The following is a 57,671-nucleotide window of genomic DNA, read 5'->3' as shown; positions in this document are numbered from 1 at the left end:
GAGCCCTTGCATATCCGACCGCAGAGAAAGAGTCACCGGCTTATCCGTCATGTTGCACAGAAACACCACCGCCGGCGAGTGATACGACACCACCTGTGGCCGCCGCACCCAGGCCACCACACTCTGGTCGTCATGGTTCAGCACCGCACTCACACCCGTCCGAACCGTCCCATTGCTATGCTGCATCGCGCTCATCTGCTTGTACCAGCGGCTCAACGCCTGCGCCTCAGCCCCTTCGCCCGAACCCTCTTCCCCCGCGCGGATCATCGCTCCACCTCGCGTGCTCAGCAGCAGCGTAGCTACCACCTTGCCGGACTCCGGCCCGCCACCCGCGCCCTCCGCCGTAGCCAGCATCGGAACCCCAGTCCCCGCCCGGCTCAACGAATCGTTCTTCTCCAACGCCATCCGGATCGCCGCTACATTCAACGGCGCAACCGCAATCGAAGCATCCAGCAGAAGCTGTGGCCCATCCCCAGCCCGCACCGCACTCCGCGGAGCATCTGCCCTGCGCCCCTTGGAGGCATCGGCGGACTCGCCGTCAGCAGGATCCACCGGCACCGCAATGCTGCTCAAAGCCGCATCGCCAATCATCACTCTCTCGCCCACATAGCTCTTCGCCGCCGCCCGCAACTGCCGCATCTGCGCCGCGCTATCCCCGGCAGCCACCAACCGGAAACCCGCAACCCCACGGCTCAACCAGAACCTTGCTACTCCAGTAACATCCTCACTCGACGTCTTCGGGCTCAATTCCACCAACACCCGCAGGTTGTGGCGGCTCGCCTGCAACAACACCTCGTCGAAGTCCTCCATAGCCCCCGCCGCCGGGTCGATCCCCGCCTCCATCCCACTCTGCACCCCGCGCAGCAACATAGCATCCACACCCAGCGCCTGCATCGCATCCATCCGCGCAGTTACACCCTTCAAGCCACCGTCCGCGTGCGCATCCACTGCATACACAAAAGCATGCCGCCACCAGGTGTTCACCGTAAGCCCCGACCCCACCCAGCCCGGACGAGCCAGCGTCTGCGCCAGCCCCATCGGCCCAACGCACAGAGCCGCCAACACCACCACACCTCGCAACAGCTCGCGTCGACCAACCGGAAACACTCGCTGCAAACAGAAAATCCGCATAGATAAAACCATCCCGCGCCGATAACTTCAGCAGGTACTTACGATGCTACGCGAGAACATCCGCCCCATACATGCAGCCCCATCGGCCGTACCTCCGAAGCCATCTCAATCCCTACCCTGCCACCACATACCCGCTCTCCTGCGTTAGACTCCCTTTGGGCGTCCCCCCGGTCTATCCGCGCCGTAGCCGATACCGGTCCCGACGACTAACATCAAGGAGCCTCCGTGACCTCTCCGTCTCTCTCCGCCCTCGCGCGTAACCTCCTCGCGGCCCTCGTGCTGCCCTTTTCCCTCCTCGCCATCTCCGCGCAGGCCCAGTCAAATAAAGAAGTCGACGCTCTGGTCAAAACCCTCCCCGCCGACTCCCAGCAAGTCATAGAACGCCTCTCCGCCTTCGACACCCTTCCCGCAGCACAGTGGCGCTACCACGCCGGCGACCTCGCCCACGGCGAAGCTGTAGACCTCGACGACTCCTCCTGGCCCACCGTCGAAGCCCACAGCAAAGCCTCCACCGAAGCCGCCTGGTACCGCCGCACCATCGAAGTCCCCAAGAACCTCAACGGCTACGACCTCACCGGCGCGCGCATCTGGTTCCAGTTCCGTGCCGGAGCCAACGGCCCCATCCCCACCATCATCTACTTCAACGGCCGCCGCGTAGCCCTCGGCGACGACCTCGAGCCCATCGCCCTCTTCGATCCCGCCAAGCCCGGCGACAAGATCGTCGTCGCCGTCAAGCTCCTCCACACCGTCGACGCCAAGACCTTCAACTCCGCCGTCCTCAAGATCGACTTCGCCGCCAACCGTCCCAACCCCGCCGACCTCCGTCTCGAGTTTCTCTCCTCCGCCGCCCTCATCCCCTCGCTCTCCAAGGACACCCCCAAAGACCTGGCCACCCTCCAGCAGGCCATCCACGCCGTAGACCTCAAGGCCCTCGACCAGAACAACCAGAAGAAGTTCGACGCCTCCCTCAACCAGGCCTCCCAGACCCTCGACTCCATCCGCCCCATCCTCCAGCAGGCCACCCTGCACCTCACCGGCAACTCCCACATCGACGCCGCCTGGCTCTGGCCGGTCACCGAGACGGTCGACGTAGTCAAGCGCACCTTCTCCACCGCGCTTCAGCTCATGAACGAGTACCCCGACTACACCTACACCCAGTCCGCCGCCCAGTACAACGAGTGGATCGCCGATAAGTACCCCCAGATGAACGAGGAGATCAAGCAGCGCATCAAGGAAGGCCGCTGGGAGATCGTCGGTGGCATGTGGATCGAGCCCGACCTCAACATGCCCGACGGCGAATCCCAGGTCCGCTCCCTCCTCCTCGGCAAGCGCTTCTTCCAGAAGCAGTACGGCGTCGACGTCCGCATCGGCTGGAACCCCGACTCCTTCGGCTACAACTGGCAGCTCCCCCAGATCTACAAGCGCTCAGGCATGGACTACTTTGTCACCCAGAAGATGCGCTGGAACGACACCAACCAGCTCCCCTTCAAACTCTTCTACTGGCAGTCCCCTGACGGCAGCAAGGTCCTCACCTACTTCCCCCACGACTACGCCAACAACAACCTCAACCCCCTCCGCCTCTCCCTCGACCTCGCCGAAGCCCGCAAACAAGCCCCTGGCATGACCGAGATGATGGACCTCTACGGCATCGGCGACCACGGCGGCGGCCCTACCCGCGCCATCCTCGACGAGGGACAGCACTGGGCCCAGCCCGGCCGCGTCATGCCCAAGATGCAGTTCGGCACCGCGCAATCCTACTTCACCCGCGCCGAGCAGCAACTAGCCTCCACCTCGCCCACCTGGGACTACAACTCCATCGCCAAGGGCTACACCGCACCACCCACCGAACCCGGCAAGATCGCCATCCCCACCTGGAACTCCGAGATGTACTTCGAGTACCACCGCGGCGTCATGACCACCCAGGCCCAGCATAAGCGCAACATGCGCGAGTCCGAAGAGCAAACCCTCAACGCCGAGAAGTACGCCTCCCTCGCCTGGCTCAAAGGCTCCTCTTACCCCAACAGCGAGCTCACCGACGCCTGGAAAAAAATCACCTTCAACGGCTTCCACGACCTCGCCGCCGGCTCCGGCATCGGCATCATCTATAAAGAAGCCCAGGAAGAGTTCGACAAGGTCCGCCTCGAGACCAGCGAGATCTCCAAAGACTCCCTCCACACCGTAGCCGCCGACATCAATACCAAAGCCGCCGGCGAAGTCCCCGTCCTCATCTTCAACCCCCTCGCCTGGCCCCACACCGGCGTCACCACCGTCGACGTCCAGATGCCCACCTCTGCCACCGGCGTCTCCCTCCTCGACTCTAAAAACCGCGTCGTCCCCACCTCCATCGTCTCCAGCGATCCCAAGACCAACACCTACAAACTCCTCGTGCAAGCCAAGGACGTTCCCTCCCTCGGCTACGAAGTCCTCCACGCCGTCCCCGGCGCGAAACCCTTTACCTCCGACCTCAAGGCCAGCGGCACCACCATGGAGAACGCCTTCCTCCGCGTCGTCGTCGACCCCGCCACCGGCTGCATCACCAGCCTCTTCGACAAGAAAGCCAACTTCGAATCCCTCGCAACAGGCGCCTGCGGCAACCAACTCCAGACCTTCAAGGACACCCCGAAGGACTACGACGCCTGGAACATCGACCCCGGCACCCTCGACAAGATGACACCCATCACCAGCGTCGACTCCGTCACCCTCGTCGAAAACACCCCGTTGCGCGCCGTCATCCGCGTCAGCCGCACCTGGCAGAGCTCCAAGTTCGTGCAAGACCTCCAGCTCTACGCCAACTCCAACACCGTCGACGTCATTAACGACATCGACTGGCACGAGACCCACGTCCTCCTCAAGGCGGCCTTCCCCCTCGCCGCCTCCAGCGCCTACGCCACCTACGAGATCCCCTACGGCTCCATCGACCGTCCCACCACCCGCAACAACACCTGGGAGCAGGCCCAGTTCGAAGTCCCCGCCATGCGCTGGGCCGACCTCGGCGACGGACAGCACGGCTTCAGCCTCCTCAACGAGGCCAAGTACGGCTACGACGCCGTAGGCAACATGCTTCGCCTCTCCCTCCTGCGCTCCCCCACCTGGCCCGACCCCGAAGCCGACCGCGGCCACCAGCACTTCAGCTACGCCCTCTACCCTCACGCCGGAACCTGGAAGCAAGCCCTCACGGAGCGCCTAGGCTACCAGTACAACTACGAGCTCCGCGGCACTCAGCTCCTGCCCCACACCGGCACCCTGCCCCTAGAACACTCCCTCGCCTCCGTCACCCCGGAGAACGTAGTCCTCACCGCCATCAAGAAAGCCGAAGACGACAACGCCCTCCTCTTCCGCGTCTTCGAGTGGGCCGGCAAAGACTCCTCCGTAACCTTCACCGTCCCCCCAGGAGCCACCGCCGCCACCGAGACCAACCTCATGGAGAAACCCCTCGGCTCCCCCCTCACCCTGACCGGAAACAAAGTAACCGTCCCCATCCACCCCTACGAGATCCTAACCATCCGCGTAGACTACCCCCACACCCCCAGCCCCATCGCATCAGTAAGACCATAACCGATGTCCTTGTCGCTGGAACCAGCCCTACCTTCGTCCTAGTCCTTGGGGATTAAGCGTAGGGCTTTAGCCCTACGAAAATAGCACATCAAGAAGGGGCTTCAGCCCCGGGCCTTCTCTCAAAGCCGCACCAATCCCAACACGATAAAAGCTCCTCCACAATGGAGGAGCTTTTATCATTAACCTGGAACCTCAACTACCGAACCGCAACCAACCCCCGCCCCGTCAGCTCCCGAATCAAATCCACCTCATGCTGCCGGTAAGGCGTCCCGTCCTGCCGAAACACCTCATGAAACCAAACCGTAGGCTGCGACAAAACATAAGGCTTCTGCCAGGAATCCCAGGGCAGATAAGTCTGCGTCTTCCCCGCCACCAGCCCCCAGTTCATCGCCCCAACGTTGTATTTTTTAGCCACCGGCAAAGTCCCATCGAACGTACTCCCCGCTCCACGAGCCATATACTCCGTACAAATAATCGGCCGATGATACCTCTGTAACTCCACCACCTTCTTCTCGAAGCCCTCCGGCCATCCATAATCATGGAACGAGATCACATCCGACTCGTCCACCTGTATCCGCACCACCGCATTCCCCGCCGCCGGATCAGGCCAGTTCCACGTCCACACCCCACTCGTCAGCGGCTGCGTCGGATGCGCCTCCCGCGCCCACGCAAACACCTTCGGCAACAGCTCCGCCACCCGCGCCGCCTTGCCCGGCATCTCGTTCTTCACCGACGACTCATTCCCATTGTCCGGCTCGTTCCAGACATCCCAGCCCAACACGCGGTCATCCTTCGCAAACGCCCCAACCACGCCCTTCACATAAGCCTCCAGCTTCGGCTCATACCCGCGGTCCGCCAGCTCCTTCGCCCCCGGACTCTGCACCCACCCCGAGTTATGCACCCCCGGAATCGGCGGATGCTGCGGTCCCAGCTTCGGCAGCGGCTCCCAGCACGAATCGAACAACACCAGCAGAGGCCGTATATGGTGCTTCGCCGCAATCGCCAGAAACGCATCCAGCCGCTTCGTAAAGCCCTTCGGGTCCTGCGTCCAAAGCTGGTCCTGCAGAAACACCCGCATCGTGTTCATGCCGATCCCCTCAGCCAGCGCCAGCTCCTTATCGTTGATCGCCGGATTGAACGTCTCCGCCTGAAACATCTCCAACTGGTTGATCGCGTCCGAAGGCACATAGTTCGCCCCCACCAGCCACGGCTGCTTCGCATACCAGGCATTCGCCTGCGCCTCCGTCCACCGAGCCGCATCGGCGGCCTTCGCGGGTTTGGCCAGCATCAGACTCACCGCCAGCATCATCGACCACACACAAAAACGAGAGCGCATCAGAAATCCTCCGAAGTTCAAAAATCCCAAAAAGCCTGGAAACCGTTCGCGGCCAAGATATAACACCAGCACTACGAAGAGATACAAAGTCCTGCCTCGTCTCGCGTAGACTGGTCCCGTTACATTGATCCCTTCGACAGCCACGCCCTATGAACATCAAAGCCGTTGCCAAACGTGCCAACGTCTCCACCGCCACCGTCTCCCGCACCATGAATGGTTCCGCCCGGGTCAGCCCCCGCACCGCTGAGCGCGTCCGCCGCGCCATCGACGCCCTCGGCTTCTACCCCAACACCAACGCCCGCGCCCTCGGCTCCGGCCGCTCCAGCCTCTACGGACTCATCGTCTCCGACATCACCAACCCCTTCTTCCCCGAGATCGTGAAGGCCTTCGAAGACATCGCCATCAAGCACGGCAAAGAAGTCCTCATCGCCAACACCAACTACGACGCCGAACGCATGGAGCTATGCGTCACCCGCATGCTCCAGCGCAAGGTCGACGGCCTCGCCATCATGACCTCTGAGATGGAGGAGCGCCTCGTCCAGGTCTTCAGCCGCCGCGACATTCCTCTCGTCTTCCTCGACTCCGGCACCCCCGGCCCCGGCATCAGCTACCTCGAGATCGACTACCAGGCCGGCATCGGCGCTGCCATGGACCACCTCGCCAGCCTCGGCCATCGCCATATCGCCTTCATCAGCGGCCCGCTCTACCTCGCCTCCTCGCGCTCCCGCCTCGAAGCCTTCCGCGAGAACATCGCAAAACGCAAACTCCCCGAAAGCCCCTCCCTGATCCAGGAGGGCAACTACCGCGTCGACGGCGGCCACGCCGCCATGCAGCGCATCCTCTCTTCAACCAAATCCAGCGCCAGACCCACTGCCCATCCCACCGCCATCCTCACCTCCAACGACCTCACCGCTATCGGCGCTATGGGAGCCATCACCGAGGCCGGCCTCCGCATCCCCCAGGACATCTCCATCATCGGCTGCGACGACATCCAACTCAGCGCCTACACCATGCCGCCCCTCACCACCATCAACCTCCCCCGCGCCGAAATAGCCAACGCCGCCTTCCGGGCCTTAATCAACTCCCGCAACCCCACCTCCTCCAAACCCGTAGCCGGAGCCGTCCACACCGTCTACCCCACCCTGGTCATCCGCAAATCCACCGGCCCCGCCCCCAAAACAAAAGGAACCAGCACAAAAGCGGGTGCCCCACCCTTTTTGCAGCTTCATCGCAAATAGGGTGGGGTATCGGGCAAAAGCCCGACCGTTCTCCTTCCCCAGCCCACAAAGCCCGGGTGCCCCATCCTTCGCGCCGTTGTCTCTAGCGAAGGGTGGGATGGAAACACTCCAATCCAGGGCACTCGTAAACCCAACCACCCAAAAGAGATAAACCACCCCAAAAAATAAATCTCAAAAATCCAGCCAAATCCCAATGTCAAGCCCCAAAACCACCTAACCTACCACAGAACAACAAGTTACAACTGGCACTTTAGTTATGCCCAACCCCATAAAATAGAACCAGAAAGAAAAAATCAGCTAAAAGTCACCGCCAGCATCTAAGTCCTTGGCTGAGACATATTTGGAAGCAACCCCAATGGTTGCAATAATTTAGCAAGGCAAGACCCACTCAAGTGATTGCTATACCTGCGCTTATACCCAGGCAAGGGGGGGAGGGGGTCCCATATCCGGACCAGAGAGGACGGGCTACCAGCTATATGGCTTCAGGCTGGAACTTAGGTTGGCAGTAACACCAAAGTTAGATCCCAAAGTCAAAATACTTTCTTGCCAACTCCACTCATTGCGCGTAACGTTTAACTTGCTGAGCGATCCGGCTGTGGGAAGCCAGGTACTCTGCATACGCTGACATTCAGGAACTAGGTGACAGCAGGCACAGTAAATTCAGTGGGACCCAACCTGTTTCGCCTCGGCCATCTCGGCCGGGTTCGAGGATTACAACAGGTTCACCGCAACCAGGCGATGAAGAATTCCGCGGGCTCTAGAGGAGTCGGCTCGGTTCTCAGCCAACTGGCCACACAGAATCGCAACACCATATTGAAGTCAGTTCGAGTACAACTTGATATCGTTTCCTCCGACGCTGCAACTCCGGTCTCGTGCCTCCTCCGCAATCCTTGCGGATCAGACACAGCCTTCGGCGTGGGTGCAAAACGCTAATTGCGATCCAACGCAATAGGAAGTGGAAGCATGAGTTCAGAGCAGAACCTACCCGAGGTACACGAGTACCAGGGTCCATCGGCGCCACCTGCACAACAGGATAACGACGCTCAGTTTGGCGGGCCGAACGTGCCCCACGGCCAAGGCCAGTCCAAGAGCAGCCGACGGCGACGACGCAAACGCAAAGGCAAAGGCAGCGACTCCGACGCGCCAGTCAGCCAGGCCGGAAGCCCGGTTGGCGACCAGTCAGGCTCTGTCCCCTCCATTCAGGCAGCCAGCCCCGCACCTCAAGGCGCCAGCCAGCCCCAGAGCTCCGGTCCCCACACCCACCAGGGTGGCCAGAACGGCCCCACCGGCGCAAAACGCTGGAAGAAGAAGTTCCGCGACCGCGACCGGCAGCGCTCCCCGGAGAATCCGGGCAACATAGCGGCCAGCGCTGGCGCCAGCAGCCACAGCAACAACGGTGGCGGATTCCGCGACCGCGATAGCCATCAGCCAGGCAACAACGCCGGCGGATTCAAGCGCAAAGGCGGCGGTGGCGGAGGCGGCAAACAGCAGCGCGGACCGCGCAGCTTCGTCGGCCCCATGGACCACAGCTACCGCGCCGTCAACGGCAACTTCGCTGACACTCCACCCTCCACCATCGAGACCCACTCGAACGGCAACTACCAAGGTCGTAGCAACGGCCACAGCCGCGGCGGATACGTCAGCGACTCACAGCCCATCGACTACTCTCAGGGACGCACCATTCCCATCCCCGAGAACGCGCCGACCCGCATCCTCTTCTTCATCGAAGACCTCTTCTTCATCGCCAAGATCCAGGAGACCGCCCGCAAGCTGGGCGTAAAGATCGCCTTCATCAAAAACGACAAAGAAGCCATCGCGACCCTCACCAGCGCAGTGGAAGAGGATCGTCCCGGCCTCATCGTCTTCGACCTGAACAACGCCAACGCCAAGCCCTTGACCCTCATTCCGAAGCTCAAGGCCAAGCTGAAGCGCAGCACCTCGATCGTGGGCTTCCTCTCGCACCTTCAAGGAGACCTCAAGGCCAAGGCCGTAGAAGCAGGTTGTGACACCGTCATGCCCCGCGCAGCCTTCTCCCAGAACCTCCCAAACCTCCTCCGCCGCTACGGCTTAGAGGAAGTAGAAGAGCCCAACTTCAACCAGTAACCACCAGACACCACACAACGGCCCGGCGAACCATCGCCGGGCCGTTGCATTTGCCTCTAACCCTAATCCCTAGGCACCTAACCCCTGCTACCCCGGAGGCCAGCCCATGTGCCGGCCACCAAGCACATGCAGGTGCAGATGATGCACCGTCTGCCCACCCTCCGCGCCGGTATTGACCACCACGCGATATCCACGGTCGAGCTTCTTTATCCGCGCGACCTCCGCCGCAGCGGCCATCAGCTTCCCCAGCAGCTCCGTATGCTCCGGACCCGCCTCCGCAAGCGAACTTAAATGTTCTTTGGGAACGACCAGGATATGCGTCAGCGACTGCGGATTGATATCCGGAAACGCGATGCAGACCTCATCCTCATACACTCGTTGCGCAGGAATCATCCCCGTAATGATCTTGCAGAATAGGCAACCGCTGCTCATATCCTCATCCTAAATCAACTACTTCTTGAAGTACTTCGGTTGCGCTCCTGGAGCCCAGGGATCGTAAGCCGCTGCAAACGCCGCTCTGCTCCCAATCGAAGGATGACTAAACGTCCAGAACTCCACAAACGGACTTGGATTCGGATCCGTCAGCGACTCCTCTCCCAACACCTGAAACGCCTGCTGCGCCACAACCTGCGGATCCTTCACGATCCCATGAATAGCCTCCTGCCCAAAGACATCCGCCGCATGCTCCTGTCCACGGCTGAAGCCATTCGTGATCGGCTCCGAGAGGAACGAGAAGACGCTAATCACCAGCATCAGCACCACAAACGCCGACCAACTCCTCTGCTCCGGAACTCCCCAAGCCTCTCCATATCGCGCAATCAGCCACTGCATCCCTTGGTATCCCAACCAGAACAGCACCAGCAGCACGACTGCCGTAAACGCAATCCCCTTATAGATATGGTTCAGCACATAATGTCCCATCTCATGCCCAAAGATGAACGAAATCTCGTCCGGCGTAGCCTTCGCGATCGACGTATCCCACACCACAACACGCTTCGACGCTCCGAAGCCTGTCACATACGCATTCAGACCAGTCACCTTCTCGCTCGCCTTCATCAGGAACATCCGCTCCGGCCGAATCGCGATTCCACCTCGCGCCACAACCTGCTCCAGCCGTTCCACCAGCGCCGGATTCGACCTCTCCAGCGGCTCGAACTTATTGAACAGCGGATCGATAAAGATCGGCGAGATAAAGACCCCAAACAACACTGCCACCATCGCCGGAATCCAGAACCAGAACCACCATCTCGTCGGTGACTTGCCGATCACCCAGAACAGCAGCATCACCAGCAAACCGCCAAAGATATAGCTCAGCCCAAAGCTCTTTGCCTGGTCCCCAAACCAGCTCCCCCAATGCTGCACCGACTGCCCATACTCCACCGACAGATGATGCCCATACATATCCAGCGGCAGCTCCAGCACCGCCGTAATCGCCATAAACAGCAGGAAGAACGCGAATCCCTGAACCCACTTATTTCCGCTCAAACCCTCCGCCGTTCGGCGCATCCAGGCCGCGATCCCCAGCGTCAGCAGCAACAGCAGCACCGCGATTCCCCATCCCGTCTCCACGAACCCCAACACCGTCCGCTTCCGCGTGTATTCGATCGCCTTGGCCAGCTTCTCCCCCGACAACGTATACGCCTGCTTGTTCTCGCTCGCCCGGTGCTGCGCCTCCGCCTCGGTGGCCGTCTGTGCCCCTGCAGCCGGCACATGGAAAGACCCGAACAGCATCATCAACCCCAAGAAAACTCTAGCGACCCGCATCGGCAAACCTCGGCAAACAAGATGACTCAGTGTGCACGATCTTCCGCCGCGCCGCAAAGCTTCATCTTTCGCCGATCCTCCAGCGTCTAACATCACAGTAGGCAGTACATCCGATACACTCCACAACAGTTGAATCTTTTCCAAATGAAGCAGGTCTCTCTCACATGAAGCATCACAAAGCGGCAGCCGGCGTCACAGCAGGAGCCTGCCTCATGGCCCTGGCAATTCATACCTTCAGCCACCCCACTCCCGCCGCAGCGGCCTCCAAACCGTCCGCCGACAACGTGCTGCTCGAGTCCATGGACGCCGAACTCCACCGCGCCATGTCCTCCCTCGGCACCGGGGATGCCGCGCAGCCCAAGCCTTACTTCGTCAGTTACGCGGTCTCCGACGCAGACAATATCAGCATCGCCGCCCAGTACGGTGCGATCACGGTCTCGAACGAGTCCCGGCGCCGCATGGCCGACGTTCAGGTCCGCCTCGGCTCTCCCGCGCAGGACAACACCCACGGCGACCACCGCAACTCCGCCCTCACCACCGTCCCCCTTCCTCTCACCGACGACCGCCCCGCTCTCGCCCGCAGCCTGTGGTTCGCCACCAACCGCGGCTACGGCCGCGCCCTCGACGGCTTCCTCAAGGTCAAGACCGAGCAACAGGTCCGGGCCAAGGAAGAGGACGCCTCCGGCGACTTCAGCATCGAGTCCACCCAACCCTCAGGCCCCTCCGCCGTGCTTCCCGCCTCGCCGCCTCTCAGCGTCGACCGCGCCGCCTGGGAAGCTCGTCTCCGCGACATCTCCGGCCTCTTCAAGCAGTTCCCTGAGGTCTTCTTCAACTCCGTGAGCCTCCAGGCCTCCACCGAGACCGACTACTTCGTCTCCTCGCAGGGCACACGCGTCGCCACGCCCAGCCACGTCGCTCGCCTCGTCGTCGTCGCTCGCACCCGCGCCGCCGACGGTATGGACCTCTTCCGCGCCGAGACCTTCGAGGCCGACGAAGCCGGCCACCTTCCGGATCAGAAGACCATCACCGACAAGACCCTCGCCATGGCGAAGAACCTCGTCGCCCTCCGCACCGCCGCTGTCACTGAGCCCTATAACGGCCCCGCCATTCTCTCCGGACGCGCCTCCGCCGTCTTCTTCCACGAGGTCCTCGGCCATCGTCTCGAAGGCCAGCGCCAGCGCGGCGATGAAGAGGGCCAGACCTTCACCAAGCTGCTCAATAAGCCCATCGTCCCCAGCTTCATCTCGGTCTCCGACGACCCCACCCTCAGCACCTTCCAGGGAACCTCGCTCTCCGGCCACTACTCCTACGACGACGAAGGCCAACCCGCCCATCGCGTCGACCTCATCAAGGACGGAGTCCTCGAGACCTTCCTCATGTCCCGCCTGCCTATCGCCAGCTTCTCTACCTCCAATGGCCACGGACGCGCCGAGATCGGCCACATGCCCACCGGACGCCAGGGCAACCTCATCGTCACCTCCTCCAAGACGGTCAACGACGCCCAGCTCCGCCAGCTCCTCATCGACGAAGCCAAGAAGCAAGGCAAGCCCTACGGCCTCTACTTCGAGGACATCTCCTCCGGATTCGCCGTCACTAGCCGCCGCTCTCCGCAGGCCTTCTCCGTCATCCCCCTGGTCGTCTATCGCGTCTTCGTCGACGGACGTCCCGACGAGCTGGTCCGCGGCGTCTCCATCGTCGGAACCCCCCAGGCCGCACTAAACCGCATCGTCGCCACCAACGACAAGCAGGACATCTTCAACGGCATCTGCGGCGCTGAATCCGGCTCCATCCCCGTCAGTGCAGTCGCCCCCGCCATGCTCATCAGCGAGATCGAGACTCAGCGCCAGGCCCAGGGCAACAATCGCCCCCCCATCCTGCCCCCACCCTCCGCAGCCGACGAAAAGGGGGCAAAATGAGCCTCGCCCAAACATCGAACGCCGCCTCTTCGAATTCGCAACCGAAAAAGTCACACTCTATGCGCAAAACTTCCACTACACTCGCTCTCGCGGCTCTATTAGTAACTATTTCTGCTACACATAAAGTCTTAGCCGCCGAGAAGCCCAGCGACGACCCGATGCTCCGCGCCCTGCAGACCGAGCTCGACCGCGAGAAGGCTCAGCTCCTGCTTCCGGACATGCAGCGCCCCTACTTTATCGAATACCACCTCGACGACATCGACTCCTACGAGGCCGTCGCGAACTACGGCGCCCTCACCTTGGAGCAGGCCAACCACCAGCGCATCGTCCGCGTCTCCGTCCGCGTCGGCGACTACACCAGTGACAGCAGCACCGCCCGCGGCGAAGGCGTCGTCCAGCTCGCCCCGAAGGACGACAACCCCCTCGCCCTTCGCTACGCCCTCTGGACCGCCACCGACGAAGCCTACAAGAACGCCTTGCGCTCCTACGCCGCCAAACAGGCCGCCCTCAAGCGCTTCCAGGCCCCGCCCACGGAAAAAGACTTCTCCCCCGCCAAGCCCATCACGCACATCGATCCCCTCGTCAAGATGGACCTTGACCGCAACCTCTGGAAGAAGCGCATCGTCGAGGCCAGCGGTCTCTACGCCTCCGATCCCGAGGTCCGCTCCTTCGCCGCCGACGTCCAGCACAGCATCGCCACCCTGCGCGCCGCTGCCATCAATCGCTACCTCGTCAACACCGAGGGCACGGTCGTCCGCCAGGGCTACTCCAGCTACAACGCCGCGGTCAGCGTCGGCGGTCAGGCTGCCGACGGCATGCGCCTCGGCCGCGACAACGGCACCATCGCCACCAGCGCCAAAGACCTTGAAAGCGCCGCCGCCTTCCACCAGCGCGTCATCGACGACCTCAAGAGCTACGAAGCGCTCCGCAAAGCGCCCGTCGTCTCCTCCGAGGACTACCACGGCCCCGTCCTCTTCTCCGGCGACGCCGCCTCCGACGTCATGAACCGACTCTTCGTTCCCAACGTCGAGGCCGACCGGCCCGAGATGGGCACCACCGCCCGTACGCAGGGCGCCTATACCTCCTCGCTCCACGCTCCGGTCCTCCCGGAGGCCTTCAGCGTCACCGACAATCCCTCCCTCACCACCTTCAACGGCCAGAGCATCGTCGGCTCCTACGCCATCGACGAGGAGGGAGTGCCCGCCCAGCCCGTCGATATCGTCGTCAACGGCAAGCTCCAGAACTACCTCCTCGGACGCAGCCCCATCAAGGACTTCCCCGAATCCAACGGCCACGGACGCGCCGCGCCCGCCCAGCCCGCGCACTCGCACTCCGGCGTCGTCCTCTTCAAATCCAGCCAGCCCCTCACCGGTCCGGCGCTGGACGCAAAGCTCCTCTCCCTCGCCAAGGAACAGGGCCACGACGTCTACGCCGTCGACACTCTCGGCGGAGAACTGAACCCGCGCCTGCTCTTCCGCGTCAAGGCCGACGGCACACGGGAGCTCGTCCGGGGCGCAGTCTTCGACGAGCTCGACGTCCGAACCCTCCGCTCTGACATCATCGCCGCCGGAGACGCCTCCACCGCCTACGTCTCCAACTCGATCGGCCCCATCCCCCAAACCACTATCGCGCCTTCGCTTCTCTTCTCCGACATCGGCGTAAAACGCGCCAGCGAAGAGCAACAGAAGCTCCCCTACTACGCCGCACCGCCTATCGATTCGAAATAGTCCGCATCCGGCTTATCGAGCCGAGATAGTTCGAGGGGCCCATCCTGACCGAACTCCCTCGCAGTCTCTTCGCGAGGGATACGCCTTCCCTGGAGCTTGCTCTCTTCGGACTGACTCATCGCTATCCAGCGGTTCGATATTCTCTTCCATCTCAGCACCGTCGGAGTACAACAAAGCCGCTATCATCGGCATGGAACTCATACAAGGAAAGCAACCATGTTACCCGTCTCCCCCCAGACCATCCGCGGCGCGAGCCTCGTCGCCGTCATCATCCTCCTCTACGCCGGACGCCTCACCAAGGGCTCTGCAAAGGAGACCCCCGACGGCCTCGTCTTCGGCATGAAGCCCCTCGTCCTCTGGACCCGCATCATCGCCATTCCCCTCTATTTCGCCATCATCGTCTACCCCCTGGTCATGCAGCATCGACAGGTCCCGGTCTGGCTTCCGATCGTTCTCCTCCTCGCCGCCGCCCTCACTGCCTACCAGCTTCCCGGCACCATCCTCCTCACCCCCACCGCCGTCGTCCAGCGCTTCTGGCTCCGCGCCGACAAGACCATCCAATACCACGAGGTCATGGCCATCCAGTCCATCCAGGCGGGCCGCATCACCCGCGTCCTCGGAGACAACCGAACCACCGTCCTCCACAACACCGCGCACTCCGACGCCGAACGCTTCCGCGCCGAACTCGAACGCCGCACCAACAAACGCGTCACCATCTAAGACCAGATCAATCGCCTAATGGCTGGGAAATCCCACGCCCCAACCCGCCCCAAACGGAGCAGCACAATTCGGGTGCCCCATCCTTTTTGCAGCTTCATCGCAAATAGGGTGGGGTATCGGGCGAAGCCCGACCGCACTCCTTCCCCAGCCATCCCAATTCCATATCCACCAGCGCACTTCGTGGGGCAAGAAGAGTTGAGCACGGCAAACTAACCCCTAACCCCTAAAAAACTAATCCATCCGAATCAAATAAGGCTCCGCATCCGGCACATGGATACTCTCCGCCACCTGCTCCGCGGTCCCTTTATCCGGAAACTTCGGATTGATCCTCACCCAATGCCCCGTCGGCCCCGCGAACTCGATCACCTTGGCCGTCTTATATCGCCGGATAAGATCGTTCTTCAACGAGATCGCGTCCTCCTGGTTCATAAACGCGCCGATCTGCACGCACCACCGCCCCCCGGGAATCACAGCCTTAGCCGGTCCAGCAGTCGACGCCGAAGCAACAGCCGCCGGGCTCGAAAACGCCTCCACCCGCACCTTCGCCACGCCCGCCCGATAGACTCCGGTAGCCTTCGCCGCCGCCAGCGAAAGATCGATGATTCGCCCTTGAACGAACGGCCCACGGTCGGTGATCTTCACCACCACACTTTGATCGTTCGACAGATTCGTAACCCTAACCACCGTCCCCATCGGCAGCGTAAGGTGCGCTGCGGTCATCGCGTTCTGGTCGTAGACTGTCCCATCCGCGCCTTTGCGTCCGGCATACGGAGGCCCATACCAGCTCGCCAGCCCCACCTGAGTCTCGATCGGCTTCCCCTTGACCTGCGGCTGCGGAGCAGGATGCGCAGTCTCGCCATTCTCTACCGCGCAGCACCTCGGCACCGGACGCCGCGAAGCGGTCGTCGAACCCGAACTCGACCCTCTGCTCGAAGAGACAGGAGGAGGGGGAGGCTGCTTCTTCGCCTTCGTGCCCTTATGACAGCCCGTCATCGCCAGCGCCAGCACAGCAAGACCCACGACACCCAGAGGCCGTCCGATCCTGCACCGCAAAAGCTTCACCTCTGCTCCTCATCCTTCGGAGCATGATGTGCAGACGGCCCTCCGGACCCGCGCGTCCGTTCCTCCATCCTCTGTGCCAGCTTCTCCATCTGCTCGGCAGCCGCGCGCAACGCAGCCGAGCTGTTCCGCCGAACCTCCGGAACCACCTCATCGTTGATGTAGACGATTACCCGCCGCAGGTCTTCCTCAATCTTTTGTCCTGCCTCATGCAGCCGTTCTTCCCACCCTGCGCTGTTCTTTGGCTCGCCGCTCTTTGGATCGAAGGTCATAAGGACACACCTCTGCACCTTTGATTATTGGTATCTGGAAATCTCGCGGTCAATGCCCCAACGGCTTCATCTTCAAGCCAGTGCCCACAAGGTAACTGTGGCGAAATCAAAGGATTATCTCCGCGCCAGACAACTCGTAGCCTCCATCCGACGTCCGTTAAATAGAGCCTGATACTCTAAACACAATCACGGCCATCATTATTTCCTCCTCCCTGCATCGCTCCACGCGGCGGACCCCAACATTTGAGGTATCTCTTTTGAGCACGCACACGTCTCTCCCTTCGCCTCAGCCTCGGCGCATCTTTAGGACCCTCCTCTTCGCGCTCTCTTTCACCTCATTCGGTGGCTCCGACGCCATGGCCCAGACCTCGAATACCGACTTCTCCACCTCGGCTCCCACCACCGAAGCCGCCCTGGTCCTGCCCGACTCCCCCGGCACCGTCTCCTCCAGCATGATCTTCGACCACACCAAACCCGAGTTCAGCTTCGCCGCCGCCCAAAACCAGGCGCCCACAGGCCAGGGAGTCAAGGCTGGCCGCCTCGATAAATACATCGAACCCGGCGAGAGCGTCCCCACCCTCCGCATCGGAGACAAAGTCCTCCTGGGAATTAAAGACAGCGCATCTCCGCTCGCAGCCATAGGCTGGGTGCTTTCGGCGGGATACTCCCAGGCCATCGACAGTAATCCGAAGTACGGCACCAACGGCAGGGCCTACGCCCAGCGTCTGGGCGCTGCCGCCGCCCGCAGCAGCAGTGAAGGCATCTTCTCCGACTCCATCATGGCCAGCATCCTCCACGAGGATCCCCGCTACTACAAAATGGGCAACCGCAGCGGCATCATGAAGCGAGCCGGCTACGCCGCGAGCCGCGTCATCATTACGCGCACCGACGGTGGCCGCCATACCCTGAATATCTCCTACCTCTCCGGCAATCTGGCTGGCGCGGCGCTCACCCAGGCCTACTACCCCTCCTCCGGCCGCGGCTTCGATGAGGTCATGAAGACCTACGGCGGCTCCATCGCCGGCGGCGCCCTCGGCTTCCTCTCCAGCGAGTTCCTTAGCGATGCCCTCGAACTGGTGCATCTGAAGAAGAACAAGTAATAGAAGAGCAAGTGATTTCGCCCTCACCCGTCTCTGAGGCAATAATTCTGTAAGGAGCAGTTCGTACACCAACTGTAGGTTTCTGGAGTTCTCGATGCGCAGGGTCTTCACGTTGATCTTCGTGCTGGCCACCTGCACTGCGAATGGCCAGGAGCCCTCCACCGCGCCTCCAGTCCAGACCACCCCCCAACCAGCTCCGACCACGCCGGAGACTCCCCTGCCCGACTCCCCCGGCGCGGTCCTTCATCCGGCCCCAGATCAAACGGCCAGCCCAGAAAGTGTGATTACCGTGGCCAAGGCCTCCTTCGCCACCAACCACACCACGCCTCCCCCCTGCCGCGTCGGCCACTGGCTCCGCCCCGCAACCTACGAAGATCGTGCCGACCGAACCCCCGGCATGCCCTCCTCGCTCCTCTGCGTCGACATCCTCAATCCGTACGTCCGCTTCCTCGACACCCGCGTTCCCCTGCCCATGAGCCCCAAACAGAAGGGCTACCTCGCCATCCGTAACGTCTCCGACCCCTTCAACCTCGCCACCATCGCCGCAACCTCCGGCTTCACCATCGCCATCGACTCCCACACCGCCTACGGCCCCGGCTGGAAGGGCTTCGGCAAAATCTCCGGAGTCAGCCTCCTTCAGGACGCCACCGGCGAGTTCTTCGGCACCTTCCTCATCCCCTCGTTAGCCCACGAGGATCCCCACTACCGCCGCCTGCCCGAGGATAGCTTCTCCCGCCGCCTCGTCCACGCCATCTCCCGCACCGTCATCGCCCAGCACGACGACGGCACCCCCATGCCCAACTACGCCACCCTCCTCACCTATCCCATCGCGTCTGAGATCAGCAATCTCTACGTCCCCGGCATCCACGGCAACGGGCCGTCCACCATCGCCCGCATCGCCACCGGCTACGCGCTCGACCCCGTCAATAATATCGTCACGGAGTTTCTTCCCGACTTCGCCAAACACATCCATATCCGCGTCATCTTCGTCCAGCAGATCCTCAATCAGGTCGTCTCCGGCTCAACCAACGGGGCGCAAACCTCGCCGTAACAACATGTCGGACAGAATTATCTCCCCATTCAGCCCCAACATCTACCGTTCAATGCAGATTCTCGCTGTTCACTTCTCGATACTTAGAATCGACCTAAACCCTGCGTAATCTTGTAAGTAACGGAAGTGGCAGGTGTCGCATCCTATAGCCTGCCCAAGAACGAGCATTAGAAGGTCAACCAAGACGCCACTCGTTGCAGACAATTCGCCAGCATAAGCAAAAGACCCCAGTATGCAATACGGGCACGATCTAAATCTTCAGGAGAAATACACACACATGGCACAGCCATCCAAGTTATTCGAGAAGGCTCTTACCTACGGAGCGAAAGCAGGTTGGGTAGTATTCAACAAGCTCAACTCCATCAGCCCAAACGCGAGCTTTACCCCCAAGTGGAGCGACAAGCCCCTCCTGAAGAGCTACCAAAAAGAGAAGCCGCCCCTTGGCTGGCCCCGCACCACCGACTCCCTCTGCCCCAAGTGCATCCCTGAGATCCGCCAGCAGATCGTAGACGGCAAGCTCCCCCACGAGATCCTCCTCAACGAGAAGGTCGGCGAGATCAAGGCTCAGATCATCGAGCGCAACGGCGAGATCCTGATGGTGAAGGATTGCCCGATCCACGGCCACTTTGAAGACGTCATGTCCATCGACACCGCCTTCTTCCGCCACCTCGAAGAGGTCTTCCCTGGCCGCGACATCCGCGCCCACAACGATGAGAAGCTCCACAATCACGGCACCTCCACCGTCACCCACGGACGTGGTTCGGTTCTCACCATCGACCTCACCAACCGTTGCAACATGATGTGCGATCCCTGCTTCATGGACGCCAATCAGGTCGGCTTCGTCCACGAACTCACTTGGGACGAGATCAAGACCATGCTCGACAACGCGGTCACGATCAAGCCCCGTCGTCAGATGTCGGTCCAGTTCTCCGGCGGCGAGCCCACGCTCAGCCCCTACTTCCTCGACGCAGTAGCCTACGCCCGCAAGGTCGGTTACACCTCCGTGCAGGCTGCCACCAACGGCATCGAGTTCGCCAAGTCCAAGGAGTTCGCCAAGGCCTCTGCGGAAGCCGGTCTTCGCTACGCATACCTGCAGTTCGACGGCATCGGCAACGCTGCCAACTCGCACCGCAAGGTCGGCAACGCGTTCGACGTAAAGCTCCAGGCCATCCATAACCTGCACGAAGCCGGCGTCGATATCGTTCCCGTAACGACCATCATCAACGGCATCAACAATGAGCAGGTCGGCAACATCATCAAGTTCGCCCTCGACAACCCCAAGAAGATCAACTTCCTCTCCTTCCAGCCGGTCAGCTTCACCGGCCGCGACGAGGACATCTCCGACGAGCGTCGTTACGCGCAGCGCTATACCCTCTCGCACCTCGCGCACGACGTAAAGAACCAGACCGGACTCGGCGAGCCGACCCGCGACTGGTTCCCCATCTCCTTCATGTCCACCTTCTCCGACTGGGCCGACCTGGTCCACGGACCGGATCGCGACTGGGGCCAGCTCTCCTGCGGCTGCCACCCGAACTGCGGTATCTCCATGGCTCTGATGATCGACAAGGAGACCAAGGAAGCTGTTCCCGTCACCGCGTTCATCAATGCAGACCGCCTCGCCAAGGACGTCGCCCGCATCAACGACGCCGCCCGTGGCAAGTGGCTCTCCATCATCGGCGTGACGTTGGCTCTGCTTCGCAACTACAAGCCCGAAGCGGCACCGACCCACTTCAAGATCAAGGACCTGCTGCAGAAGTTCGATAAGAGCTTCGGCGCCACCGGCAGAAGCTACGGCAAAGTCACCGCGGACCGCACCATGGACGACATCAAGATGCGCCGCTCCGACCGCTGGAACTTCCTCTTCATCGCCGGCATGTGGTTCCAGGATCTCTTCAACTACGACTTCCGCCGCACCGAGCAGTGCATCATCCCCTACGCCACACAAGAGGGTGAGATCTCCTTCTGCGCCTACAACACCGGCGTGGGCTGGAGAAACATCATCGAGAAGATGCACATGACCTCCACCCTCACCAAGTGGTACGAGGAGCATGGCCGTCACGAGATCTTCGCCGGCGGCAAGAAGGTAGGCCTCGAGAAGGAGTCCTCCTACGACCTCGTCCTCAACCAGGAGCACGTCAACGCCGCTGCCAACGATACCTTCGACAAGTCCGGTATCGCCAAGAACTCCCGCGAAGAGAAGATCCGGGCGCGCGATGCGAAGATCAAGCAGGACGCCGAGAACGCCCGCATGGCCAAGCTCTACCGCAAGGAAGTCCTCGGAGAAGTCGAGCAGCCTGGCTTCATCTCCCTCGACTCCATCGGTGGAATCAAGCCAGCCGCTCCCAAGGCGGAAGTCGTTCAGAGCATCGAAGAGACCGTCTCCGGCGACTAACGCTACACCAAACGTAAAGAGAAAGGCCGCCAACCCTGGCGGCCTTTCTCTTTGCACCAACGAAATTTAAAACTCTACCAACCTCACACCCAAACGCGTAAAGTCTTTCCGGTTCAAAGTCGCGACCTCCAGACCATGCACACGGGCCGTAGCTGCAATCAAAATATCCGGCAGATCGATACCGTTGTGCCCGCCTCGCTCAGCCTCCACGGAGATCCGCCCCGCCGCATCGGCGACCGCCTCATCCACCGGAAGGATGCGCCCCCGGTACTCCTCGGCGACCTCTCCTTGAAGCCAGTTCTCCAGATTCCTTCGGCGGCTGCCCGCCGGAAGTAACTCAACGCCGCGGCGCAACTCCGCGAGAGTGATCGCGCTGAGATAGGTCTCCTCCGTTCCCACCGTATGCAGCCATCGGATCGCGGGACCGTCCGGTCTCTCCTTGATCGCCTGCGAGATCACACTCGTATCCAGGAGGTATCTCAAAGATCAACCTTCCTGAGACCCCCGCGAAGTCCCTTAGGCTTGATCGCCGATCCTCGCAGAGGCGAGTTCAACCAGAAATCGGCTGCACTTCGTTTGGGCCTGGCTCGCTCATCCCACTCTTTCTTGGATACGACGACCACCGCATCCTTCCCACTCTTCGTAATCTCTTGCGGCCCCTCAGTCATGGCCTTCGCGACCACCTCGCTGAAATTCGCCTTCGCCTGCGCTAATCCCCAGTTAGCCATACATCACCTCCGTTATGACCATTCTAGTCATAAATAATATTCGCTACCTCGAATTAACAAGTTTGCCGCTAACCCAACGATCTGCCGCCAAAAGGGAAGCAGAGAGAGCCGCGTGGATTCACCTGAGAAACAATTTCCCATTGACAGCCCTGGTTCCACGTCTCCATAATCCTCGCCGTACCAATACACACATAGTGTCTGTCCCGAAAACAATGCGCCGTCTGGGCAGCACAGGAGCCTCACCATGAGTTTTACGGCACCTCTCACCACTTGCGGCCGCTCCATCCTCGCTGCCTGCGGCCTTCGTCACCTCTCCCTCGTCGTCACGCTTTTCGTCCTCAGCACCTCAGCTCTCGCACAGATCGGCGGAACCGGCTCTATGCAGGGAACCATCTCCGATCCCACCGGTGCGGTCGTCCCCGGAGCCACCGTCACCGCGACCAACACCGCCACCAACGCCGCGAGCACCCAGCAAACCTCTGACTCCGGCTTCTACTCCATCGCCGCCCTGCCTCCCGGCCAGTACATCCTCACCGTCACCGCCCCCGGCTTCCAGACGCTCTCGCAGGAGCACGTCAACGTCGACGCCCTCAACGTTGCCACCGTCAATCTCAAGCTGACCATCGGCCAGACCACCGACACCGTCACCGTCTCCGAAGCCCCTCCGCTACTTGAGACCGCCAACGCCACCCTCGGCCTCGTCATGCGCAACGACGTCTACACCTCGCTGCCCCTGGCCATGAACGCCGGCCCCCGCGATCCCACCTCCTTCGTCCAACTGGTCCCCGGCGTCCAGGCCCTCAGCTCCCAAGCCGCCGGCAGCTCCTTCGCCTCCTTCAACGGCGGACAGGCCTACATGAACGAGACCTACCTCGAAGGCATCCCCATGACCAGCCCCGGAACCCAGGGCGAGACCCGCAACCTCGCCTACGGCATCTCCGTCGAAGCCGTCGACCAGTTCCAGGTCGAGACCAACAACTCCCCCGCCATGTACCAGGGCCAGGGCGTCGAGAACTACACCATCAAGTCCGGCTCCAACCGCTTCCACGGCTCTGCCTACGAGTACTTCCGCAACACCGTCCTCGACGCCCGCGGCTACTTCCCCACCGTCGCCCAGGGACGTCCCGTAGAAAAGCAGAACCAGTACGGCGGCCACCTCGGCGGCTTCATCATCAAGGACAAGCTCTTCTTCTTCGCCAACATCGACGAGTACACCTACCGCTCCACCTCACTGCCCACCAACCAGTTCGTCCCCACCAGCGGCAGCGCAGTCGGAGTCGGCGGATTCACCGGCGGCGACTTCAGCGCCCTTCCCACTCCCATCTACGATCCTCTTACCACCACCTGCAACGCCGCCAACGTCTGCACCCGCACTCCCTTCCCCGGCAACATTATCCCTGCCAGCCGCATCTCGCCGGTCGCGAAGTCCCTGCAGTCCTACCTGCCCTTCGTTCCGACCTCCGCTGGCATCGGAAACAACTACACCACCATCGTCCCCATCGGTCTCCACGTCGCCACCACCACCGAGCGCGTCGACTATAACTTTAGCGAGAAGCAGCGTGCCTACGCCGTCTTCTCTCGCGGCAAATACGTCACCCAGCCCTTCGCCGGCATCTCCGCAAACACCAGTGCCATCCCACTGCCCTACGCCGCCACCCGCGTCGTCACCGAGCAGCCCACCAACGCTCAATTCCATCACGTCTACAGCTTCACCTCGAACCTGCTCAACCAGTTCGGCTACGCCTACGCCCGCCTCGAAGTCCCCATCACCAGCTCCACCGCTGCTGGCCAATACCCCATCAAGGCTGGCCTGCAGGGACTCCCCGCTGGACAGGCCTCCAACGCCTTTCCCACCGTCACCTTCTCCGGAACCAACGCGCCTCAATCCTGGGCCGGAACCAACTCCCAGGCCTTCGACGAGGTCGTCAACACCTACGTCGTCCAGGACAACGTCCAGTGGACCAAGGGCAAACACTCCGTAACCATGGGAGGACAATTCTCCTGGCTGCACGACAACTACACCAACCCCGACGACGGCAGCATCGCCACCTTCACCTTCAACGTCAATGAAACCGCCGGCTACAACGCCGCCGGAACCCTCCAGACCACCACCGGCAACGCCTACGCCAGCTACCTCCTCGGAGCCGTAGACTCCAGCGCCCTGCAGGATAACTCCATCAAGACCACCGGAGCCCGCTACAAAGACTTCGCCGCCTACGTCCAGGACGACTTCCGCATCTTCCCCAACCTCACCCTCAATCTCGGCCTCCGCTACGACATCTTCGGCGTCTTCCACGAGGCCCACGACCGCACCTCCTTCCTCAACCCCACACTCCCCAACCCCGCCATCAACAACTACCCTGGCGCACTCCAATTCACAGGCAACGGCGTCGATAGCTGCCACTGCGCCACCCCCATCAAGACCCACTACGGATACTTCGGTCCTCGCATCGGCCTCGCCTACTCCGTCACTCCCAAGACCGTGATCCGCTCCGGCTTCGCCATCATGTACGCTCACGGCGGAGCAGCAGGCGGACGCGCCGGAGGCCGCAGCGGAACCAACCAGCTCGGCTACAACGCCCTGCCCACCTTCGCCTCCACCGGCAACGGCGCACCCGCTTTCTTCTGGAACGGTGGCAACGCCTTGCCTGCGGCTTACGCCAACATCTCTCAGGGAGGAGTCCCCGCCTACCAGAAGGCTCCCTTCTTCGACCCCACCCTCAACACCGCCTTCTACACCGGCGGCCCCACCGCTGGAGCCATCACCTACGGCGACCCCGAGGTCGGCGGCAAAGTCCCCGAGTTCACCAACTACAGCCTCAGCATCCAGCACTCCATCACCAACAGCCTCACCCTCGCCGTCGGATACACCGGTAGCCAGGGACACAACCTCCCCACCACCCTCGGACGCAACCCATCCGCCAACCAGATCGACCCCCGCTACCTCGCCCTCGGAACCGATCTCAACCTCTCGGCGACTCCGGCCAACATCACCCTCGGCAACGCCCACGCCGCGGCCCTCGGCCTCGGTACTCCCTTCAAGCTTCCCTACGCCAACTTCGACACCACCAACGGCAAGCTCTTCCGCACCCTTCTGCCCTTCCCGCAGTACACCTCCATCACCGACATCTGGCCCGACGTCGGCAACTCCAACTTCAACGCCCTCCAGGTCGTCGTCACCCAGCGCGCCTCCAACGGCCTCACCCTCAACCTCGCCTACACCTTCTCCAAGGAGATGGATAACGTCGTCACCGTCGCCCGCACCTCCTACAATCCCTTCCAGGAGTACGGCCTCGGATCCATCGACCGCAAACACCTCATCACCAGCTCCGCCAACTGGAAGCTTCCCTTCGGCAAAGGTCACCGCTTCGCCTCCACCGGCCTCGCCTCTGCCTTTGCTGGTGGCTTCGAGCTCTCCAGCGTCTTCATCCTCTCCTCCGGAGCTCCTCTAGCCATCACCTCCACCTCCTGCAACACCTCTTCCTTCGGGACCGGCACCCTCTGCGTTCCCAACCTGACCCCTGGCTTCTCCGGCCCCATCGCCATCAACGGAGGACTCAGCTCCGGCCAGGGCAACATGATCCCCGGGCACACCGTCTCCTACATCAACCCGGCAGCCTTCCAGAAGGTCCCCAACTACACCTTCGGAAATGCTCCCCGCACCGCTCCCTACGGCCTGCGCTCGCCCTACACCTGGAACCAGGACGTCACCCTCCGCCGCGCCTTCAAGATCTGGGAGAGCCTCCAGCTCCAGACGGCCGTCTCCGCCTTCAACGTCTACAACACCGTCAACTTCGGCGGCGTCCAGACCAACATCGACTCCGCAACCTTCGGCACCGTATCCAGCCAGGCCAACGCGCCGCGCAAACTACAAGCCGAAGCCCGCATCAACTTCTAACCACAACGCGGCACCCAACCGACAAAGGCCGCCAGCAAATGGCGGCCTTTCTCAGCGAAGAGAGACGATAATAACGAAACACGAATAGAGGAGATGATTAGCGAAGGGGATCAAATGCAACGCGTCTTAATTCTAGGTTGCCCAGGCTCTGGAAAGTCCACTCTGGCGCGAACACTCTCTACACGGATGGCATTGCCCCTCATCCACCTGGACCAGCTCTACTGGAGTCCCGGCTGGGTCGAGCCTGAAAGACATCAATGGCAACAACAGATCGCAGAGGTCCTGGCAAATCCTTCCTGGATCATCGACGGCAACTACGGAGGCACAGTAGCGATGCGTTTAGCCGCGGCCGACACCGCCATCCTGCTCGATCTTCCGCGAAGCCTCTGTCTCCGTAGGGCCCTGCAAAGAATTCTCCTCAGTTGGGGACGCGTACGCTCTGACATGGCGAAGGGCTGCCCGGAACGGCTCGAATGGAGCTTCCTCAGCTACATCTGGAATTTCCACAAAAAACTCCCCGAACTCAGAGCACAGTTGCAAGCCTTCCCCGGAAGAGTCACGATACTTCGAAGCCCTCGGGAAGTGCAGGCTTTTCTGAACTCTTTCGTGCCAAACTCCAAGCCAGACATGTAAGCCTTCACACGGTGAACGTCGGAGTTCAGCAGATAGCAGAAGAGGCGAAAGCATTCGCACTTAAGAGCATGGCCTGTCCATTGACAAAGTCCACGGCACGGATCGGCCTTACATCACCGCATCCAAATTAATCTTTGACAGCAATCGCCTGCAGCTCAAACCGCGCTCCAAACAGCAGCGTCCCCGAGCCCAGAAACGCACGCGCCGGAAGCTCTCCGCTGAAGTAGCCGCGATACACCACGTTGAACCGTTCCCATAGCGACACATCGCTCGCAAAGATCTGGACCGACACCAACTGCTCCATCCGCATCCCCGCCAGCCCCAACACCGCCTGCACATCCTTCATCAGCAGATGGGCCTCGTCCTCTACGCTCTCCGGAACCGTAAGCGTACCCGGCACGAGACCGATTCGCCCTGAAAGATACAACGTCTTCCCATCCACCAGAATGGCGTCGGCAAATGGAAATGCTGGATTGCTCTTGAAATACTCTCTGCTCATACCGTTCCCACATGTCCGTTTTTAAAGACATCAGTTTAAATATCGGTCGCTGGACATCAGTTCTGGACATCAGACGCTTACGTCGGCCGGTTCAGGCAAACTACATGCCCGCGCTGACACGGCTGCCCCTGCTCCGCCGTCCCGCCCGCCGCGGCGCCTGTCCAAACGCCCACGTCCGCACCGGACCCACATCCACATGCACAAACTGCGACACCGGATAGTACCCGACCCCGCCCGCATGCAGACTCAGCGCCGCATTCCTCAGCTGAGCCGTAGACACGCCCGGCACCCGGATATCGATCGCATGTCCTTCCATATGCTGGCTATGCTCGGCCACGCCCGTCTTCGGCGAGTTCTGCCGCAAAGCAGCATTCGTCTCCGGCGTCCGGTATCCACACACAATGTCGATCACTCCGTTCGGCCGCCGCAACCGTGCCAGCACGTTATGCAGCACGTCGAACTCCTTCGGGTCGTAGGTCGTCACATCCTGGGTATTGTGGTCGCGCAGAAAGTAATTCAACTTCTCCACAGCCTCTGGAAGATACGTATTCCCCACCCGGTACACCACATCCAGACTCTCGCCCGTATGCAAATTCTTCAGCTTCAACCGGAAATCCTGCGTCAACGACGCCATCTGGGTTCCCGCCGAAGCGGCCGCCGCGGAAGCCGCTGCAGCGATCCTGGCCCGTCTTGTACCCAGGCGAGATGCGCTCTTGGTCATCCCGTTGTGCAAACCCGTCGGCACTCTACTCGCCGACGCCGTCCCACTCAACCCCAGCAGAATCATCCCCACTGACACCGCGACAGCAACACCTGTTCTCTGCAATACCCGCATCCACGCTCCTAATGTCTGGTTTTGTCTCGTGCGCGAATGCGAAGCCTCAAATGAGATTCGCCGTATGCCATTCGCTAACCCAAGTTTACAGAACCTAAGTCTCTATCGCCTAACCGAAGATATAACTTTAGTGTCAAATCGTATCCCACTTGTGTACCCTAACCTGTGACACCTTATATATATGCATCTTTCGCAGATCCAGCTCCGGGTACTCGGCTCCCTCATCGAAAAGGAGATCACCACCCCGGAAAACTACCCGCTCTCCCTCAACGCCCTGGTCAACGCCTGTAATCAGCGCTCCAGCCGCGATCCCGTCCTCGATTTGGACGAGGAAGAAGTCCGCCAGGCCCTCCACACCCTGGAAGAGCTAGGCCTCACCGCACCCTACCGCGACGCCCGCGTCACCAAGTACGAGCACCGCATCCGCACGGTCCTCAACCTCCGCCGCGACGAGACCGCCCTCATCTGCCTTCTCCTCCTCCGCGGCCCCCAGACCCCCGGCGAGCTCCGCAGCCGCTCCGACCGCATGTTCGCCTTCGACGACCTCCCCGCCGTCATCTCCACCCTCGAGCGGCTCGCTACACGCCCCGCCCCATCCGACTCCGAACCATCCGCCACCGGCCCACTCGTCACCCTCCTCCCCCGCCAGCCCGGCTCCAGCACAGCCCGATACGCCCACCTGCTCGGCGACATCCCCGCATCCGAACCCTCCTCCCAGCTTCGCTCCGATCCCATCGCCTCCTCTTCACTCTCCGACCGCGTCACCCAGCTCGAGTCAGAACTCACCCACCTCCAAACCACCCTCCAATCCCTGGAAGAACGCCTCGCGCAACTAGAAAAAAAGGAATAAATCCAGCCCTTATGTGTGCCCCCCGACCTACATAAAGCTTGTAGGAACAATGTGCAGATTTGCACAATTTTCTGCGAAACTGTAAGGGATGATTCCGCCAGAGCTGCTGTTCGCCCCCGCCCCTAAACAACAGGGCACCTCTGCGTCATCGCCTGCCGAAGGCTCACAAGACCACAAATTCCTGCAGCTCCTAGACCACATCCCCGACGCCATCCTCGCCATCGATCGTTCCTGGAAGATCACCTTCGTCAACGCCGAAGCCCGCCGCATCAGCCGCATCACCCCCGCCGACCTCAACGCCAGGACCTACTGGGAGCTCTTCCCCGAAGCCGTCGGCTCAGACCTAGAGACCTGCTATCGCCAGTCCATGTCGAAGCGCACCTCCAGCCACATCGAGCACTTCTACGAGCCCTTCCAGCTCTGGCTCGACATCCACGTCTTCCCCGTCGAAGACGGCATCACCCTCTACTACCGAGACATCACCGACCGCAAACTCGCCGAAGCCGGACGCGACGACGCCGTTCGCAAGCTCCGCCAGGTCTTCGAGAGCACCCCCGACTCCATCGTCTGCATCGATCGCAACTGGAACTGCACCTTCGCCAACCGCGCCGCCCACGTCATCCTTAAAACCGACAACCTCATCGGCACCAACCTCTGGGCCGCCTTCCCCCTCAACCAGACCGAGCCCTACATCTCCAACTACCGCACCACCATGGAACGCGGCATCCCCACCGAGTTCGAGGCCCACTACCCCGCTCCCCTCAACGCATGGTTCAAGGTCTTCGTCCGCCCCTTCGAAGACGGCATCATCATCTTCTCCAGCGACATCACCGCCCGCAAGAAAGCCGAAGCCCGCCGCGACGCCACCACCCGACAGCTCCAGCAAGTCTTCGAGGCCACCACCGACGCCGTCGCCAGCATCAGCCACGACTGGACCTACACCTTCCTCAACCGCCGCGCCGAAGAGCTCCTCGTCAAAAAAGGCGACCTCATCGGCAAGAACGTCTGGGAAGAGTTCCCCGCCTCCCGCGACACCGAGTTCTTCTACAACTACCTCCTCACCATGGAGCAGCGCATCCCCACCGAGTTCGAGGCCTTCTACGCCGAACCCCTCAACATGTGGCTCCACGTCGCCTGCCGTCCCTCCGACGACGGCATGGTCGTCTTCTTCCGCGACATCACCGCCCGCCGCCATTCCGACCACATCCTCAAGCAGCAGCGCGACCTCCTCTCCGTCATCCAGGAAGCCGCCCTCGTCGCCACCTGGGAGCTCGATCTCGCCTCCGGCAACATCACCTACAGCGACGGCTCGTACCCCGTCCACGGACATCCGCTCGACTCCGTCGCCACCCGCAAGGACTTCGAGCGCGTCATCCCCCCCGACCACCTCGAAGTCGTCAGCGCCAGCCTCCGCGACGCCATGTACGGCAACGACATGGTCGTCCTCGACTTCCCCACCCGCGCTGCCGACGGCTCCCTCCGCTGGCTCGAGACCCGTGCCAAGTTCGATCAGCACGACGGCAAAGTCGTCGCCCTCCGCGGCATGACCATCGACATCACCGACCGCAAGCGCAACGAAGACGCCCTCGCCGCCTCCGAAGAGCGCTACCGCGTCCTCGCCGATCTCAACCCCCAGGCCATCTGGATGGGCTCCCCACAGGGAGCCATCACCTACGCCAACCAGCGCTTCCTCGACTACGTCGGCCTCACCTTGGAGCAGCTCTCCGGCGACGGCTGGCTCGACCCCTACCACCGCGGCGAGCGCCCCCGCGTCGCCAAAGCCTGGACCAACGCCATCGCCACCGGCAGCGAGTACGAGATCGAAGCCCGCATGATCCGCGCCAGCGACCAGGCCGTCCGCTGGTGGTGGCTCCGCGCCCTCCCCGTCCGCGACGACTCCGGCAAAATCCTCCACTGGCTCGGCGTCGCCAACGACATCCACGACCGCAAGACCTACGCCGACCAGCTCCAGGTCAAGCAGCTCGAAACCGAGCGCCAGCGCGCCGAGCTCGAGACCGTCTACGCCACCGCACCCATCGGCCTCGCCCTCTTCGACCCCGTCGAGTTCCGCTACCTTCGCCTCAACGACCGCCAGGCCGCCTTCTTCGGCATGTCCCCCTCCCAGGTCGTCGGCAAAACCCTCACCGAGATGGCCCCCATCCCCGGCCTCCACGAGATGTTCGAGCAAGTCGCCCAGGGCCGCCCCATCGTCAACCAGCTCCTCGAAGGCCGCGTCGCCACCGACCCACCCGACAGAACCCGCTTCTGGACCGTCAACTACTACCCCGTATACGACACCGACGGCACCATCCAGGCCATCAGCGCCGCGTCACTCGAGATCACCAACCAGAAGAAGGCCGAGGCCGCCCTCATCCAGTCCGAGAAGCTCGCCGCCGTCGGACGCCTCGCCAGCTCCATCTCCCACGAGATCAACAACCCCCTCGAAGCCATCACCAACATCCTCTACCTCATCGACGGCGACCCTATCCTGCCCAACGCCCTCCGGCCCCTCGTCCACACCGCCCAGTCCGAGCTCGCCCGCGTCTGCCAGATCGCCACCCAAACCCTCCGCTTCCACCGCCAGGCCGTCCGCGCCACCCACGTCACCCCCCAAACCCTCGTCGGCCCCGTCCTCGACCTCTACCAGGGACGCCTCAGCAACTCCAACATCCACGTCCAGGCCAGCTACACCAGCCTCACATCGATCCTCTGCTTCGAAAACGACATCCGCCAGGTCCTCAACAACCTCATCGCCAACGCCATCGACGCCATGCGCCAGGGAGGACGCCTCATCGTCCGCGCCCACGACGCCACCCTCCACACCGAAGACCGCCCCAAAGGAGTCCGCGGCGTACGCATCACCATCGCCGACACCGGACACGGCATGTCCCCCGAAGTCCGCAGCCGCATCTTCGAGCCCTTCTTCACCACCAAAGACCTAAACGGAACCGGCCTCGGCCTCTGGATCTCCGACGGAATCATAGCCCGCCACAAAGGCCGCCTCACCCTCCGCAGCTCCACCCACCCCATCCACCACGGAACCATCTTCTCCCTGCTACTCCCCACAGAAGACGAACCCGCCCCCTCCATGCCCGCCTGACAATTACTTCTCTCGAAGCTACGACGATCACAGTCCTCTCGAAGCTACGACGATCACAGTGACAGTAAATGTAATGATTATAGTTACATAAAATTGCTATAACAGCCGTAGCCAAATAAAAATTCCTATAAACGATCGTAGCTACATAAAATCACTTAACGATTGCACCTACATAAAAAATTGTCATCCTGAGCGAAGTTGCTCGCGCACTTTGCGAGCAACGAAGTCGAAGGACCTGCGGTTTGCTCGTAGCGGCACATCGACCAAGATAGATCGATTTGCCGTTGCTGTTGTCCTTGTCCTTGCTGTTGCCGTTGCCTGTTTTACGCCGTCATCCTGAACGCAGTGAAGGACCCCTGTATTTCACCGTTGCGTTGCCGTTGCCAAGACGATCATAATCACAGCAAACGTAACGATCGTAGCTACAAAAGACTGTCATCCTGAGCGAAGTTGCTCGCGCACTTGCGAGCAACGAAGTCGAAGGACCTGCGGTTTGCTCGTAGCGGCACATCGACCAAGAGATGGGATAAATCTACCCTTTGCCTTTGCCTGTTTTACGCCGTCATCCTGAACGTAGTGAAGGACCCCTGTATTTCGCCGTTGCTTTGCAGTCGCCCTTGCCGAGACGATCATAGTCACAGAAAACGTAACGATCGTAGCTACAAAAAAACTGTCATCCTGAGCGAAGTTGCTCGCGCACTTTGCGAGCAACGAAGTCGAAGGACCTGCGGTTGCATTTGCCGTTGTCTTTGCAGTTGCAGTTCGGATTAAGCGTAGGGCTTTAGCCCTACGAAAAAGAACCACCCAAGAAAGGGGCTTCAGCCCCGGGCTCTCCCCCAACCCACCACACCGCCCGTGTGCCCCCATCCTTCGTGCCGTTGCGAAGGGTGGGAACTCCCCCGATGCCGCACACACCGTGGTCTGTTTCAGGCCCCCATCTAAACCCAAGCACTCCACCCACCCATCCACCACCTAACATCTTCCCCCTTACTCCTATCTTCTGCTCAAGCTATTAGCTACGTTGACGATATAGATGTTTGCAATCGTGCCAAATTCGGGCAAATGAAGCATAATAGGACACAATGATGAGTAGCCAACATTTTCGCTGGGAATCGGAACTAAGCGAAAGTTTTCAAGAGAATATGACCCCAACACTGTGGACTCGCCACAGTGTTGGAACTTGGGTTTGCGCTCAAGAAAGCACATGTTCTGAGGGCAGAGCCGATATAGTATGGGGAAAATTCGAAGAAGGTTGGCCCCCCACAAAGTTTCAAAACCATGCGAGACTGCTCCAAAATTCTACTGCAAGTCGTCTTTTAGCGATTCTTCGTCAACGTTCTGCGCAATTGGAGCAGGATCTCTTACCCCGCATAGGGGTTACTGCTCCCGTACTAAGAAAATGGCTGCGAGCACTTGTCGAAGCAAATTTTGTGACTACTACGCAAGATGGCCGTTTTCGCGCTATGCCTCGCAACACGTTTCCCTCTGTTGAAATATGTTCATTCGAACTGAAGCTCAAGAATTGGCAACGAGCCTTATACCAAGCAACGCGATACAGAAGTTTTTCTCATCGTGTATTCGTCGTCATGCCAGTAAAGGGTGCCTATGTTGCCTATCAACACGAAGAACAGTTCCGCAAGGCGAACGTCGGACTTGTTGCCCATGAGAAATCCGGCCAGTCCAGAGTACTTGTTCGCCCTAAGAAGCGTTCACCACATGCCGGCTATCGAACAATCATGGCGCTGGGAATGTTCAGCCAGCCCGGTCAATCAGAGTGAAGCCATCTCGCGGAAGGAACTAATCGCCTCCGACCACTGGTCGAGGTGTTCCTCCGGTTGAGTCCGCTGTCCAAAAACTACACCCTCCTCCGCGAGTCCGACATAAAGTTCTCGGGCAGCAACGATCTTCTCTTCCATAGCATTTATGCTCTCGGAGACGTCGTGTCCCACGACATTTTCGAGACGATGAAGTGATTCCCAATGATGCAGTTCGGACCACCTTCCATTCCAATCGGATTCCTCAGGACTAGTAGCCTCTGTAATGAGAGCATCTAGAGGCACTCCTGAAAGCACCGCGTCAAGCTTTCCGTTTTCGTATATCTGCTGCAATTCGCTTAATAGGATAGAACTGAGAAGGGGAGCCGACGTATATCTGTATCTGGCGGGTTGGCCACCAGCTTTCTGCTTCTTAAATGATCTTCGGTGAAATTGGCGCAGTCCTTGGCTCCAACCTGTCGCGAAAGCTGTGCCCCCTACGCAACGGTGTAGCAATCCGCAGAAATCCGAAAAACCGTTGATTACCTCGAATCCGTTGATGTTTCCCAGTACGTACGTTAAGTACAGCGCCTTGGCCAGATGTGCTGGGTCGAAACGCTGGGAGTAAGAACTCTCTTCACGAGAAAGGATGACATAAGTGCCAGCAAGGGAATCCCAAGACGTAACCTGGTCGAGAAAGGCGTCAAGTTCAGTTCGAGAGCTCAAGGCTTGTTCGCCAATGACAAAACTAAGAAGGAGCGGAGGAGCGCCAGCCAAGCCTGCATGGTAATCCAAGGATGCATCTGCAAGATTGAGAGCAGTTTGACACCAATTACTTTCGAACGAGTCGAAAATAACCGTCGGCGAAAGAAGACGGTCGGGTGCGAGATTCAGTTGGAAATCTAGAGTGCTCTTTACATACCCAGCAAGTTTCTTGATGCCAACAAAATCTGCTGCGGTTCGCCCTACTTTGTAATATGGATAGTCTGGGAGGAATCGGTCGTTTGCTGGAACTAAGGTCGAAACATGGAATTGTGGATCGAAGAGCACCTTTCCACCTCGTTCTCGAACGCTTTTCACGCAGCTTTCTATATTCTCGATTTTCTCGTTACGAGCGCCGAAGATGACGCCTTCAACACTCGTTGATTCGAGAGCAGCGTCGATCTTATCGGATTTTCCGTGCCCATGCTGTACAAACAAGGCCATCTGATTCTCCTAAATGAGAGCAAGGGCTTCCTGAAGCTGGGAGATGCGACGGTAGCGCAAATGAGGAGATTTACCCATCATGCGCAGGATGACCTTGTCTAGCGATCCAGGAATTAATGGATTGATAGAACTCGGTGATGGTGGATTATGCTTCGTAATTTTCGTGTACAGATGTGGTGTGCTGGTCGTAGGTGAAAGGAAGGGATGTTGACCAGTTGCAGCTTCGTAAAGCGTCACACCTAATGAAAACATGTCGGAACGAAAATCCATGACTCTACGGTTCGTATAGTCAAATTGTTCAGGACTGAAGTACGCCATTGTTCCAACCAGAAAACCCGCGCTGATAGATTCCCCCGCCACATCAAATGCAAGACCCGCATCCAGCAAAACAAAATTTGTTTCATGGGACCTTTGCATAATGTTGCTGGGCTTGATGTCCCTATGGATCTTACCTAGAGACCATAATTCATCTATCGCCGAACACATTTGTTGACCCAATTTGACTACTGACGGAACTGTTAGCGGGCCGCTCTCTCGAATGGCATCGCTAAGGGCTTGCCCATCTATAAACTCCTCGGAAAAGTAAAGTACGTTCTGTCCATCGATTGCCGCAGTCCCTAAGTCAACTGGCCCGACTTTAACAATATGAGGGGATTTGCACTCTTGCATGATCTGGGTTTCACGTCGGGCACGGAGAACGGTTTCATCAATGTCTGCAATATCCGGTTGGAAGGCATCGGACAACAACGCAAACTTTAGAGCGAAAGCCTGTCCTTCTAGTTCAATACGAAATACGATTTTTTGCCCTCCGCGTCCCGAGGGAATAGCTCCCGTGACGCTTGGAAGCAAGTCTTTTATGTTTTGCTCAGTAATGGTCGGTAGAGCCATTTGGTTAGAGTACAGTGCCCCGAAGTCAGGTAAATGAAAATCAGAAAAGCACCAAGTGTGCTCGACCCGCAATGGGAATCGGCATATATCGAAATCGGACAATGATTTCCTCTACCAATCACATAATTTTCCAATTCCCCAGCAAAACAGCATGTCAAGCCCCAAATCAACCTAACCACCTCTGAATCAGCAAGATCCAAGTGGCACTTAAGTTATGGTCGACTCGCTAAAATAGAAGTAGAAGTAAAAACAAACCCGCTCAGTGCGGGCAGACGTCATCCGGCTCTTTGGAAAACACACGGCTCGCAGAAGGCCAAGCGGCAGGAGCAATCCTCCACAGCAACAGGAGAATTGCTCTAACCCATTGGATATCCCGTATTTAGGCGTAACCCATTTCGATGGAATATTTTGCGGGGGGAAGGCCAGCCTAAGCGCAACAAAATAAGCGGCTTACGCCTTGGCAAGGGGAGGGGACCCACCCACGGGAGGGATAGTAGCCCAACAACAAGGGAGGCCCGAAGGCCTCCCGATCACTCCCGCTGCAACACCGGGAAGCTACTTCGTAGATGCAGGCGCGGACGCCTTGATCCCAACCTTCATCACAGCCTTATCCACCACCGAGTACAAGAGCTGATCCGGATCCTTCTTAGCCTCTTTCTTGATCCAGTTTCCAGCCTTCACCCCGGCCTCCTCACTCTCCGGAAGCGTCAACCCACGCTTCTGCGCGCTCAGAGCCGACAGCTCCTTCACCATCTCGAAGAACTGGTCCTCATTCCGCCCGCTCAGAACCCAGGCCTCATGCACCGTGCTCGTCACCAGTTGATCCGGCGTCCAGCTCCGCTCCGACCCATCCGAAGGCGCGTTGATCGACTTCGCCTCCTGCGCCGCCGCCGAACGCTGCTGCGCCGTATGCTCCGCATTCTGCGAGGGCGAAGCCGGAGTCTCGGCCGCAATCAACTGTCCATAAACCGGGAAACCGGTCATCCCCAACACCACCACACCCGCCAGCACCTTCGTCATCATCGTTCTCATCGCCATTCTCCTGTCGTCCTTTTCAGCGCCTGTCCGCTGCCACTGCCGCCGAATTAGCGCCGATAATCCCTGTAATCCTGCCGCTGGTTATCCTGATGGACCTTGCCCGCGACCGCACCGACTCCAGCGCCCGCTGCACCGCCAATGATCGCACCCTTCAGCCCGCCGCCGAACAACGCGCCGAGCGCCGCGCCACCCGCGCCGCCGATCAGAGCGCCTTTACCCGGCCCGATCCCGCCCTGCTGATAACGCTGATCGCCGCGGTGATGCTTATCCGCATATCGTCGGTCGTCCCGGTCGTTATAACCCGATCCGCGACGCACCCCGTTGTAATAACCTTGCTGAGCCACTGCCGGTACCGCTAACGGAGCCAGCATCGCTCCACTCAGTACCAAAGCTTGAACCATCCTTAACGTGCGCATCGAGCCTGCTTTCAGCCTCTCAGATTACCAAACCTCTGGAGCACTCCGGTAGGTACGATGCGCTCCCGCCCCCAACCGATGCCTCACCCACTACATCTCCACCCACTGCCGCAAAAGATTGTGATAAACGCCCGTAAGCTGAACTCCACTCTCCTTCACCGACTGATCTCCCTGAACCAGCGCGAGCCGCTGAATCGCCGTATCGAGATCGAACAGCAACGTCCTCTGCGAGTCCTCACGAACCATGCTCTGAATCCAGAAGAACGAGCTGACTCGAGCACCTCGTGTCACAGGTTCAACCCGATGCAGACTCGTCGCCGGATAAAGCACCATATGTCCAGCCGGAAGCTTCACGCTGTGCGTTCCATACGAGTCTTCCACCACCAACTCGCCTCCGTCATACTCTTCCGGAGCCGTTAGAAACAACGTAGCGGAAAGATCCGTCCGAATCCGCTGTCCCGTCGTCGCCACCTGTCGGATCGCAGTATCGACATGCGTCCCAAACGTCTGCCCTCCGCTATAGCTATTGAACATCGGCGGAAACACTCGCAACGGCAATCCAGCCGACATGAACCGAGGAGATCGCGCCAAACCGCCCAAAACCATCTCCCCCAACTGCACCGCCACAGGACTTCCCTCCGGAATCTGCATATTCCGCTTCACCTCCTGGGCCTGATATCCAGCCGTAACTCGGCCATCGACCCAATCCGCCTCCGCCAGCATCTTCCGAGCCTGCGCTACCTGCTCCGCACTCAAAACATCCGCAATCGTAATCAGCATCCTCACCCCTTAAACTAAAAAAACAGGTGCGAGAAGTTTATCCTCGCACCCGATCAAGAGAACTCTTAGAACTTGAAGTTCACACCAATCTGCGCATTCAATCCCGCTCCTGGAATCAGGTGACTCGGATGCGGCTGATCGATGTAGAACCTGTTCAACACGTTATATAGATTCGCCTGAAACTCGATCCGATCCGTCATCGGCCTGCGAACCATCGCATTGAACACCCAATATCCAGGAACCTGCTTCATCGCGGTAGACAACACCTGATAGCAAGTCGTCGCAGTCGCACCGCAAGGAGCTGAACCGCTCGCAAACGTCTGCGCTGGTCCGAACGTCAGCGGCACATATGGAACAGTCGAGCTCGCCGTCCTGCTTCCCACATAGTTTCCGCCCAAACCGCCATTGAACCGCGCGAACAGCTTGTGCGTGAGGAAGAAGTTGAACGTCTGCTGCGGCACGTTCGCCAACTGATACCCAACCGAAGCCGGGAAGAACCGCGACGAAACCACCGAGCTATCCAGATAGGCATATCCGATCACAACGTCCATTCCCTCAGGCAAACGTCCCACCGCACTGAACTGAACGCCTTGAACCTTCTGGTTTCCAGCCAGGAGAATATTGTTCGAGTTCGTCGGATCCGTCTCGCGAGCATTGGTCTTCTCCGTGCGGAAGAACGCCACATCCAACTGCAGACGCTCATGCAGCAGGCTGTACTTCGCTCCTACCTCATAGTTCTGGTTCTCCTCCGGAGGCAGCAGACTCGTCGCAACACTCAGGCTCAACGACTCCGCCGAAGGATTGAAGCTCGTCCCGTAGTCGAAGTACACACTGCCATGACTGTTCGGCTTGAACACCAGCGCAGCCCGATAGGTCGGCTTCGAGACCACCTGCTGCGTCTGTGGAATCGGCGCGCTCACTGTACCGCCCGCTGGCGGAGCTACTGGCTGATTGGAGTTGAACACCGTATCGAACCGGTCCCAACGAACGCCTCCGCTCGCCTCGATAAACCGTCCCAGATGCACCGTATCGACGAAGTACAACCCGACGCTCTTCGACTTCGTATGCACCACGGTCGTCAGATATCCCGTTCCGGCAAATGGTTGAGCCGTGTCCGGATGCAGCAAGTTTGCTGCAGGAACTGAGTTCAGCGAGCCGCTTACGCTGCCCGTCTTCGTCGAGAAGCTATAGTTCGTCCGGATAGGATTCGAGACCTCCTGCCCGCCTTCCACTCCGGCAGCCAGATTGTTCCGTATCTGCGCCACCTTGAACCGCGCAGTCAACTCCGTCTGGTCCCACAGATCCCCTTCCACGCTCTTGATCTGTATCTGATTCCGGTTCACCAGGATCGTGGCAGGATTGCTCGCCGGCGTGAAAGCACAGACCTGCGATGAATTGATTGCACTCGTCGGCAACGCGGAGACATATCCACCTACCGGAACGCTGGCACTCGCATTCGAGCAGATCTGCGGCTCCGTAATCATCGCCTGCCGCGGATAGTTCGCCCACCGCGCGATGCTATGCAGACTCACATCCGGACTGAAGTTATGGTCCAGCTTGCCCGTAAGGATGTCGTCGCTGGTCTTCAGATAGTTCTGGTCCGCAAACCCGTAGTAGTTATGCCGGATCGATCCTGGAGCAACGCCGTTGAAAAGCCACGGCAATCCATAGTCCGGCGTATCGCTCTCCGTGAAGTGGAAGTAGCTGATCGTGAACCGCGTCGGCGAGTCCAACCCCAAGGTCAGCGAAGGAGCCAGCCCATAGCGCCGGTTCTGCGCAAACGGACGTCCTGCCACGCCGCCTTCGTTCGCCATCGCATTCACGCGCAGGGCAGCGCCAGCCGCCAGATCCGGCAGAGGCTCGTTGATATCCGCCGTCACCCGCCGCGTCAGATCCGTTCCAAACTGCGCCTGCACATTCACAAACTCCTGCGCTCCGGGAGTCTTGCTCTCCTGGTTGATGATGCCACCCGTCGATCCACGTCCGAACTGCACACCCGCCGGTCCCTGCAGCACCTCCACCTGCTCGAAGTTGAAGCTGTCCCGGTAGTAGCTGCCGAAGTCGCGAATTCCATCCAGGAAGATATCGTTGCGCGCCGTAAAGCCGCGAATCGTCAGGTTGTCTCCCTGAGCACCCGCCTCGCCTGCCGCCATGCTGATGCCCGGAACGTTCCGCAACGCATCCCGCAACGTCGTGACGCCCTCATCATGCAACACAAACTGCGGCACTACCGAAACCGACTGCGGCGTATCGATCAGCGGCTCTGTAAACTTCGTCATCCCAAGCGCAGCGACAACTCCCGTGCTGACGTTTATCTCTTCCGAGTTACGCAGCCCCACCACCAGCGTCGTCGAATCCTTCTGCGCGTACTGGAGTCCTGTTCCATCCAACATGAGCCGCAGTGCCTCCTCCGCTGGATGCAACCCCGTCACACCCTTCGTCTGGAACCCGGCGATCGCCGCAGCCGTCAGAGAGGTCGAAATCTTCAGACCCGTCTGCGCTTCGAACTCCGCGAACCCGGCATCCAGCGGTCCAGCGGCAATATTGAACCGCTTCACTGGCAGATTCGCCGCCGGTGGCACGGCCGCGCCGGTCGCTCCATCCTTCGTCACCGCTGCCAGCGCCTGCTCGTTCGCTCCAACCGCCGCATACGCCGCCAGGGTCCCCATCGCCAGCCAGCCCATTCGTCCGCCCAGAATCTTCTTCTCCGTCATTGCGCTCCTCAACCTCTCTCCAAATCTTTCTGTCCGGACAGCGAAGGCACAAAGCCGCCCAGGCTGCTGTTGAAGCCACGAAGCCGCCCCTTCGACAAAGCGTCAAAGTGTTGGCCAAACTGGCTATTTTTGGTTTGAGCCGCAGATCGCTCGAGTGCAGGCCGTAAATCAGCGCATCGCTCTCAACTAAGAGCCATCACACAAACCAAATGCTGTTGTAGGAGTTGGAAGGTCCGCGAACGCAGCCTATATATAATGCGAAGAAATCGCAGGCTGAACTTCAACGTCTGTCGGTCCCAGATCCTCGCGGTCTCCGCCAAGAGATAACCCGCGAGGATCTTCCTTTTTGCGATCCAATCCCGTCTACTTGAAGCCTTTGAAACGAAACATTTCCGTGATGTCCCGAATATACGACACAAGCGGTCGCATATCAATAAAAATATGCGACTGTTACGGTCTTATATATCGCCTAAGGAATACAAAGAGGCATCAGAGCAGCCAGCCTGGTCCTATCCGCCCAGTCCTATCCACCCATAGGACGTCAGGGCCGGGCGAGTCCTTGCGACTTCTTTTCGAGATCCTCGGCGGCCTGTAGGTTTCCCTGCTTGCGATAGGTCGCTGCGAGAGCCTGCTGAGCAGGAAGGTTCGTGTTCTGGATAGCCAAAGCCTCTTGGAAGTACTTCACCGCCTCATCCAGATGCTGATTGGCGACCGCGCAGAGCCCAGCCCGATAGAAGCTGTTTCCAGCATCCGTCGACGGACTCGCAGGGGTAATCACCGTCCAAAGCGGAGCAGGCCGCATCGAAGCAGGAGTGATCTCGAAGTTGAGAGACTGATAAGCCGTACTGTGATCGTCAGGATTTGTAACTCGAATCACCAGACGATAGTTACCCGGGCGAATGGTGTCGGTTTCGATATCTTTCCCAAGCAGCAAGTTTCCCGAGGCGTCGAAGCCACCTCGATCCACATTCTGATCCTCTTCCTTCTTGTCCTGCGATCCAAGTTGTCCGATCAGGTAATTAATGTTGAGGGTCTTGCCTCCGAGCTTCTCTGGAACCCCAGGAGCCTCCCACAACTGAAAGAGGATGCGCAGCGGGTCGCCCTGCGCGATGGAAGCATTATCCGAACCAACAGGCGCTAACTTAACTCCAGAGAAGCTGAAGGGCAGTTGGCTAGTCGGGTCTCTCTCTGGCGGTGAAGTGCCGGCGAAGAACACGGGACTGATCCCCAATGGATGGTCAAACTCGGGAACCACAATGGCGCGGCTTTGCTCAAAGGTCTGCTTGCCGATCTCGTTCGTTAGCGAAAGTTGTAACTCGTATTTTCCCGGTGCGATCGGCAGACGCCCTTCAACGCCGAGCGTCATTCGGCTGATCTCCTGAAATCTGCGCTCGCTTAAGTAGTCGGAGATCTTCTGGACATCTTTATAGATCTCTCTTCCGTCTGGTCCTTTGAGCCGGGCTTGTATTGAAAACGAATAGTAGTATCTTCCATCCGTCTGCTGGGCTAACCCAAGATCCCTGGGCTCACGAAATCTTAGTAAGTAGTGAAGACTAACTTGGCCAGCAGTTCCGCGACTTACAAAAGTAGTTAGATTGGTAAATTGTTCACCTAGAATAACTCGATGAGAGACACCTTCTAACTGGCCTCGTCTCAGCTTGAGCTGATCTTTATTAAGAGGTAAGTTCCAATAGTTACGAATATTACTAAGTAAGATGTCGGACTGCATCGAAGGAGTAGGTGATTTAAGATCCACCGGCTCCCCGGGTATAAGTGAAATTGCGACGTGGGCTACTTCAACTCCCAGGTCGTCGTTGATCATCTTGATCGCGACAGGATCGTTGTTCACCGCGTTCGTCCCGTTGATCAGCTTCTGGGGACGATCGCCCGTCGGAGAGTACAAGCGATAGTCTTCCACCGGACTCTGCTTATAGAACAGCACATTGAAGTGCGTTGGAAGCGCTCCGCTGGTGTTCTCGTAGAACCACATTTGCAAGGGCCGCAGAGACTTCGACTCTGGATAAGACTGAATCTGCGCCGGCGCCCCGAGTGTGATGTACACCATCCCGCGGTCGGTGCTCTCTCCATCCTCCAGCGACAGCGAACCGAAGTGCTCGTTAGCATACTCGATGCGCCTGTAATGCTCCTCTCGAAATACATTCGTCGGGGCGTTGATGGATGGGTTCCTCACCGCCCAGAACGACTCGATGAATTTGTCGCGAGCATCGTCTGATGTGAGGCGCAAAAAAACAGACCTCTCCTCGTTCGTGATCAGGTAGTTCACTTCTTTATTGAGCCAGTGAGCGTACTTCTGCGGAACTGCGGGCTCCTTCGCCGACCACGCCAACGGTGGAACGCTAAGAAGAGCGGCTAAAACAAAAAGCAGAAAGCACCATCGCCTCGTGTACGAACTAGGACGCGTCAATAGAGAGAACCTACAATCCAATTTTTTATTCAATTTAGTTTTGACCCTATAAAAAATACTAAGTTGCGAAATTTAATCATTTCATTGAAAAGTAAGATGTTAGATTCCCATCAATCATTACATTCAAAAAAATGGATCGTTAAATTTCTCCTAAAAAATGTATAAATATTGGAATAAAATCCGAAATCGCGGAAAGCAAAAAATTTTTGACGATGTAACCGCATGATTCAAATGAGAGCCAGGTTTGGTGCGGTACGTGCTATTCCGCTTCCAACGCTTTGAGTTGATATGGCTTACCGCTGGATTGGGCCCCTCCTTCCTCTCCAAAACCTTTGCCTTGCAACTCAAGTTCATCCCTGGAGGTTTTCGTGAATTGCTTTGTCAAGGCCATTCTTGCATCTGCGCTACTTCTGCCAGTGCTTTCCACTACTGAGTTACACCTGCACGCACAGGACGCCTCCGCAACACGCGGCGGACTGTCTGGAGTCATCACAGATCAAAGTGGGGCCGGTCTTCCCGAAGCAAAGATAACGGTCACCGGTCCGACCGACCAGCGCGAGGTCGTCACCGACAACACCGGACGCTATGTCGTCGGCGGACTGACTCCCGGCGTCTATACCGTCAAAGTCACAAAACAAGGCTTTAGCTCTACAGAGTCGAAGAACGTTAACGTCGTGATCGGACGTATCTCAAGCTTCGATCTCTCCGTTCAACTTGGCGCGGTGGCCGACACCATCGAAGTCACCAGCAATAGTATTGAAGTGAATACTGTCTCGACCGCTATCGGCAGCAACCTGGACTATACCTTCTACCAGCAGGTTCCCGTAGCGCGTAACGTCGGCAGCCTCTTCTATACCGCTCCCGGCGCAGTCAACGGCGGCGGCACCGGTACGGCGAACCCCTCCATCGGCGGCGCAACCGGTCTTGAGAACCAGTACATCATCGACGGAGTGAACCTCACCGACGTCGGTTACGGTGGACTCGGAGTCTTCAGCCCCACCTACGGCTCTCTCGGAACCGGCATCAACCTCTCCTTCATCCAGGGCGTGCAGGTGAAGACCGGCGCACTCGAGCCCAAGTACGGCCGCGCTGACGGCGGTATCGCCCTCATCGTCACCAAAACTGGCGGCAACAAGTTCCACGGCGCAGTCTCTGCCTACTTCGCACCGAGCCAGTTCGGCGCAACCCAACGTTATCCGGATGACTTTTTCAATCGCGTCAACACCCACGGTCGCATCTTCGCGGTGCCCCAGTACGACGCGGCCGTTGAAATAGGCGGATACATCCCCTTTCAGGGCAAACATGACAAACTCTTCTTCTTCGGAGCCTTTAACCCATCCTTGAATCAGGTTCAGTACATCGCTCCTGCCGGTTCCGGACTTCTCGCCAGCGGCGCCTTCACCAACTCCATCACCGCCTATAGCTGGGCTGGAAAGCTTACCTACAAGCCTTTCGAGACTGTCACCTTCGACGCCTCCGCGTTCGGCGATCCCTCCCGTAGCAATTACGGATATGGCTACGCCAACCAGGATACTTTTCCCCTTTATCCCAACTTGAACCAGGCAAACTCCTCTTCTTTTAGCCGCTGGAACTTCGGATCGCGCAATGAAGTTGTTCACCTGAACGCTGCGATCACCCCGACTTGGGTCATCAACATTGCTGGCACCGCGAAGCAGACCCACTTCACCGAATCTGGCTTCAGCAATTTGTTTAACATCACGGATACCACGCAACCGAACTTGGAACTCCCTGGCGCTCAGTTCAACGCAGCAGGTCTTGGCTACTATCAGAATCCTGAGACCCACGCCTACACCTTGACTGCGGAGACAGAGAAGACTGCTCACTTCTTCGGCACCCACACCCTCTCCATCGGATATGAGTTCGATCGCGCTATCTACGACTTGCTCAAGGGCTACAGCGGCGGAACCTATGCCTTCCCAACCACCAACAGTGCTGGTATCGCGACACCGGCTGGTATCTCCGGCGTCCAGACCAGCGCAGGCTTCAAGCTGATCGCTCTCAACTACTCCACGACTGCCACCCACCCCACCCCCGACCCGGTATGCCCCTTGACCCTGTGCCCCACGATGAACATCCCAGGCTTCGGCCCGGCGCAGGTTTATCTGTCGCAGAATCGCGGCATCTTCAGTAACCCACAGGCCTTCACCAGCGTTGGATACCACCAGCTCTATGCCAACGATGATTGGGTCATCAACAGGCGTGTCAGCATCAACGCAGGTATCCGCTGGGAAGAGGAACAACTCAACGGAACCGTCCAGCAGTACGTCTTCAATGACAACTGGTCTCCTCGCGTCGGCATCAATATCGACCCCCTCGGCGACCGCAAGGGCAAGGTCTTCTTCAACTACGCTCGCTACACGCAGATGCTCCCCGCGGACGCTGCTATCCGAACCCTCAACCAGGAGCAGGACGTCTACCGCGCGAACTTCGCACCGCTGTCTGACGGAAATCACAATGTCGTGCTGAGCCCCTTAGGAACCGCAATCCCGGTTCTTGATGCGGCCCACCTCTTGAGCGGAAACGCTGCAGCGGGCGCAACGAACGGTGTTCCCGCCGGTGCAGGCAGGGGCCTCTCGATCAGCGGCTCTTCACCAGAGCTGATTGCAGCGGGTACCAAGCTGAACTACGAAGAGGAGTTCGTCGGTGGAATCGAGCGTCAGGTCGGCAAGGGTTTCGTCGTCAGCGCTCGCTACACCGATCGTCGCCTGCTTCGCATCCTGGAAGATCTCTCCGGTGTCTCTCCTGAAGGTGCACTGGGAGGCCTCACTCAGAACTTCGGAATCGGCAACCCCGGCCCCTCGGCGGACTACTTCACCAACGAGCAGGAAGTCCGCTACGACACCACCCCTCCCGCCAACTGCCCGCTCGACTATGGCATCCAGACCAACGCTTCCGGTCAGTCCGTCGGCGGAGCCTGCGGCCTGAATCCTGACACCGCCGGACTCACCATCCCAGACGGAAAGCCGGACGGCTTTGCAGCCGCTCGTCGTCACTACCAGGCGTTGGAGATTGAGGCCAACAAGAACTTCAGCCACAACTTCCTGCTCCGTGTGAACTACCGCTACGCCAAGCTCTTCGGCAACTACGAGGGCCTGTACCGTAACGACAACGGCCAGTCCGATCCCGGTGTCAGCTCGCTCTTCGACTTTACACAAGGCGTGCTCAACCTCCTGGGAGGGCAGTTCAAATCTGGCTACCTCAACACCGATCGCCGTCATGTAGCCAACCTGTATGGCTCCTACACCGTCCCCAGCAGCTTCCTCAAGAACCTCACCGGAGGCCTCGGCTTCCGTGGTCAGGCCGGAGCTCCTCTCACCAACCTCGGACCGCACCCCGTCTACGACAACGAGGGAGAAATTCCTCTAGGCGCCGGTCGCGGAGCGCTGGGTCGCACTGCTTCCAACATGCAGCTCGACCTGCACACCGATTACCCAATCGCAATTCACGAAGGCGCAAAGCTGAAGCTCTCCTGGGATATGTTCAACGTCCTCAACTCCCGGTCGCTCACCCAGATCGACCAGGATTCGGCGCTCAACTCCACCACCCCCAACGTCGACTACCTCAAACCCGAGTCCTTCCAGCGCGCGTTCTACGCTCGCGGATCGGTCCGGTTCGAGTTCTAACCACCACGTTCCAAAAGAAGGGGAGAGGACACCAGTCCTCTCCCCTTCTTACTTTAAGAACGAGCCCCTGATCATCGCCTGAACCGCTAACTCCTGTATTTCCTTCGAAATCTTCAATCCCTCTCCGGCACCTCAGCCAGCACCTCCAACACCCGTTCCAGCCGTAAATCAGCCACGAAACCCTCTATAATAGAGAGATAAATCATGGCTGACGATCTCTTTCCAGAAGACCCGAAAAACCCCGAAGTACCCTCCCCGCAAGATGCCGCCTCCAACGCCCCCCCACCGGCTGGCTCTCCTCCCGACGGGCCTCCCGGATCCACCGTCCAGGGCCGCGGCGCCGCATTCATGCTCTCCATCAACATCGAGGAGGAGATGCGCCGCTCGTATCTCGACTACTCGATGTCCGTCATCATCGGCCGCGCCCTGCCTGATGTCCGTGACGGCCTCAAGCCCGTCCATCGCCGTATCTTATACGGAATGCAGGAGATGGGCCTTCAGTTCAACAAGAAATACACCAAGTCCGCCAAGGTCGTCGGCCACGTCATGGGCAACTATCATCCCCACGGCGACTCCGCCATCTACGACACCATGGTCCGCATGGCCCAGCCCTTCTCCCTCCGCTATCTATTAGTAGATGGTCAGGGAAACTTCGGCTCCGTCGACGGTGACTCCCCCGCCGCCATGCGTTACACCGAGTCCCGCCTCACCCGCATCGCCGGCGAGATGCTCGCCGACATCGACTACGACACCGTCGACTTCACCCCCAACTACGACGAGTCCACCGTCGAGCCCACTGTCCTCCCGGCACGCATCCCCAACCTCATCGTCAACGGCAGCTCTGGAATCGCCGTCGGCATGGCCACCAACATCCCGCCCCACAACCTCACCGAAGTCCTGAACGCCTGCATCGCGCTCCTCTCCAAGTCGCCACAGGACACCACCTCCGACCTCGACCTCTGCCTCCAGCACGTCCTCGGTCCAGACTTCCCCACCTACGGCATCCTCTACGGCAGCGCCAACATCCGCCAGGCCTACTCCACCGGCCGCGGCCGCTTCATCATGCGCTCCAAGTGCAAGATCGAGAACATCTCCGGCGGACGCCAGGCCATCATCGTCACCGAGATCCCCTACCAGGTCAACAAGAACAAGCTCATCGAGCGCATCGCCGAGCTCGTCAACGAGGGCATCATCACCGACATCGCCCGCGACGAGTTCCGCGACGAGTCCGACCGCGACGGCATGCGCATCGTCATCGGCCTCAAGCGCGGAGCCGAGCACCAGATCGTCCTCAACCAGCTCCACAAGCACACCCAGATGCAGGAGTCCTTCTCCATGATCTTCCTGGCCGTCCACAACGGCCAGCCCAAGGAGCTCCCGCTCGACAAGGCCATCCGCGCCTTCCTCGACCACCGCGTCGAAGTCGTCCGCCGCCGCACCGCCTTCCTGCTCTCCAAAGCCCGCGACCGCGAGCACATCCTGCTCGGCTACCAGATCGCCCTCGACCACCTCGACAACGTCATCCGGATGATCCGTCAGTCCGGCAGCCGCGCCGAGGCCCGCGAGCGCCTCTACAGCTACTTCTCCGGCACCACCATCAACCTCCGCGGCACAGAGCTCGCCGGCGTCACGCTCGACCCCACCAAGTACGGCGTCGACATGACCTTCTCCACCACCGGCACCCTCATCCTCTCCTACCGTCAGATCGACGCCATCCTCGAGCTGCAGCTCTACCGCCTCACCCAGCTCTCCATCGACGAGCTCCTCAAAGAGCTCTCCGAGGTCCGCGACAACATCGCCGAGTTCGAATCCATCCTCGCCTCGCCCGCCAAGCTCCGCAAGGTCATCATCAAGGAGCTCACCGAGGCCCGCGACAAGTACGGCGACGTCCGCCGCACCCAGATCGTCGACGAGACCGCCGACCTCCAGCTCGAAGACCTCATCGCCGACGAGCAGGTCGCCGTCACCGTCTCCAACACCGGCTACCTCAAGCGGACACCCATCTCCACCTACCGCCAGCAGCGGCGCGGCGGCACCGGGCGCATCGGCATGAAGACCCGCGACGAAGACTTCGTCGCCCAGCTCATCGTGGACTCCACCCACGCCTACCTGCTCTGCTTCACCAACACCGGCCGCGTCTACTGGCTCAAGGTCTACGAAGTCCCCGACGTCGGAACCGTCGGCAAGGGCAAGGCCATGGCCTCCCTCATGGACCTCCAGCCCGGCGAGAAGGTCGTCACCATCCTCCCCGTCCGCGACCTCTCCGAAGAGGGCAAGAACATCCTCTTCGCCACCCGCAACGGCACCGTCAAGAAGACCGCCCTCAAGGACTTCTCCAACGTCATGTCCCGCGGCATCATCGCCATCGGCATCGATAAGGACGACGAACTGATCACCGCCCGCATCACCGACGGCCAGCAGGTCATCTTCCTCGCCACCCACGACGGCATGGCCATCCGCTTCGACGAGAAGGACCTCCGCCCCATGGGCCGCCCCGCCTACGGAAACAAGGGCATCGACCTCCGCAAGGGAGACTACGTCGTCGGAGCAGCCGTTACCCCCTCCGCCGAGGCCCGCGAAAAGAAGCGCCGCGAGCTCGCCGAGACCAAGGGCCTCGCCGACGCACTCGCCGCCGCCATCGACGACGCCGCAGCCACCCCGCTCGACCTCTCCGGCAACCCCGAAGACCAGGTCGAACCCGCCAAGTCCGCCGAGCTCGACAAGCTCGACAAACAACTCGGCCTCACCCCCTGCCTCATCCTCTCCGTCTCGGAGAACGGCTACGGCAAACGCACCGACGTCGACCAGTACCGCCTCCAGACCCGCGGCGGCAAGGGCGTCATCAATATGAAGACCAGCGCCAAGATCGGCAAAGTCACCGGCATCCAGCTCGTCGACGACACCACCGAGATGATGGTCATCAGCCAGTTCGGCAAGATCATCCGCATCGACACCAAACAGGTCCGCGCCGCCGGCCGCAGCACCCAGGGCGTAAAACTCCTCGACCTCGAAGATCAGGACAAAGTAGCCGCCGCCGTAGTCATCCCCCCAGAAGAAGCCAAAATCCAACCCGAAGACGGCACGCTTCTACAGTAATCAAGAGCCACCAAAGCCGGGTGCCCCATCTTCGCGACAGCTTTATCGTCGCTAAGGTGGGCATCGGGCGTTAGCCCGACCGACAGTTTAAAATCCACCCATATGCCCCTCGGGTTAAAGCGATACCAGCAAGAAGGCGACGACCACTTCATCACCTTCAGTTGCTATGACCGCAAACCCTACCTCAACACTCCATCCGCCCGCGACATCGTCGAACACTCCATAGAACTCACCCGCCAGCGTTACGAATTCGAAGTCCTCGGCTACGTCATCATGCCCGAGCACGTCCACCTGCTGCTCAGCGAACCGGAAACCAAACCCCTCGCCACCGCCCTGCAAGCCCTGAAGCTCTCTATCGCTAAACTCTCCACGCCAAAACCCTTTTGGCTACCCCGCTACTACGACTTCAACGTCTACACCCACGATAAGCGAGTCGAGAAACTCCGCTACATGCACCGCAACCCCGTCACCCGAGGCCTGGTTGCCAACCCCGAAGACTGGCCCCACTCCAGCTACCGCCACTATCTTCTCAACGAACCAAGCCCAATCCAAATCACCACTAATCTGAACTGCAAGTAACCACTCAACAGAAGAAACCTAAAAGACTCGCCCAAAACCTAGAGACACGTAAATGACATTTATTGTTGTGAATCAAGGCATCTGGACTCCCAGACTACGATTCATCTGGGCTTTGGTGGGATTGTTCAAGTCGTTCAGGAGAGGCTTCTACAGTGAACAATAATTGTTCTCCAGGATGCAACACTTCCGATGTCAGGATAATTCTTCGTATACTTCTTCGATCATCGAACGGTACGACGAAATCTGCATCCACGACGGATTTATCCTCAAACCCCTCGGGCGACTTTGATGTGCCTAAAAGGCTTACGTAGGTGCCATAGTCTAACGTATATATGTTGTAACGTACCCCGGGGTTATCTTTGTCGGCATATCCCCTCATCACTAGATGAAGAACCCGAGAATCAAAGAGTCTTTGAAGAAGTTCGTTTCCTTCGAGCTCTTTCGGAACCATAAAAGATCGAGCCTTCTTTTTCCCAATGACCTCTTCCACAATGCGTCGAAGAGCTTGGCTCAGCTCAGGGGCAAGTTCGCGAGCCTTATCTTGTTCGAACCATTGTTGAGCGGCTTCTGTAATGGTGCGCTTTTCTATTTTGGAATGCTCTTTTCGCTGGCTTGTAAAGAATGCATGCGTAAATATATTGATCAGGTCTCGAGCGACACCTTCAGCTGCCCTTGCCAATTCTTGGAAGGAAGTCGTGCTATTTGTAAAAAATGTAGTCACAAATTTGTCGCTATCAGTGATTCCGTATTTTGATTGCAAATAATCTTCAGGGACTTCACTTCTTACGTGATTGTAGAGAATATCGGCAAAAGCTTTAGTGACTCGATCTTTATTTCGGTCAAATACATAGTGATCGTCTAAGTCCATACCGGTTGCGATATCCGCTCCTACCTCTAAACCAAGCAATCCAGCAAGCGGCGTCTTAATCGAAAAATTAGAGCGATATTCCAGGGAAGCAATTTTTACGGTAACGGTATTCACTGGCAAGAATCCACGCTTAATAAACTCTGCTAGATAGGGCTGAATGTCGATCGGTAACGACGACCATTCATCAAGCAAAATAAATAAAAGAAGATCTGCCTTTTCGCAAATCGCCCTAAGTAAATTATTAATCGCCGGGAATATTACTTTGTCCGAATAGACAACCGATTCATTAATTACCTTTTCTGTTGCTGAGCTCTTCTTGGTTTGGAAACCTAAATTGACCGAAACTTCAACAGGTTTGCCGGTCAAACCGAGGCTGATCAGATCCTCAGACCCGGATTGCACTTTGGAAGACAGCGACCCTATCCTCCGGTCTACGATGGGCTGCATCACGGCAGCCTCTAGTCGCGAGAGCAAGTCTAAGACTTCGTTAGCGTGTTGTGTTGGAGTCTCTATGATCCGCTCTAAGAGAGCATCATGGACTTCAGCAAGAATGTCTTTAAACAAAGCAAGACATCGATGTTCGATCGGCAACGTAAAATCGGAGAACTGACTGCTGCTCCCAAGAGTACGGCAGTCAATATAAACAACTTTTGCTTGAGGGGTTTTCGAAAGCTCGGCCCCCAAATAATTGAAAAGATGTGTCTTCCCGGTTCCACGTCTGCCATACACAATCTGATTGTTCTCTGTGGCAATTTGGGGGATAACCCCAAGATCGACAAAGGATTCAAGTGACTTCTGAATGTCGCGTTGTTTTTCTGAACGTTGCTTTATGTTTGCAACTGCTTTCTGTATTACAGGATCAGAAATAACGCTCATTGTTGCCTCCGCCGATTATTCACTCTATCCACGCTCCTCTGCGCAATCACTATCGATCGAATTGCTGCGAATTAGCAGGTGGAGGGGCAGGTCAACCATACAACATAAAACCAAGGTACGTTCTCGGGTAACGGATGGCCCACGCACAATACTAGAGATGATTTCTGATACCCTTCGCGAACCCTCACCGCCCCTTCAAATCCGCCAGCATCCGCTCCCTTAGCATCTGGTTCGCCCGTCTGATACCCCTCACCATCCTTCTTCAGCCACGCGATCACATCCGCATTCAGACACAGACCATTCCATGCCTCGCTGGTGATTAAACGTCTCGTACCTCATTCTCCGCCGAACTGCGAGTCTTGATGCACTGCCACCAATTGGGCAGCTAACATAGAGCCCAACAAATTCTTCATAGCAGTCAGATCAATCTTGCCCTCACTCCACGCGATATCCGCTGCCTCTAACGCATCGTAATAAGGCCTCTTATCACTCGCAATTTGTTCAGGAATGGTGAGTTTTCCCGGCAGCAAGTATCCCAATTTAAGACAAAGAATTAGGTAAGAGGCAGCACGCGAAGTCCGTCCATTTCCATCCGTGAAAGGATGAATCCAATTGAGCTTCCACATGACGTAAGACGCTAAATGCAGTGGACTCTTCTCCAACCACTTGTCATTCACATAGTCACACAGCTCTTCGATCAGTTCAGGAATTTGAAAAGAAGCTGGAGGAGCGTGCCCGCTGCCTTTAATCTCAATTCCCGCTGGTCGCCAGATCCCCGCGTATCCGGAGAGTCCCAGGAGAGCAACGCGATGAAGAGTCTGCAAGTGAGAAGGGCGGAACCTGAAAGGCCGTTCTGGGTCGAGATAGGTCTCAATGATCTCAACTACAACTTCAAACTGCTTGAGCCCGTTCTGAACCTCTTGCAGAGCCTTCAATTCAGGGTCGCGGATCAGTTCAGCTTCAAGCGCCTGACTATGCCGCTCGTCATCCGCCATTAGCGCGTCTGCGCCTCTTCTATCAGAAGTTCGTCTTGTTGATCTACCATCTCACGCGTGATGCGGTCATTCTCGATCTTCGTATTGCCATACGCAAAGCTGCGCCGCTGCGCCTGCCGCTCGTCGGGGGAGATGGATCGCGACCGCGCCGCTTCGATCAGAGTCTGGAGATGATTAGACATGACATTTTCCTCTGCACTCTCGAATCTACACCAACCCGCTGCCAGCCGCAGCAACCGAGTAAGTAGGTACCCTAAGTTACACTATCCGTTCACTTGTACATTCAGCGCACCCTCGTCTCAGCAATCGGTTAGCCTTCGCCCCGCCGCAAATCACTTCTTACCGCCCCTTCAAATCCGCCAGCATTCTCTCCCGAAGCATCTGGTTCGCCCGCGTCTGATACCCCTCACCATCCTTCTTCAGCCACGCGATCACATCCGCATCCAGACGCAGACTCACCGCCTGCTTCACCGGACGGTACCACTTACCCCGCTCCGCCCGGCTCCACTGTCCATCTGTCCACTCCGGAATATCCGAAGTATCGATCTCCGAGTCCGGCATCTTCGACAGCGCTTCGAGATTGTCCTTCTGGGCCTGCGTCAACGGATCACCCGGCTCCCTCCGGTACGTGACCCTATGCGGCCTCGCCGGATCAGCGGGTGCGTACCCTTTCTTCGGAACTGTCTTCGTCTTAGTGGATGCGTTCATAGCGTCTCCTCTCCTTCGGTGTCACCGTTCGGGCTGAGATGATCCGAACCAGCTCTTCGCCTTCTTCGTCCTCAAGGGTGTGCGCGACCCAGCAGAAGCAAAACGCCTTCTACCAATCCGATGGTCTGCCACCGCGCCTCCCCATCCGCCTCCGATCCTGATCCATCAACAGGTCAGGATCATCGAAGACCAGCGTTGCGGTCTCAAATAACACCCTATGTTTCCGATAATTGCTGAGGTTCTTTCTCTGGTCCCAGTCAAAGCGCACGGACACCGCCTATACAAATATGTATATACAAAATCCTCTTCCCCGGCAACCCACCACCTGATACCCTTCCTCCGACCCCAAACGGAGAAAACCATGCGAATCCAACCCACCCGCGCCTCGCTCTTAGCCCTCCTGCTCCTCGCCCCATTCGCCCACCCGCAGGCTCCCACCAAAGCCGAGCCGCCCGCCACCCTCCGCTCAATCCTGCTCAACCAGCTCCAGTCCACCCACGACAAGGCCGAGTGGTTCGTCCCCGTCAACACCGCCATCGCAAACCTCACCCCCGAGCAGGCCCGCTGGATCCCCAAATCCGAGACCCCCAACCCCGCCCCCGCCGACCACTCCGTCGGCATGCTCGCCTACCACCTCCTCTTCTGGAACACCAACGCCCTCGCTAGGTTCAAGGGCGAAAAGACCCCACCCACCCCCGACGACAACAACGAGACCTTCAACAAATTCGACGCCACCTCCTGGTCCCAGACCGTCCAAAAGCTCGACGCCGTCCTCACTGCCTGGGAGCAGGCCGTCCTCTCCGCCGACGAAGCCACCCTCCAGAAGAACGCCACCACCATCGCCCACATCGGTACCCACAACGCCTACCACACCGGCCAGATCATCGAGATCCGCAAACTCCAGGGCTCCTGGGACCCCGCCAAGGGCGTCAAGTAATCACTCGCGCCTTCTATGCGCCCGGAGACTCATCCACGAAAACCATGAGGACGTTATATTGTCCTTATGGCCGAAACCCCACTCTACGGCAAGGTCGAAGAGGTTCTGGCCTCCGAGGTTGCACGCGGAGATCTGAAGCCCGGAGACCGCTTGCCCAGCGAAGAAGAGCTTCTGACGCGGTTCGACGTAAGCCGGATCACCGTACGTCGAGCCATCCAGAATCTTATTCGGCGCGAGATCGTGGAGATCCGGAGAGGCCACGGCACCTATGTGCTGCCGCCAAGGATCTCGCAGGAGCTCACAACTCTTACCGGCTTTGTCGAGGACATGGATATCCACGGGCGCAAGGCCTCCGCGCGCGTCCTGAGCCAGGCTGTCGTTGCGGCAAACGCGATCGTCGCACGCCAGCTCGGCATCAGCAAAGGCGTACGCGTAATGCGGATTGAGCGCGTTCGTCTCGCGGATTCAGTTCCCATGTCGTTCGATGAGACCTACCTTCCGCTTGATATTGGAGAGCAGATCGTAAAGAACGACCTCCATCTCAAGCCCATCTTCACCTTGCTGGAAGAGAAGTACGGAATCCCCCTGACCGACGCCGAGTACAAGATGGAAGCCGCAGCAGCCGCGGCGCCCATAGCCCAGGCGCTCGCAATCGCGGAGGGTTCACCGATCTTCCGCATCGAGCGAACCTCCTTCACAGTAGGCGGCCGCCCCATCGACTACGAAATCCTCTCCTATCGAGGAGACCTGATTCGATTCGTCACGCGGTTGGCACGAAAGCCGGCGAAGAAGCAGTCTCAATCCAAGGCTCTGTCTCCACGCAGACGATAGGCATCGACCGACCAGGGACTCGGAGCACTCAGCGCCAGCACTAGGATCGCGACGATGTACAGCAGATCGCACTCGTATCCTGGCGGTCCGAACTGCGCCCTGCCGCCAGTGAAGCTAAGCAGTTTGATCGAGCTGAAGCCATAGGGCAGGTGGACGGTAAAGACCGCAACGACGAGCAGGAAGATCGTCGGAATACTCACCAGGGTCACAAAGGCGCCCACCAGGATCGCCAAGCCACCAAAAATCTCGACCAGAATGCTGATCCAGGCCGTCAACTGGGGCACAGGAACACCCATCGCATGCAGGATGGTTGCGAAGGCTGCCGGCCCCTTGGACCACTTCGCAAGCCCGTGAGCCAGAAAACCATATCCCACAACCAGCCGCAGAGGCACCATCGCATAACGAGCCGTGACCTCGCGTACATCACCCAGCCTAAACATCTGAGATCTCATCACTCCTCCATTCTGTTCTGTAGCAAAGACAATTTTGATCCAACAATAGGACGTTATAATGTCATAGAGGTTACAGCAAATTTGACGGCTCGGTCGCCGCACACAACATCACGTTCGCCTGCCTTCTCGGAAGCTCTAAGCTTCTGGTGGAGACTCGGTTGGATTAGCTTTGGCGGCACGGCAGCTCATATCGCCATCCTTCATGACGAACTGGTCATCGAAAAACAGTGGATCAGCGGCGAAGAGTTCCTTCACGCACTGAGCCACTGCATGATTCTTCCCGGTCCCGAAGCACAACAACTCGCCATCTACATCGGCTGGAAGCTACATGGAAAGAAAGGGGGCCTCGCCGCCGGCAGCCTCTTCGTTCTGCCCTCCATGTTTGTCATCCTCGCCCTGAGCTTGATCTACGTCCTCCTCGGCCGCTTGCCGCTGGTCGCCGCGATGATCTCCGGACTTAGGCCTGGAGTCGTCGCACTCGTCGCACTTGCGCTTCTTCGCGTTGCGCGCAGAACTCTCATCGCTCCAGCTCAGTGGCTGGCGGCTGTGGGCGCGTTTGCCGCGATGGCTTGGTTTCGCGCGTCGATCCCACTGGTCATGCTCGTCATGGCTCTGCTTGGGCTTTTGCTAGGCCGATACCAACCTGGACTGCTGCCGGTCGCACCTCAGAACGGTGGTGAGTTTAGAGATAATAGTGTCCTTCCATGGACGAAGCTTCTCTCGTCTTTGCTTCGAATCGCCACAGTCGGATTCGTCCTATGGCTCACGCCGCTGCTACTCATATACGGCTTTGGTCGAGACTTCAGCTTTTGGAGACAACTGGCCCTCTTCTTTACGCAAACGTCCTTCGTTACAATCGGCGGCTCTTATACGGTCATTCCGTACGTCGCACATATGGCAGTGACCAAGTATCACTGGCTGAACTCGGCCCAGATGATAGACGGTTTCTCTCTGGCGGAGACCACTCCGGGACCTCTCATCATCGTAGTAGCGTTCGTCGGTTTCATGGCCGGCTTCAATCACTCCCACGGATCGACGCTCGCAGCAACCTTGGCGTTGGCCGTCACAACCTTCTATACGTTTCTCCCCTGCTTTATCTTCGTCTTCGCCGGCGCTCCATTCGTGGAAAAAACATACGGCAACCGCGGAATGGAAGGCGCGCTGCGCATGATCGCTGCAGTCGTGGTCGCCGCGATGCTAAACCTCACACTCTTTCTCATCCGGGGAGCCCTCTTTCCGCCCGGAAGCTTCAGCCTGACACACGTCGATCGATTCGCGGTCATCTGGATCGCGGTCTCGTTCTTACTGCTGAGCAAGTTCCGTATAGGCATCGGAAGATTCGTCGCTCTATGTCTTCTATCAGGGCTCATACGCTGGGCCGTCTGGTGATTAGGTGGGCTTGTCCGGAGTCGTTTGACGCCGGACAAGCCGCTAGCATTAGAGCTGGAGCCTGCCGCCATCGACCGCGATCTCGGAGCCAGTGATGTACGAAGCATCCTCCGAAGCAAGAAATGTAACGACATTTGCCACTTCGTCCGAGTTCCCGAAACGGCCCGT

General features: G+C 59.0%; 44 protein-coding genes (1 of these 44 running past the window's edge). 20 read left to right on the top strand and 24 right to left on the bottom strand.

The window, feature by feature from the left end:
* A protein-coding gene (locus HB393_RS23080; protein WP_213807571.1) for an alpha-amylase family protein crosses the window boundary here: on the bottom strand, positions 1 to 1,131 show its 5' portion. The gene continues 120 nt to the left of window position 1, outside the view; the window shows 1,131 of its 1,251 coding nt (coding positions 1-1,131); the start codon lies at positions 1,129 to 1,131; the stop codon falls past the left edge of the window.
* 225 nt (positions 1,132 to 1,356) lie between these two features.
* Between HB393_RS23080 and HB393_RS23075 the strand changes: the two genes are divergently transcribed.
* On the top strand, positions 1,357 to 4,686 hold the full coding sequence (locus HB393_RS23075) for a glycoside hydrolase family 38 C-terminal domain-containing protein (RefSeq protein WP_345945395.1): 3,330 nt from the start codon (positions 1,357 to 1,359) through the stop codon (positions 4,684 to 4,686).
* A 196-nt stretch (positions 4,687 to 4,882) separates the two neighbouring features.
* On the opposite strand, the gene HB393_RS23070 is transcribed toward HB393_RS23075, so the two are convergent.
* Complete coding sequence (locus HB393_RS23070) at positions 4,883 to 6,022, bottom strand: cellulase family glycosylhydrolase (RefSeq protein WP_213807570.1); 1,140 nt, start codon at positions 6,020 to 6,022, stop codon at positions 4,883 to 4,885.
* A 149-nt stretch (positions 6,023 to 6,171) separates the two neighbouring features.
* Here HB393_RS23070 and HB393_RS23065 point away from each other — a divergent pair, with 149 nt between their 5' ends.
* Positions 6,172 to 7,260: a LacI family DNA-binding transcriptional regulator gene (locus HB393_RS23065; RefSeq protein WP_213807569.1), complete on the top strand. Its 1,089-nt coding sequence runs from the start codon at positions 6,172 to 6,174 to the stop codon at positions 7,258 to 7,260.
* A 963-nt stretch (positions 7,261 to 8,223) separates the two neighbouring features.
* On the top strand, positions 8,224 to 9,363 hold the full coding sequence (locus tag HB393_RS23060) for a response regulator (RefSeq protein WP_213807568.1): 1,140 nt from the start codon (positions 8,224 to 8,226) through the stop codon (positions 9,361 to 9,363).
* Between the two features lie 87 nt (positions 9,364 to 9,450).
* Here HB393_RS23060 and HB393_RS23055 read toward each other — a convergent pair whose 3' ends face one another.
* Together HB393_RS23055 and HB393_RS23050 are read right to left on the bottom strand one after the other, a co-directional pair.
* Complete coding sequence (locus HB393_RS23055) at positions 9,451 to 9,795, bottom strand: histidine triad nucleotide-binding protein (protein ID WP_213807567.1); 345 nt, start codon at positions 9,793 to 9,795, stop codon at positions 9,451 to 9,453.
* Between the two features lie 18 nt (positions 9,796 to 9,813).
* Entirely contained in the window at positions 9,814 to 11,127 is a 1,314-nt protein-coding gene (locus HB393_RS23050) for a M48 family metallopeptidase (RefSeq protein ID WP_213807566.1), read from the bottom strand.
* A 164-nt stretch (positions 11,128 to 11,291) separates the two neighbouring features.
* On the opposite strand from HB393_RS23050, the gene HB393_RS23045 reads away from it, so the two are divergent.
* The 3 genes from HB393_RS23045 to HB393_RS23035 all read left to right on the top strand — a co-directional run bounded on the left by HB393_RS23045 (position 11,292) and on the right by HB393_RS23035 (position 15,490).
* Complete coding sequence (locus HB393_RS23045; protein WP_255551541.1) at positions 11,292 to 13,043, top strand: metallopeptidase TldD-related protein; 1,752 nt, start codon at positions 11,292 to 11,294, stop codon at positions 13,041 to 13,043.
* Positions 13,044 to 13,102: 59 nt separating this feature from the next.
* Positions 13,103 to 14,770, top strand: a complete 1,668-nt coding sequence (locus HB393_RS23040; RefSeq protein ID WP_213807565.1) for a metallopeptidase TldD-related protein — start codon at positions 13,103 to 13,105, stop codon at positions 14,768 to 14,770.
* A 216-nt stretch (positions 14,771 to 14,986) separates the two neighbouring features.
* Positions 14,987 to 15,490: a hypothetical protein gene (locus tag HB393_RS23035; protein WP_213807564.1), complete on the top strand. Its 504-nt coding sequence runs from the start codon at positions 14,987 to 14,989 to the stop codon at positions 15,488 to 15,490.
* A gap of 231 nt (positions 15,491 to 15,721) precedes the next feature.
* On the opposite strand, the gene HB393_RS23030 is transcribed toward HB393_RS23035, so the two are convergent.
* Together HB393_RS23030 and HB393_RS23025 are read right to left on the bottom strand one after the other, a co-directional pair.
* Positions 15,722 to 16,552 (bottom strand): septal ring lytic transglycosylase RlpA family protein, encoded by an 831-nt coding sequence (locus tag HB393_RS23030; protein WP_345945394.1) that lies wholly within the window; start codon positions 16,550 to 16,552, stop codon positions 15,722 to 15,724.
* Positions 16,549 to 16,821, bottom strand: coding sequence for a hypothetical protein (locus tag HB393_RS23025; protein WP_213807563.1), 273 nt, complete (start codon positions 16,819 to 16,821; stop codon positions 16,549 to 16,551). Before HB393_RS23025 ends, HB393_RS23030 begins: the two co-directional genes overlap by 4 nt.
* Before the next feature lie 257 nt (positions 16,822 to 17,078).
* Between HB393_RS23025 and HB393_RS23020 the strand changes: the two genes are divergently transcribed.
* The 3 genes from HB393_RS23020 to HB393_RS23010 all read left to right on the top strand — a co-directional run bounded on the left by HB393_RS23020 (position 17,079) and on the right by HB393_RS23010 (position 21,364).
* Positions 17,079 to 17,921 (top strand): hypothetical protein, encoded by an 843-nt coding sequence (locus HB393_RS23020; RefSeq protein ID WP_213807562.1) that lies wholly within the window; start codon positions 17,079 to 17,081, stop codon positions 17,919 to 17,921.
* Positions 17,922 to 18,015: 94 nt separating this feature from the next.
* Positions 18,016 to 18,972: a hypothetical protein gene (locus HB393_RS23015; RefSeq protein ID WP_213807561.1), complete on the top strand. Its 957-nt coding sequence runs from the start codon at positions 18,016 to 18,018 to the stop codon at positions 18,970 to 18,972.
* Between the two features lie 277 nt (positions 18,973 to 19,249).
* Complete coding sequence (locus HB393_RS23010) at positions 19,250 to 21,364, top strand: radical SAM protein (protein ID WP_213807560.1); 2,115 nt, start codon at positions 19,250 to 19,252, stop codon at positions 21,362 to 21,364.
* A 66-nt stretch (positions 21,365 to 21,430) separates the two neighbouring features.
* Here the strand turns inward: HB393_RS23010 and HB393_RS23005 are convergent, their stop codons facing one another.
* Both HB393_RS23005 and HB393_RS23000 read right to left on the bottom strand, forming a co-directional pair.
* A complete protein-coding gene (locus tag HB393_RS23005) occupies positions 21,431 to 21,847 on the bottom strand; it encodes a type II toxin-antitoxin system VapC family toxin (RefSeq protein WP_213807559.1) in 417 nt (138 codons plus the stop codon).
* Positions 21,844 to 22,092, bottom strand: a complete 249-nt coding sequence (locus HB393_RS23000) for a type II toxin-antitoxin system Phd/YefM family antitoxin (RefSeq protein ID WP_213807558.1) — start codon at positions 22,090 to 22,092, stop codon at positions 21,844 to 21,846. Before HB393_RS23000 ends, HB393_RS23005 begins: the two co-directional genes overlap by 4 nt.
* Positions 22,093 to 22,336: 244 nt before the next feature.
* Here HB393_RS23000 and HB393_RS22995 point away from each other — a divergent pair, with 244 nt between their 5' ends.
* Both HB393_RS22995 and HB393_RS22990 read left to right on the top strand, forming a co-directional pair.
* The gene (locus tag HB393_RS22995) at positions 22,337 to 25,990 is read left to right on the top strand and encodes a TonB-dependent receptor (RefSeq protein ID WP_213807557.1); all 3,654 of its coding nucleotides are present in this window, start codon (positions 22,337 to 22,339) and stop codon (positions 25,988 to 25,990) included.
* A gap of 114 nt (positions 25,991 to 26,104) precedes the next feature.
* Positions 26,105 to 26,623, top strand: coding sequence for an adenylate kinase (locus HB393_RS22990; RefSeq protein ID WP_213807556.1), 519 nt, complete (start codon positions 26,105 to 26,107; stop codon positions 26,621 to 26,623).
* Between the two features lie 127 nt (positions 26,624 to 26,750).
* Here the strand turns inward: HB393_RS22990 and HB393_RS22985 are convergent, their stop codons facing one another.
* Together HB393_RS22985 and HB393_RS22980 are read right to left on the bottom strand one after the other, a co-directional pair.
* Positions 26,751 to 27,122, bottom strand: a complete 372-nt coding sequence (locus HB393_RS22985; RefSeq protein ID WP_213807555.1) for a RidA family protein — start codon at positions 27,120 to 27,122, stop codon at positions 26,751 to 26,753.
* Between the two features lie 100 nt (positions 27,123 to 27,222).
* A complete protein-coding gene (locus tag HB393_RS22980) occupies positions 27,223 to 27,957 on the bottom strand; it encodes a DUF882 domain-containing protein (protein WP_255551538.1) in 735 nt (244 codons plus the stop codon).
* Positions 27,958 to 28,138: 181 nt separating this feature from the next.
* On the opposite strand from HB393_RS22980, the gene HB393_RS22975 reads away from it, so the two are divergent.
* The 3 genes from HB393_RS22975 (at position 28,139) to HB393_RS22965 (ending at position 33,685) form a co-directional block, all read left to right on the top strand.
* Positions 28,139 to 28,807 (top strand): DUF480 domain-containing protein, encoded by a 669-nt coding sequence (locus HB393_RS22975; protein WP_213807554.1) that lies wholly within the window; start codon positions 28,139 to 28,141, stop codon positions 28,805 to 28,807.
* 88 nt (positions 28,808 to 28,895) lie between these two features.
* Positions 28,896 to 31,907: a PAS domain-containing protein gene (locus HB393_RS22970; protein ID WP_213807553.1), complete on the top strand. Its 3,012-nt coding sequence runs from the start codon at positions 28,896 to 28,898 to the stop codon at positions 31,905 to 31,907.
* Positions 31,908 to 33,337: 1,430 nt separating this feature from the next.
* Positions 33,338 to 33,685: a hypothetical protein gene (locus HB393_RS22965; protein WP_213807552.1), complete on the top strand. Its 348-nt coding sequence runs from the start codon at positions 33,338 to 33,340 to the stop codon at positions 33,683 to 33,685.
* Here HB393_RS22965 and HB393_RS22960 read toward each other — a convergent pair.
* From HB393_RS22960 to HB393_RS22930, 7 genes are all read right to left on the bottom strand, one after another.
* Positions 33,677 to 34,867, bottom strand: coding sequence for a hypothetical protein (locus HB393_RS22960; protein WP_213807551.1), 1,191 nt, complete (start codon positions 34,865 to 34,867; stop codon positions 33,677 to 33,679). The genes HB393_RS22965 and HB393_RS22960 overlap by 9 nt on opposite strands.
* Positions 34,868 to 34,876: 9 nt before the next feature.
* The gene (locus tag HB393_RS22955) at positions 34,877 to 35,857 is read right to left on the bottom strand and encodes a serine/threonine-protein kinase (RefSeq protein ID WP_213807550.1); all 981 of its coding nucleotides are present in this window, start codon (positions 35,855 to 35,857) and stop codon (positions 34,877 to 34,879) included.
* Positions 35,858 to 36,310: 453 nt separating this feature from the next.
* Positions 36,311 to 36,787, bottom strand: coding sequence for a hypothetical protein (locus HB393_RS22950; RefSeq protein WP_213807549.1), 477 nt, complete (start codon positions 36,785 to 36,787; stop codon positions 36,311 to 36,313).
* A gap of 53 nt (positions 36,788 to 36,840) precedes the next feature.
* A complete protein-coding gene (locus HB393_RS22945) occupies positions 36,841 to 37,209 on the bottom strand; it encodes a hypothetical protein (RefSeq protein ID WP_213807548.1) in 369 nt (122 codons plus the stop codon).
* A gap of 90 nt (positions 37,210 to 37,299) precedes the next feature.
* Positions 37,300 to 37,989 carry a Fe2+-dependent dioxygenase gene (locus tag HB393_RS22940; protein ID WP_213807547.1) on the bottom strand — a complete coding sequence of 230 codons (690 nt, stop codon included), beginning with the start codon at positions 37,987 to 37,989 and terminating at the stop codon, positions 37,300 to 37,302.
* A gap of 65 nt (positions 37,990 to 38,054) precedes the next feature.
* On the bottom strand, positions 38,055 to 40,703 hold the full coding sequence (locus HB393_RS22935) for a TonB-dependent siderophore receptor (protein WP_213807546.1): 2,649 nt from the start codon (positions 40,701 to 40,703) through the stop codon (positions 38,055 to 38,057).
* A 541-nt stretch (positions 40,704 to 41,244) separates the two neighbouring features.
* Positions 41,245 to 43,050: a GWxTD domain-containing protein gene (locus tag HB393_RS22930; RefSeq protein ID WP_213807545.1), complete on the bottom strand. Its 1,806-nt coding sequence runs from the start codon at positions 43,048 to 43,050 to the stop codon at positions 41,245 to 41,247.
* A gap of 446 nt (positions 43,051 to 43,496) precedes the next feature.
* On the opposite strand from HB393_RS22930, the gene HB393_RS22925 reads away from it, so the two are divergent.
* The 3 genes from HB393_RS22925 (at position 43,497) to HB393_RS22915 (ending at position 50,447) form a co-directional block, all read left to right on the top strand.
* Positions 43,497 to 46,772 (top strand): carboxypeptidase regulatory-like domain-containing protein, encoded by a 3,276-nt coding sequence (locus HB393_RS22925; protein ID WP_213807544.1) that lies wholly within the window; start codon positions 43,497 to 43,499, stop codon positions 46,770 to 46,772.
* A gap of 204 nt (positions 46,773 to 46,976) precedes the next feature.
* Positions 46,977 to 49,868: a DNA gyrase subunit A gene (gyrA, locus tag HB393_RS22920; protein ID WP_213807543.1), complete on the top strand. Its 2,892-nt coding sequence runs from the start codon at positions 46,977 to 46,979 to the stop codon at positions 49,866 to 49,868.
* Positions 49,869 to 49,970: 102 nt separating this feature from the next.
* Complete coding sequence (locus HB393_RS22915; RefSeq protein ID WP_213807542.1) at positions 49,971 to 50,447, top strand: transposase; 477 nt, start codon at positions 49,971 to 49,973, stop codon at positions 50,445 to 50,447.
* A gap of 94 nt (positions 50,448 to 50,541) precedes the next feature.
* On the opposite strand, the gene HB393_RS22910 is transcribed toward HB393_RS22915, so the two are convergent.
* From HB393_RS22910 to HB393_RS25410, 5 genes are all read right to left on the bottom strand, one after another.
* A complete protein-coding gene (locus HB393_RS22910; RefSeq protein ID WP_213807541.1) occupies positions 50,542 to 52,191 on the bottom strand; it encodes a hypothetical protein in 1,650 nt (549 codons plus the stop codon).
* A gap of 335 nt (positions 52,192 to 52,526) precedes the next feature.
* Positions 52,527 to 53,186 (bottom strand): Fic family protein, encoded by a 660-nt coding sequence (locus HB393_RS22905; protein WP_213807540.1) that lies wholly within the window; start codon positions 53,184 to 53,186, stop codon positions 52,527 to 52,529.
* On the bottom strand, positions 53,186 to 53,368 hold the full coding sequence (locus HB393_RS22900; protein ID WP_213807539.1) for a hypothetical protein: 183 nt from the start codon (positions 53,366 to 53,368) through the stop codon (positions 53,186 to 53,188). Before HB393_RS22900 ends, HB393_RS22905 begins: the two co-directional genes overlap by 1 nt.
* Before the next feature lie 157 nt (positions 53,369 to 53,525).
* On the bottom strand, positions 53,526 to 53,894 hold the full coding sequence (locus tag HB393_RS25415; RefSeq protein ID WP_255551534.1) for a BrnA antitoxin family protein: 369 nt from the start codon (positions 53,892 to 53,894) through the stop codon (positions 53,526 to 53,528).
* A 109-nt stretch (positions 53,895 to 54,003) separates the two neighbouring features.
* Complete coding sequence (locus HB393_RS25410) at positions 54,004 to 54,162, bottom strand: BrnT family toxin (protein ID WP_345945393.1); 159 nt, start codon at positions 54,160 to 54,162, stop codon at positions 54,004 to 54,006.
* 93 nt (positions 54,163 to 54,255) lie between these two features.
* Here HB393_RS25410 and HB393_RS22885 point away from each other — a divergent pair, with 93 nt between their 5' ends.
* Together HB393_RS22885 and HB393_RS22880 are read left to right on the top strand one after the other, a co-directional pair.
* Entirely contained in the window at positions 54,256 to 54,831 is a 576-nt protein-coding gene (locus tag HB393_RS22885; protein ID WP_213807538.1) for a DinB family protein, read from the top strand.
* A gap of 66 nt (positions 54,832 to 54,897) precedes the next feature.
* Positions 54,898 to 55,662: a GntR family transcriptional regulator gene (locus tag HB393_RS22880; RefSeq protein ID WP_213807537.1), complete on the top strand. Its 765-nt coding sequence runs from the start codon at positions 54,898 to 54,900 to the stop codon at positions 55,660 to 55,662.
* On the opposite strand, the gene HB393_RS22875 is transcribed toward HB393_RS22880, so the two are convergent.
* A complete protein-coding gene (locus HB393_RS22875) occupies positions 55,629 to 56,114 on the bottom strand; it encodes a DoxX family protein (protein WP_213807536.1) in 486 nt (161 codons plus the stop codon). The genes HB393_RS22880 and HB393_RS22875 overlap by 34 nt on opposite strands.
* Before the next feature lie 81 nt (positions 56,115 to 56,195).
* Here HB393_RS22875 and chrA point away from each other — a divergent pair, with 81 nt between their 5' ends.
* Positions 56,196 to 57,503, top strand: a complete 1,308-nt coding sequence (gene chrA / locus HB393_RS22870; protein ID WP_213807591.1) for a chromate efflux transporter — start codon at positions 56,196 to 56,198, stop codon at positions 57,501 to 57,503.
* A 48-nt stretch (positions 57,504 to 57,551) separates the two neighbouring features.
* Here chrA and HB393_RS22865 read toward each other — a convergent pair.
* A partial coding sequence (locus tag HB393_RS22865) for an SDR family oxidoreductase (RefSeq protein ID WP_213807584.1) occupies positions 57,552 to 57,671 on the bottom strand: 120 nt, incomplete at its 5' end.

This window comes from Granulicella sp. dw_53 (genome assembly GCF_018449545.1).
GTDB lineage: Bacteria > Acidobacteriota > Terriglobia > Terriglobales > Acidobacteriaceae > Edaphobacter.
The sequence above is the reverse complement of the archived record's forward strand: the minus strand, read 5'-3'. Positions and strand labels throughout refer to the sequence as shown.

What these genes read in the sequence shown, in the direction of transcription:
- HB393_RS23070 (WP_213807570.1), bottom strand. Translation starts at nt 6,022, where the DNA reads ATGCGCTCTCGTTTTTGTGTGTGGTCGATGATGCTGGCGGTGAGTCTG.
- HB393_RS23065 (WP_213807569.1), top strand. Translation starts at nt 6,172, where the DNA reads ATGAACATCAAAGCCGTTGCCAAACGTGCCAACGTCTCCACCGCCACC.
- HB393_RS23060 (WP_213807568.1), top strand. Translation starts at nt 8,224, where the DNA reads ATGAGTTCAGAGCAGAACCTACCCGAGGTACACGAGTACCAGGGTCCA.
- HB393_RS23055 (WP_213807567.1), bottom strand. Translation starts at nt 9,795, where the DNA reads ATGAGCAGCGGTTGCCTATTCTGCAAGATCATTACGGGGATGATTCCT.
- HB393_RS23050 (WP_213807566.1), bottom strand. Translation starts at nt 11,127, where the DNA reads ATGCGGGTCGCTAGAGTTTTCTTGGGGTTGATGATGCTGTTCGGGTCT.
- HB393_RS23045 (WP_255551541.1), top strand. Translation starts at nt 11,292, where the DNA reads ATGAAGCATCACAAAGCGGCAGCCGGCGTCACAGCAGGAGCCTGCCTC.
- HB393_RS23040 (WP_213807565.1), top strand. Translation starts at nt 13,103, where the DNA reads ATGCGCAAAACTTCCACTACACTCGCTCTCGCGGCTCTATTAGTAACT.
- HB393_RS23035 (WP_213807564.1), top strand. Translation starts at nt 14,987, where the DNA reads ATGTTACCCGTCTCCCCCCAGACCATCCGCGGCGCGAGCCTCGTCGCC.
- HB393_RS23025 (WP_213807563.1), bottom strand. Translation starts at nt 16,821, where the DNA reads ATGACCTTCGATCCAAAGAGCGGCGAGCCAAAGAACAGCGCAGGGTGG.
- HB393_RS23015 (WP_213807561.1), top strand. Translation starts at nt 18,016, where the DNA reads ATGCGCAGGGTCTTCACGTTGATCTTCGTGCTGGCCACCTGCACTGCG.
- HB393_RS23010 (WP_213807560.1), top strand. Translation starts at nt 19,250, where the DNA reads ATGGCACAGCCATCCAAGTTATTCGAGAAGGCTCTTACCTACGGAGCG.
- HB393_RS23000 (WP_213807558.1), bottom strand. Translation starts at nt 22,092, where the DNA reads ATGGCTAACTGGGGATTAGCGCAGGCGAAGGCGAATTTCAGCGAGGTG.
- HB393_RS22995 (WP_213807557.1), top strand. Translation starts at nt 22,337, where the DNA reads ATGAGTTTTACGGCACCTCTCACCACTTGCGGCCGCTCCATCCTCGCT.
- HB393_RS22990 (WP_213807556.1), top strand. Translation starts at nt 26,105, where the DNA reads ATGCAACGCGTCTTAATTCTAGGTTGCCCAGGCTCTGGAAAGTCCACT.
- HB393_RS22985 (WP_213807555.1), bottom strand. Translation starts at nt 27,122, where the DNA reads ATGAGCAGAGAGTATTTCAAGAGCAATCCAGCATTTCCATTTGCCGAC.
- HB393_RS22980 (WP_255551538.1), bottom strand. Translation starts at nt 27,957, where the DNA reads ATGCGGGTATTGCAGAGAACAGGTGTTGCTGTCGCGGTGTCAGTGGGG.
- HB393_RS22975 (WP_213807554.1), top strand. Translation starts at nt 28,139, where the DNA reads ATGCATCTTTCGCAGATCCAGCTCCGGGTACTCGGCTCCCTCATCGAA.
- HB393_RS22970 (WP_213807553.1), top strand. Translation starts at nt 28,896, where the DNA reads ATGATTCCGCCAGAGCTGCTGTTCGCCCCCGCCCCTAAACAACAGGGC.
- HB393_RS22960 (WP_213807551.1), bottom strand. Translation starts at nt 34,867, where the DNA reads ATGGCCTTGTTTGTACAGCATGGGCACGGAAAATCCGATAAGATCGAC.
- HB393_RS22950 (WP_213807549.1), bottom strand. Translation starts at nt 36,787, where the DNA reads ATGAGAACGATGATGACGAAGGTGCTGGCGGGTGTGGTGGTGTTGGGG.
- HB393_RS22945 (WP_213807548.1), bottom strand. Translation starts at nt 37,209, where the DNA reads ATGCGCACGTTAAGGATGGTTCAAGCTTTGGTACTGAGTGGAGCGATG.
- HB393_RS22940 (WP_213807547.1), bottom strand. Translation starts at nt 37,989, where the DNA reads ATGCTGATTACGATTGCGGATGTTTTGAGTGCGGAGCAGGTAGCGCAG.
- HB393_RS22935 (WP_213807546.1), bottom strand. Translation starts at nt 40,703, where the DNA reads ATGACGGAGAAGAAGATTCTGGGCGGACGAATGGGCTGGCTGGCGATG.
- gyrA (WP_213807543.1), top strand. Translation starts at nt 46,977, where the DNA reads ATGGCTGACGATCTCTTTCCAGAAGACCCGAAAAACCCCGAAGTACCC.
- HB393_RS22915 (WP_213807542.1), top strand. Translation starts at nt 49,971, where the DNA reads ATGCCCCTCGGGTTAAAGCGATACCAGCAAGAAGGCGACGACCACTTC.
- HB393_RS22910 (WP_213807541.1), bottom strand. Translation starts at nt 52,191, where the DNA reads ATGAGCGTTATTTCTGATCCTGTAATACAGAAAGCAGTTGCAAACATA.
- HB393_RS22905 (WP_213807540.1), bottom strand. Translation starts at nt 53,186, where the DNA reads ATGGCGGATGACGAGCGGCATAGTCAGGCGCTTGAAGCTGAACTGATC.
- HB393_RS22900 (WP_213807539.1), bottom strand. Translation starts at nt 53,368, where the DNA reads ATGTCTAATCATCTCCAGACTCTGATCGAAGCGGCGCGGTCGCGATCC.
- HB393_RS25415 (WP_255551534.1), bottom strand. Translation starts at nt 53,894, where the DNA reads ATGAACGCATCCACTAAGACGAAGACAGTTCCGAAGAAAGGGTACGCA.
- HB393_RS22885 (WP_213807538.1), top strand. Translation starts at nt 54,256, where the DNA reads ATGCGAATCCAACCCACCCGCGCCTCGCTCTTAGCCCTCCTGCTCCTC.
- HB393_RS22880 (WP_213807537.1), top strand. Translation starts at nt 54,898, where the DNA reads ATGGCCGAAACCCCACTCTACGGCAAGGTCGAAGAGGTTCTGGCCTCC.
- HB393_RS22875 (WP_213807536.1), bottom strand. Translation starts at nt 56,114, where the DNA reads ATGAGATCTCAGATGTTTAGGCTGGGTGATGTACGCGAGGTCACGGCT.